This is a genomic window from Shewanella sp. 0m-8, from assembly GCF_052977265.1.
Window position 1 is genome coordinate 1 of record NZ_JBRIMB010000029.1, and the last position, 57,671, is coordinate 57,671.

Annotated in this window: 39 protein-coding genes and 2 tRNA genes (1 of these 41 running past the window's edge); 11 read left to right on the top strand and 30 right to left on the bottom strand. The window is 43.5% G+C overall.

Annotated elements, in window-relative coordinates; all coding sequences use genetic code 11:
* Positions 1 to 2: 2 nt before the first annotated feature.
* From ACVBIO_RS13865 to ACVBIO_RS13880, 4 genes are all read right to left on the bottom strand, one after another.
* Positions 3 to 76, bottom strand: a tRNA-Val gene (locus ACVBIO_RS13865).
* 14 nt (positions 77 to 90) lie between these two features.
* Positions 91 to 167, bottom strand: a tRNA-Met gene (locus ACVBIO_RS13870).
* A gap of 374 nt (positions 168 to 541) precedes the next feature.
* Positions 542 to 1,753: an MFS transporter gene (locus ACVBIO_RS13875; RefSeq protein WP_447164409.1), complete on the bottom strand. Its 1,212-nt coding sequence runs from the start codon at positions 1,751 to 1,753 to the stop codon at positions 542 to 544.
* Positions 1,754 to 2,224: 471 nt separating this feature from the next.
* Entirely contained in the window at positions 2,225 to 2,722 is a 498-nt protein-coding gene (locus ACVBIO_RS13880) for a VF530 family protein (protein WP_447161907.1), read from the bottom strand.
* A gap of 340 nt (positions 2,723 to 3,062) precedes the next feature.
* Between ACVBIO_RS13880 and ACVBIO_RS13885 the strand changes: the two genes are divergently transcribed.
* On the top strand, positions 3,063 to 4,673 hold the full coding sequence (locus ACVBIO_RS13885; protein ID WP_447161908.1) for an ABC-F family ATPase: 1,611 nt from the start codon (positions 3,063 to 3,065) through the stop codon (positions 4,671 to 4,673).
* A gap of 217 nt (positions 4,674 to 4,890) precedes the next feature.
* Here the strand turns inward: ACVBIO_RS13885 and ACVBIO_RS13890 are convergent, their stop codons facing one another.
* The 3 genes from ACVBIO_RS13890 to ACVBIO_RS13900 form a co-directional block, all read right to left on the bottom strand.
* Positions 4,891 to 5,544, bottom strand: coding sequence for a CatB-related O-acetyltransferase (locus ACVBIO_RS13890; protein WP_447172836.1), 654 nt, complete (start codon positions 5,542 to 5,544; stop codon positions 4,891 to 4,893).
* A gap of 345 nt (positions 5,545 to 5,889) precedes the next feature.
* Positions 5,890 to 6,747, bottom strand: coding sequence for a phospholipase A (locus ACVBIO_RS13895; RefSeq protein WP_447172837.1), 858 nt, complete (start codon positions 6,745 to 6,747; stop codon positions 5,890 to 5,892).
* A 267-nt stretch (positions 6,748 to 7,014) separates the two neighbouring features.
* Positions 7,015 to 10,026 carry a UvrD-helicase domain-containing protein gene (locus tag ACVBIO_RS13900; protein ID WP_447172838.1) on the bottom strand — a complete coding sequence of 1,004 codons (3,012 nt, stop codon included), beginning with the start codon at positions 10,024 to 10,026 and terminating at the stop codon, positions 7,015 to 7,017.
* Positions 10,027 to 10,391: 365 nt separating this feature from the next.
* On the opposite strand from ACVBIO_RS13900, the gene ACVBIO_RS13905 reads away from it, so the two are divergent.
* The gene (locus tag ACVBIO_RS13905; RefSeq protein WP_447161912.1) at positions 10,392 to 10,733 is read left to right on the top strand and encodes a hypothetical protein; all 342 of its coding nucleotides are present in this window, start codon (positions 10,392 to 10,394) and stop codon (positions 10,731 to 10,733) included.
* Positions 10,734 to 10,880: 147 nt separating this feature from the next.
* Here ACVBIO_RS13905 and ftsZ read toward each other — a convergent pair whose 3' ends face one another.
* Both ftsZ and ACVBIO_RS13915 read right to left on the bottom strand, forming a co-directional pair.
* Positions 10,881 to 12,080: a cell division protein FtsZ gene (ftsZ, locus tag ACVBIO_RS13910; RefSeq protein WP_447172839.1), complete on the bottom strand. Its 1,200-nt coding sequence runs from the start codon at positions 12,078 to 12,080 to the stop codon at positions 10,881 to 10,883.
* Positions 12,081 to 12,122: 42 nt separating this feature from the next.
* On the bottom strand, positions 12,123 to 13,151 hold the full coding sequence (locus ACVBIO_RS13915) for a helix-turn-helix transcriptional regulator (protein WP_447161914.1): 1,029 nt from the start codon (positions 13,149 to 13,151) through the stop codon (positions 12,123 to 12,125).
* Positions 13,152 to 13,433: 282 nt separating this feature from the next.
* On the opposite strand from ACVBIO_RS13915, the gene ACVBIO_RS13920 reads away from it, so the two are divergent.
* The gene (locus tag ACVBIO_RS13920) at positions 13,434 to 14,516 is read left to right on the top strand and encodes an AI-2E family transporter (RefSeq protein WP_447172840.1); all 1,083 of its coding nucleotides are present in this window, start codon (positions 13,434 to 13,436) and stop codon (positions 14,514 to 14,516) included.
* 172 nt (positions 14,517 to 14,688) lie between these two features.
* Here the strand turns inward: ACVBIO_RS13920 and ACVBIO_RS13925 are convergent, their stop codons facing one another.
* A complete protein-coding gene (locus ACVBIO_RS13925) occupies positions 14,689 to 15,240 on the bottom strand; it encodes a DUF1090 family protein (RefSeq protein ID WP_447161916.1) in 552 nt (183 codons plus the stop codon).
* A 763-nt stretch (positions 15,241 to 16,003) separates the two neighbouring features.
* Between ACVBIO_RS13925 and ACVBIO_RS13930 the strand changes: the two genes are divergently transcribed.
* Entirely contained in the window at positions 16,004 to 17,674 is a 1,671-nt protein-coding gene (locus ACVBIO_RS13930; protein WP_447172841.1) for a glutathione synthase, read from the top strand.
* A gap of 1,027 nt (positions 17,675 to 18,701) precedes the next feature.
* Here ACVBIO_RS13930 and ACVBIO_RS13935 read toward each other — a convergent pair.
* From ACVBIO_RS13935 to ACVBIO_RS13945, 3 genes are all read right to left on the bottom strand, one after another.
* The gene (locus tag ACVBIO_RS13935) at positions 18,702 to 19,799 is read right to left on the bottom strand and encodes an HNH endonuclease (RefSeq protein ID WP_447172842.1); all 1,098 of its coding nucleotides are present in this window, start codon (positions 19,797 to 19,799) and stop codon (positions 18,702 to 18,704) included.
* Positions 19,796 to 20,629 (bottom strand): class I SAM-dependent methyltransferase, encoded by an 834-nt coding sequence (locus ACVBIO_RS13940; RefSeq protein WP_447172843.1) that lies wholly within the window; start codon positions 20,627 to 20,629, stop codon positions 19,796 to 19,798. The genes ACVBIO_RS13935 and ACVBIO_RS13940 overlap by 4 nt, the downstream gene beginning before the upstream one ends.
* Before the next feature lie 870 nt (positions 20,630 to 21,499).
* Positions 21,500 to 21,802 carry a YkgJ family cysteine cluster protein gene (locus ACVBIO_RS13945; RefSeq protein WP_447161923.1) on the bottom strand — a complete coding sequence of 101 codons (303 nt, stop codon included), beginning with the start codon at positions 21,800 to 21,802 and terminating at the stop codon, positions 21,500 to 21,502.
* Between the two features lie 443 nt (positions 21,803 to 22,245).
* On the opposite strand from ACVBIO_RS13945, the gene ACVBIO_RS13950 reads away from it, so the two are divergent.
* Positions 22,246 to 22,902 (top strand): hypothetical protein, encoded by a 657-nt coding sequence (locus ACVBIO_RS13950; RefSeq protein ID WP_447172844.1) that lies wholly within the window; start codon positions 22,246 to 22,248, stop codon positions 22,900 to 22,902.
* A gap of 203 nt (positions 22,903 to 23,105) precedes the next feature.
* Here the strand turns inward: ACVBIO_RS13950 and prpF are convergent, their stop codons facing one another.
* The 5 genes from prpF to ACVBIO_RS13975 all read right to left on the bottom strand — a co-directional run bounded on the left by prpF (position 23,106) and on the right by ACVBIO_RS13975 (position 30,700).
* The gene (prpF, locus tag ACVBIO_RS13955) at positions 23,106 to 24,353 is read right to left on the bottom strand and encodes a 2-methylaconitate cis-trans isomerase PrpF (RefSeq protein WP_447172845.1); all 1,248 of its coding nucleotides are present in this window, start codon (positions 24,351 to 24,353) and stop codon (positions 23,106 to 23,108) included.
* Between the two features lie 382 nt (positions 24,354 to 24,735).
* Entirely contained in the window at positions 24,736 to 27,372 is a 2,637-nt protein-coding gene (acnD, locus tag ACVBIO_RS13960) for a Fe/S-dependent 2-methylisocitrate dehydratase AcnD (protein ID WP_447172846.1), read from the bottom strand.
* Positions 27,373 to 27,715: 343 nt separating this feature from the next.
* A complete protein-coding gene (gene prpC, locus ACVBIO_RS13965) occupies positions 27,716 to 28,870 on the bottom strand; it encodes a bifunctional 2-methylcitrate synthase/citrate synthase (RefSeq protein WP_447172847.1) in 1,155 nt (384 codons plus the stop codon).
* Positions 28,871 to 29,034: 164 nt separating this feature from the next.
* Complete coding sequence (gene prpB / locus ACVBIO_RS13970) at positions 29,035 to 29,913, bottom strand: methylisocitrate lyase (protein ID WP_447172848.1); 879 nt, start codon at positions 29,911 to 29,913, stop codon at positions 29,035 to 29,037.
* 112 nt (positions 29,914 to 30,025) lie between these two features.
* A complete protein-coding gene (locus tag ACVBIO_RS13975; RefSeq protein ID WP_447172849.1) occupies positions 30,026 to 30,700 on the bottom strand; it encodes a GntR family transcriptional regulator in 675 nt (224 codons plus the stop codon).
* Between the two features lie 331 nt (positions 30,701 to 31,031).
* Between ACVBIO_RS13975 and yegS the strand changes: the two genes are divergently transcribed.
* On the top strand, positions 31,032 to 31,976 hold the full coding sequence (gene yegS, locus ACVBIO_RS13980; protein ID WP_447172850.1) for a lipid kinase YegS: 945 nt from the start codon (positions 31,032 to 31,034) through the stop codon (positions 31,974 to 31,976).
* A gap of 120 nt (positions 31,977 to 32,096) precedes the next feature.
* On the opposite strand, the gene ACVBIO_RS13985 is transcribed toward yegS, so the two are convergent.
* From ACVBIO_RS13985 to ACVBIO_RS14000, 4 genes are all read right to left on the bottom strand, one after another.
* Entirely contained in the window at positions 32,097 to 33,590 is a 1,494-nt protein-coding gene (locus ACVBIO_RS13985; RefSeq protein ID WP_447172851.1) for an efflux transporter outer membrane subunit, read from the bottom strand.
* 1 nt (position 33,591) lies between these two features.
* The gene (locus ACVBIO_RS13990) at positions 33,592 to 36,666 is read right to left on the bottom strand and encodes an efflux RND transporter permease subunit (protein WP_447172852.1); all 3,075 of its coding nucleotides are present in this window, start codon (positions 36,664 to 36,666) and stop codon (positions 33,592 to 33,594) included.
* A gap of 8 nt (positions 36,667 to 36,674) precedes the next feature.
* Positions 36,675 to 37,778 carry an efflux RND transporter periplasmic adaptor subunit gene (locus ACVBIO_RS13995; protein WP_447164428.1) on the bottom strand — a complete coding sequence of 368 codons (1,104 nt, stop codon included), beginning with the start codon at positions 37,776 to 37,778 and terminating at the stop codon, positions 36,675 to 36,677.
* 90 nt (positions 37,779 to 37,868) lie between these two features.
* Positions 37,869 to 38,759, bottom strand: coding sequence for a LysR family transcriptional regulator (locus tag ACVBIO_RS14000; RefSeq protein WP_447161934.1), 891 nt, complete (start codon positions 38,757 to 38,759; stop codon positions 37,869 to 37,871).
* 381 nt (positions 38,760 to 39,140) lie between these two features.
* Between ACVBIO_RS14000 and ACVBIO_RS14005 the strand changes: the two genes are divergently transcribed.
* Positions 39,141 to 41,843 (top strand): bifunctional acetate--CoA ligase family protein/GNAT family N-acetyltransferase, encoded by a 2,703-nt coding sequence (locus ACVBIO_RS14005; protein ID WP_447172853.1) that lies wholly within the window; start codon positions 39,141 to 39,143, stop codon positions 41,841 to 41,843.
* A gap of 166 nt (positions 41,844 to 42,009) precedes the next feature.
* On the opposite strand, the gene ACVBIO_RS14010 is transcribed toward ACVBIO_RS14005, so the two are convergent.
* The 4 genes from ACVBIO_RS14010 to dmeF all read right to left on the bottom strand — a co-directional run bounded on the left by ACVBIO_RS14010 (position 42,010) and on the right by dmeF (position 46,566).
* Positions 42,010 to 43,062: a GGDEF domain-containing protein gene (locus ACVBIO_RS14010; RefSeq protein ID WP_447161936.1), complete on the bottom strand. Its 1,053-nt coding sequence runs from the start codon at positions 43,060 to 43,062 to the stop codon at positions 42,010 to 42,012.
* A 92-nt stretch (positions 43,063 to 43,154) separates the two neighbouring features.
* The gene (locus ACVBIO_RS14015; RefSeq protein ID WP_447172854.1) at positions 43,155 to 44,774 is read right to left on the bottom strand and encodes a phosphoethanolamine transferase; all 1,620 of its coding nucleotides are present in this window, start codon (positions 44,772 to 44,774) and stop codon (positions 43,155 to 43,157) included.
* A gap of 314 nt (positions 44,775 to 45,088) precedes the next feature.
* Positions 45,089 to 45,508, bottom strand: coding sequence for a MarR family winged helix-turn-helix transcriptional regulator (locus ACVBIO_RS14020; RefSeq protein WP_447161938.1), 420 nt, complete (start codon positions 45,506 to 45,508; stop codon positions 45,089 to 45,091).
* 26 nt (positions 45,509 to 45,534) lie between these two features.
* Entirely contained in the window at positions 45,535 to 46,566 is a 1,032-nt protein-coding gene (gene dmeF / locus ACVBIO_RS14025) for a CDF family Co(II)/Ni(II) efflux transporter DmeF (protein ID WP_447172855.1), read from the bottom strand.
* An 819-nt stretch (positions 46,567 to 47,385) separates the two neighbouring features.
* Between dmeF and eco the strand changes: the two genes are divergently transcribed.
* Positions 47,386 to 47,979, top strand: a complete 594-nt coding sequence (gene eco, locus ACVBIO_RS14030; RefSeq protein ID WP_447172856.1) for a serine protease inhibitor ecotin — start codon at positions 47,386 to 47,388, stop codon at positions 47,977 to 47,979.
* Between the two features lie 79 nt (positions 47,980 to 48,058).
* On the opposite strand, the gene ACVBIO_RS14035 is transcribed toward eco, so the two are convergent.
* Genes ACVBIO_RS14035 through zwf form a run of 4 tightly spaced genes read right to left on the bottom strand, consistent with a single transcriptional unit; the run spans position 48,059 to position 52,752 of the window.
* Positions 48,059 to 48,706, bottom strand: coding sequence for a bifunctional 4-hydroxy-2-oxoglutarate aldolase/2-dehydro-3-deoxy-phosphogluconate aldolase (locus tag ACVBIO_RS14035; RefSeq protein ID WP_447161941.1), 648 nt, complete (start codon positions 48,704 to 48,706; stop codon positions 48,059 to 48,061).
* Between the two features lie 21 nt (positions 48,707 to 48,727).
* On the bottom strand, positions 48,728 to 50,554 hold the full coding sequence (gene edd, locus ACVBIO_RS14040) for a phosphogluconate dehydratase (protein WP_447172857.1): 1,827 nt from the start codon (positions 50,552 to 50,554) through the stop codon (positions 48,728 to 48,730).
* Positions 50,555 to 50,564: 10 nt separating this feature from the next.
* Positions 50,565 to 51,269 (bottom strand): 6-phosphogluconolactonase, encoded by a 705-nt coding sequence (gene pgl, locus ACVBIO_RS14045; RefSeq protein ID WP_447164433.1) that lies wholly within the window; start codon positions 51,267 to 51,269, stop codon positions 50,565 to 50,567.
* 10 nt (positions 51,270 to 51,279) lie between these two features.
* Complete coding sequence (gene zwf, locus ACVBIO_RS14050; protein WP_447161955.1) at positions 51,280 to 52,752, bottom strand: glucose-6-phosphate dehydrogenase; 1,473 nt, start codon at positions 52,750 to 52,752, stop codon at positions 51,280 to 51,282.
* Positions 52,753 to 53,067: 315 nt separating this feature from the next.
* On the opposite strand from zwf, the gene ACVBIO_RS14055 reads away from it, so the two are divergent.
* The 3 genes from ACVBIO_RS14055 to ACVBIO_RS14065 form a co-directional block, all read left to right on the top strand.
* On the top strand, positions 53,068 to 53,922 hold the full coding sequence (locus ACVBIO_RS14055; protein WP_447164434.1) for a MurR/RpiR family transcriptional regulator: 855 nt from the start codon (positions 53,068 to 53,070) through the stop codon (positions 53,920 to 53,922).
* 184 nt (positions 53,923 to 54,106) lie between these two features.
* Positions 54,107 to 55,546, top strand: coding sequence for a pyruvate kinase (pyk, locus tag ACVBIO_RS14060; RefSeq protein WP_447161945.1), 1,440 nt, complete (start codon positions 54,107 to 54,109; stop codon positions 55,544 to 55,546).
* Between the two features lie 362 nt (positions 55,547 to 55,908).
* Positions 55,909 to 57,671, top strand: partial view of a hypothetical protein gene (locus tag ACVBIO_RS14065; protein ID WP_447172858.1) — the 5' portion only. It continues 364 nt past the right edge of the window; 1,763 of the gene's 2,127 nt are visible here — the first part of the coding sequence; its start codon is at positions 55,909 to 55,911; its stop codon lies beyond the right edge, outside the window.

Consider the following 57,671-nt stretch of genomic DNA (forward strand, 5'->3'; position numbering starts at 1 on the left):
GGTACAACCGAGTGGATTCGAACCACCGACCCCTACCATGTCAAGGTAGTGCTCTAACCAACTGAGCTACGGTTGTACTGTTCAAGAAAATGGTTGCGGGAGCTGGATTTGAACCAACGACCTTCGGGTTATGAGCCCGACGAGCTACCAAACTGCTCCATCCCGCGACTGTGTTCTTGCTGTCCGTTTGGCTGTTGCCTTGGAACGAGCGCTATAGTATGGCGATACCGTAATTGTTGCAAGTAAAAAAACACAATAAACTTCCAAGCGGTTGTTTGCTACCCAATTCGAGTAGCGTTTAAGCACTTTTGCCAATTTTTAAGTAAAACAATTACAAAGGGGGATGTTTAAGGCCCCTTTTTACGGCTAAACCTTGTGATAATTTATTCATTAGACTGCTCTCTATTATAGCTTTTGGCCAATTTGGCTTGCGGTTGTCACTTATATTATGCGTTTTACCTATCGTTTTGCCATTTATGCGTTCAACGTTAGGCCTGCGCTCTTCACTATACATAAGCAAAGCAAACCTCAATAAAGGCGCTTAACGAGTCACGGCTAGTGAATTTTGTATAAGCGGTCTGTCATCTATAGGTAAATGCAGTAAAGCTGCAATAAACGCTAAAACTACGGTACTCCACCAAATAGGTTCATAACTGCCGTAATAATCATATATTCGGCCGCCGACCCAAGCACCTAAAAAACTACCCACTTGATGAGTAAAAAACACTAGGCCATAAAGTGTCGATAAATAACGAGCACCAAAAATCTGTCTAACTAAGCCCGATGTTAAAGGCACAGTACCTAACCAACAGAAACCAATCGCTGCACCAAACATAGCGGCAGTGTTGTCGGTAACGGGTAAAGTCACAAATGCAGCAATAACAGCTGTACGCACAAAGTAGAGCGCACTCATAACGTAGCGTTTACTAAACCTATCCCCCATCACGCCCCAAAAGTAAGAGCCGAAGATATTAAATATGCCCACGTAGGCCAAAGCTAGCGCCGCAGTTGAGCTATCAAGGTGTTTATCTGCTAGGTAGCTAGGAAGATGGGTCGCAATAAACATCACGTGAAATCCACACACAAAAAATCCCAGGTGAATTAACCAATAGTTTCGATTAGTACAAGCCTGCTTGAGCGCCTCAGATAAAGTTTGAGTATCGGCTAATTCATTACTTTTTGGAGTGCTTCTTGCTGTTTTCATAAAAGAAGCAAAAGCCAACATCACGCAACACAGCAAGGCAAATACCTGTAAAGCCGTTTGCCAATCAAAGTGAGTAAGTAGGCTTTGGGCTCCAGGGATCACCGCAAACATACCAAATGAACCTGCAGCCGTTGTTAAGCCAAACGCTTTCGCCGTATGCTCAGCCGGCACCACTTTTGCGACAGCGCCTAGTACCACAACATAACTCGTGGCACTTAAACCTAAACCAATTAGCATACTGATAGAGAAGTAGAACATTTCGCTGCTGGTTGACATTGAGGTCAGTAATAAGCCCAAACCATATGTGAGTGCACCACACATAATGATCTTTTTAGAACCAAACCGATCTGCCGCCATCCCAACAAAAGGTTGGAACATGCCAAAAAGCAAGTTTTGCAATGCAATCGCAAAACTAAAAAACTCACGGCCAGCCTCAAAGCTCATTGATATTGGCGTCATGAAGATCCCAAAGGACTGACGAATACCCAAACTGATTATCAGGATCCCAATACCTAACCAAACTAAAGCAGGAAATCTAAATATGCTCATGGTTGCACAACCTGCTTAGTAGGTTGCCCATCAGCATTCTGTGGCATTTGATGACAACCAACGTCTGTTGCATTAAGACTAAATGCATCAAGTAGAGGTTGGCAGTAATTAATTAAAATAAGGGTACAAACTAATGTGGCAGACAAACGCATAAGTTGCGCAATTAACGATTGTGAACGCATGGATCAACACGGCTTAGACAAAAAGGAAGCGCATGCTACTTATTTGTCTTTCATGAGGCAAATGAATAAAGATAAACAACACTATGCATAAAACGCATAACCAGACAAATGAACGATGCTTGTAGCACACCTATGCAATCTACAAAGTCAAGATAAAGCCGCAGAGCTCTATAAGCAAACCCTAGCAGATGCTTAAATTTAAAATCGATACACTATAAAAAAGGGGAGTTTCCTTAAGAAACTCCCCTTTCAACTAAAAGTGATAATTACGCCAATAAATTACTGTACGTTACTTACCCCAAGGGTTAGTTGGGTCTTGAGACGCTGATGGACGCTTTTTGTCACTACTACGGTTTTGCGAGTAAGCATCTTTTGCTCTCGGCTTATCTTTACCGTAACGTGGACTTGGACCGTTTTTCTTCATTTCCTTATAGTTTTCCATAGCCTTTGCACGCATCTCTGCAACAAGTTCCACGGTTAACTTTTCAGGTTTGCGCGGCACAATACCATCAGCGAAACCACGTTCCCGTGGTTTTAACTCCATTTGCGCTTCGTTGCCTTTTGGCATGCGCTTAAAACGGTATAGGTAAAAAGCTTCTACACGTTCCCTCGCCCATTCGGTCTTTTTCAAAAACTTAACGCACGACTCCATATTCGGATTCAAATTAAAGCATGCCAATTTAAGTGCTGCGTACAACACTTTATAATCGTAAAACTTCACAAGTTCTGTAAGCATGGTTTCAAGCTTTAGGCCGTGAAGCGGGTTATTCTGTTGATGTTCAATCATGGGACGTCCAAATATCGCAGGTAATATAAAGTGCACGCACCGATAAAATGATAATCATTTAATCAGAAGTGCAGACCAATCATAGCGCTGGTCAAAACAATGCCTTAATAATAACAACAAAAAGCCTTTATCACCCAATCAAATCGTTCTGCGCTGGCATTTATTCATTAAAGCAAGCTCAAACAAGATAAATATCAGGCCTTAGCTTGCATGATTGCTCGACATCTAAGCACCTACCTCTGTATAATCCGCGGCTGTTTTGCCTCTATAGCAGGTTTACTCTCCGTAACCTGTTTACGTCTTTGGCTTTCACGTTTTATTAATCACTCAGGATACTCTTTTGATTTCTACCGCAAACATCACGATGCAGTTTGGCCCAGAGCCATTATTCGAAAACATTTCCGCTAAGTTCGGTAACGGCAATCGCTACGGCTTAATTGGCGCAAATGGTTGTGGTAAATCCACCTTCATGAAGATCCTAAGTGGCGAGCTTGCGCCAACCTCAGGTAACGTCTCAATTACTCCGGGCCAAAAAGTAGGTACCTTGAGCCAGAACCAATTTGCATTCGAACAATACAGTGTTATCGATGCTGTTATTCAAGGCGATGCTAAGCTGTGGGAAATTAAGCAAGAACGCGAGCGCATCTATTCACTACCAGACATGACTGAAGAAGATGGCATGAAAGTGGGTGAACTTGAAAGTGAGTTTGCTGAAATGGACGGCTACAGTGCAGAAAGTCGCGCGGGCGAAATTCTACTTGAAGCAGGCATTGATGAAGAGTTCCACTTTGGCTTGATGAGCCAGGTCGCTCCAGGTAAGAAGCTACGTGTACTTTTGGCACAAGCACTGTTCTCAAATCCAGATATCTTGCTTCTTGACGAACCAACCAACAACTTGGATATTCACACCATTAACTGGTTGGCTGAAGAGCTGAATAAGCGTAAGTGCACCATGATCATCATCTCGCACGACAGACACTTCTTAAACACTGTTTGTACGCACATGGCCGATATCGATTACGGCGAGCTACGTGTTTACCCAGGTAACTACGAGTACTTCTTAGAAGCTTCTTCGTTGATCCAGGAGCAATTATTAGCGGGTAACGCTAAGAAAAGCGCTGAAATGACCGAGCTGCAAGACTTCGTTAACCGTTTTGGTGCAAACGCATCTAAAGCCAAACAAGCAAGTTCTCGTGCAAAGAAGCTTGATAAAATCAGCCTTGATGAAGTCAAATCGTCTAGCCGTATGACACCATCGCTGCGTTTTGATGAAGGCAAGAAAATGCATCGTCAAGCGCTCATCCTAGAAGATGTTGGCCATGGCTTTGATGGCGAAATGCTATTTCAAGCTGGCGAGCTGATCCTAGAAGCTGGCGCTAAGCTTGCGGTTATCGGTGAAAACGGTGTCGGTAAGTCTACTTTCTTACGTTGTTTGGTTAATGAGCTGCAAAACAACCAGGGCGTAATCAAATGGTCTGAAAATGCCTCTATCGGTTATTGCCCGCAAGACAGCAGCAAAGATTTCGATAATGACCTAACTCTATTTGACTGGATGTCGCAGTGGCGCTTACCAAAGCATAACGACCTAATGGTACGTGGCATGCTAGGCCGTTTGCTATTTACTGAAGACGATATCAACAAAAAGGCACGCAACTGCTCTGGTGGTGAGAAAAACCGTCTATTATTCGGTAAGTTAATGATGATGGATATCAACGTACTTGTCATGGACGAACCTACGAACCACATGGACATGGAAGCGATTGAAGCGTTGAACAATGCGCTTAAAGACTACCAAGGCACGCTTATTTTTGTGAGCCACGATCGTGAGTTTGTATCATCTTTAGCGACTCGCATCATAGATGTAAAAGATAAGAAGCTTATAAACTTCCAAGGTACTTTTAATGAGTACATGGCGAGTCAAGCTGAGCAAGAAGCCAAGAAAAACGCTTAAGCGGATCGGGGTTAACGGCTGCAATAATGTTGCCGTAAACTGCATATTAAAATGGCGCTAAACTAAACGTTAGCGCCATTTTAATATGCGTGATTTATGTTGATTGCTTAAGTGAACGCTTGAATAATTGATAGTTTGAAATAGTGATGGTTTAAATAAATAACTCACTGAATAAGTGAATAAGTGAATAAGCGCTTAAGTGATTACATAAAATTAATTAAGATGATTGTTCCAAATGATATTGATATAAAGCGTCAATATCACCACTGCATAAAATTGGCATTGCGCCTTTAAGCTTTGCTAGCGGCCAATCCCACCATTTCAACGTTAATAACTTATCTATCGAGTCACTCGTAAAACGCAACTTTACTAACTTGTTATTACCAACCACCACACTATAACGCGCGACATCTTTACTGATCACCGCTCGAGCGCCAATCACTGCGCCGTCACCAATGGTAACCCCAGGCATGATCATCGCCTCTGAGCCAATCCAAACATCATTGCCGATCACCGTATTACCCGCACGCTCAAAGCCGGTGCACACCCCTTCACCAAACTCATCACGCGAGAAGGGATAAGTCGAGATCCAATCGAGTCTGTGGCCCTGATTACCAGCAAGCATAAAACATGCTCCAGAAGCGATTGAGCAAAATTTTCCAATAATTAACTTATCGACTTCGCCAAAGACTCCCGCTTCCCATACATCTATGGTCGAGCCATCACCGAGCAGATAGCGCACAGCTTGATCTTCAAAAGACTTACCATGATAAAAACCTGAATAATAAGAATATTCCCCAACTTCAATATTGGGGTTAACGACTTGCTCTTTAAGCCTTTTAGATTCTAGCCAGCTGGTAAACTCGTTCATTTTTAGGCCTAGTAAAATGTAGAAAGATTGGTTTGGTTTGGCTCTGTCTTATGCTATTTGCTATTAATTATTAACGATTAGGTAAAGCAAATACTGCACCTAAAGCCCCTAACAACAATGACCGAATACTAGATCTCCGCCTTTTCTCAGAAGGCATGACTCACATTAGTCTGCAACATTAATCAGAAATAATATCAGCAATTTTAGTTAGCACTATTCGTCAGAAAGAATAATCAGCAGAATAAATAGAAAAGTTAGCTCACCAGCACGCACATACTGGTGAGTAACCAGCCAAATTAAGCGGCAACAAGCCTACCGCTATTTGACCATGACATCATTATTCACTTAAAACGCGATACCAATACCGACAGCGTTATCAAAATGGTTATAATCTGAAATGGTAATGCCATAACCGCTTTGCAGCTTTAAGTAACCTTTTAGCCCCTTATAGATTGGAAAACGCCAACTGAGCTCCTCATAACCTTTAGAAAAGCCACTTTCTACCAGGTTACGTAAGGTCAAACTAATTTGGTGTTCGCCAAAGTACCAGTCACCTTTGACCGAACCATAACCCATATAGTCTTCAATATCAGGGTTATAGTCAGTATTAGAAAAGTCAGTTCTAATCCAAGGTTTGATGCTAAGCTCAATATCACTCAACGCTAGTGAAAACTCTAAGTAAACGCGATTCCAGCTTCTTTCATACACGCCACCTTTACCATTTGATTGGTGCTCAAAACCAACGCTAGTGCTTTGCCACAGATCACTTTCATCAGAGTGCTGCCAAAACCAAAATACCTGAGGCTGGTATTGTGAGTCTCTAAAATAAGCCGACTTGTCATAAGCTTGCCAGTTAGAAATCTGGCTATAAGCGATATAAAGACCGTCATTATCAGTCAATATATTATTGGCTAAACCGTATTTTAAACTGAACTGAAACTGGACATTGGTGTTGCTGATATCTTCTTTATTTGGGTTTTGTGGAGCATAGTAAGCTTGATTTGCCGCTTGAGTTTGATAAACAGGTAAGACAAAATTATTATCAAATATCGTCAGCTTATACAGGTCTTCTTGGGGCATTACCCCCGCTACGCCGGTGATATCGTTGCTAATAGTCGTCTGCTCTTTTGCCTGGAGTGAACTTGCGACCAGTAAGCTTGCAAGCAAAATGACATTGGTTTTAATATTAGTTTTATGCTTCAAGTTATTTATCTCCCTATTAAATAACGGCGATCTTCATCAACAATATCACGACTTATTTGCCAAAAGTTCGCCTCAATATCCAATATATTGAATTTATTTTAATTTTAAATCTTTCCTCGGGTTTTGTGCTTTATAAACCAAAGGCTAAGGCACAGCTTTTTAGCTATGTCATTCAATGTAGCAAATTCTATGCAAGATGTACTTTTTCAGAAGAAAAATTAGCACTTTAACTGAACAAATTACAGTTTTGGCAAGTGATGCCCCATATTAAGCCAGATCTTGCTGAACTTTATCGACAGCGCGAGTCGTTACATCTGCTGCAACATGGCTGTTTAAGGGGGTTGCTGCATTGCAGGTGTACTGACAACTATTTTTATCACCTTTTCTATGGCCACTGCAGGCTAAAAATGACTGACCGTTTTTACTATTGCTACGTACTATAAGCTTGCCTGAAAGGCATTCTGGGCAGACTTGAAGTTGATGGTTGCAGCCTGCTGAGCCACAAAAATGGTGAGTGTCATTACGCAGCATTGGGCCACAGTTGCACACAGAGCATGCCTCTATCTTAGTGTCACAATACTCTTTACCCAGCGAGCAAGTATAAAACAGGCCAAAGCGCCCTTCTCTTGGGATAAGTTTACCCTCACCACACTGTGGGCAACACAAGGAGTCGGTATACATAGGCGCTAAATCGCTTAAATAGCAGCGCACATCCTCGCCAAAAGCACGAAGTTCCCTAACAAATGTCGACTCTTTACCCAGCTCAGCTTGCACAAAAACCGTTTGCTTAGCGCGTGATAACGCAACGTAAAACAGTCGCCGCTCCTCGGTGTTTTTATAGCTATCGAGTGTTGGTAACAAGGTTTCTAAAATCGGATCGTTATCAATTTTACATGGGAAGCCATATTTATCGTCATTCACATCCAGCACAATAACAAAATCAGCCTGCTTACCTTTTGAAGCGTGGGCAGACATAGCTGAAATGGAAAGCTGAGGATATTGTTTTTGCCAGCGACTTAACGCTTTTAGTGAGCTTTTAAAGCGGCCAATCAGCATCACACTTGCATGATTATTACTTGTTGCTTCAGTGATGCTTGCAAAAGCTTGCTCTAAGGCTGTCTGTTTATCATTAACCAGTAAACAAACCTCAGGATTATCGCTCTGGCTATGGGTGCTAAGTTGCTTCTTCAACTGAACGGGATTTGCCTGAATAAACCGTGATGCCACCTTTTCAATCTGATTATTAAATCTAAAGGTTTTATCTAAGGTAATCGTTTGAGTGGTACCAAATGTGCGTTCAAATTCTGTGGTTAAACTGAGATCGCTGCCGGTAAAACGATAGATAGCCTGCCAGTCATCACCCACACAAAAAAGTGCACAACCAGGACTTGCATCCCTTAACGCTTTAACGAGATTGGCGCGTTCAAGCGAGATATCTTGAAACTCATCCACCATGATGTACTTGTAGCGGAAACGTTCAGCGGTTTGCTGATGAAAATCGCTACATCGAGCCACTTTTAACGCCTTGGCGATCATATCTGAGAAATCTAAGGTGTTATTGGCAGTGAGGTGCGCGTCATAACGCGTAATCACCCAGTTGAATAGATGCAAAAACGCCTTCCATCTCACCTGGTTATAATGGGTTGATTGTTTCGTGTCAGCTTTTGGCAGTTTCAAAGCTTCAAGTTTAGAAACAGTCATCCCTGATGACTTAAACAAGCTGACAAAGCTTGCCATCAAGCGACTCACATTTCGATATATGCCTAAGGCTTTAACCTGAGCAAACAGTACATTTGGAGCGATAGGTTTAAACACCTCACTTTGACTCAGGCCGAGTTGTTCACAGCGCTCGCACAATTGCGCTTCTAAGCTTTTTTCTAGCTCGCCAATATCGGCCTGCCAACTAAACGTTTGCAACAAACAGGTATTGTGCTGTTGGTGCAGCGCAATCTTCCACTCCCTGCTTTGGTTATAGGCGACTTTGTCGATATCTAGGCGAGTATTGCCCTGTTTATCAATGCCAAAATGCTCTAAGTAGGCATCGAGCTGAGGAATATAAAAGTCAGGCTGATAAACACACCTACCCGGCTCTGTTACAGGCACGCAGTACTTTGGCTCATACTCAAATTTAATGCCGTGGATATAAAGGTAATTACAGATAGCGAGCTCTTGAAAGCTTTTAACCAGATCGCCCGACAGTGCTCTGATTTCATTATTTTTAAGATAAGCTCGATATTGTCCGTCAGACTTAAATGCGAGTTCGTTAACTTGCGGGTAAAGATAGCGGCCAAAGTAATTGGCTACTGGATCGGCCATGTGTGGATCGGTCACTATCTCGTCAATCTGCTGATCAATAAATTGGGTGAATTGCTTTTCATCGCTAGCAAGAACAGACACCTGTACTTGATCAAGTGTCGAGCGATTTAAGTCATGCTGAATGATCTCTTTACCCAAGGCATGAAAAGTACTGATCTTTACAGCACTAGGCTCACAAAGCGCTGCAATACTGCTCACACGTTGTTCAAGCTCTACTCTGGCGTCTTTGCCGTAGGCCAACATTAATATTTCTTCAGGCCGAGCCAAACCTTGACTCACTAAATAAGCCGCCTTAGCCGCCAGCGTACTGGTTTTGCCTGTCCCCGCGCCCGCTATCACTAAGGTGTTGTTTTCATCAATCACACAAGCTTGGCGCTGCAACTGAGTTAACGGGTGCGCTTCAAGTGTGTCAAATAACGGCCCATGGGCTTGCAACTGTTTAGTTTGCCACCATTGATTATATTTTGCGGTAAAGATATCGGGTTGCTTGATAAACTTTGCCAGACGGCAATTGAGTTGACTCACCTCAAACCCTAGCGTGGTAAAATACTCAACCAGATCAAAAGCCTCTCGTGAGTGTTGAAATTGGTGCTGTAGACGTTTTTTGTCAGAGTCGCGTAAGAATCGCTGATGCTGGCCAAAAGCGCGATCAAAAGCGGCAATGTCCACCAGCACGTTATCGAAGCTTAGCTTAAGAGACGTGCGGCAAAACTCAAGGCGGTTATTAAGCGCTAATCTAAACAAAGGTTTGCAATTAACCAAGTGGAAAAAATTAAAGTGCTTGTCGCCCCAAACCAATGTTTGAGTAAACCAGCCTCGCTTTACCTCCACCGTTTTATCTATCTCAGGATACGAATAAAGCGTACCGTTAATCGTTAAACCTTGATCGCACAAATGCGCGCTATTACAGAAAAAGAGCCCCTGCAATAAACCAAACTGAACAGAATGTCGCCTAAGCTGCATTGACTACCTCGAAACCACAAAATACCGCGGCATATTATCAACTAATGCCTAGCGCAAATAGCAGTAATTGTTTCTGCGGCATAAAAACATCCTCTGGCAGAACTCAATGGATAGTACATAAAATCAACAGGCTAGATAGCATTGGCGTTTTTAGTTTTTTTTACATGTAAAAAAGGCATTTCAAGCGTGATAAACCACGCAAAAACGAATCGAAACCCGCATATTAAGCGCGGTATCACATATCTAGCGATAACTGCATGATAGCCTCAATAACAAGTGCATAGCAGCCCAAAATCAATAGAAATGCTATGTAATATCATCTAGATAACTTATCTAATATTGGAATGATAAAAAGGGTTACCGTAATGAAAAAAGTACTAATTGCAGGTCTTCTAAGTTGTTTATTCGCAGGTACTGCTAGTGCAGAAAACCTAGACAAAGATACTGCTCTTGGCATGGCAAGTCTGATGATTTGCACATCGTTTTACGCTGAACATGATATGCAAATTGAAGGCACTATTGTTGGTCAGTCTATGATGGCTCATAGAAATGCAGGCATTGAAGAGATGATCATGTCTAAAGAAACTAGCCAGGCATTAGATGCTTACATGACTAGATTTCAAAGTGCTAATCAAGCACAACAAGTCGTATTATGTGACGACGCCATTAAATTTGCTCGTGAAAGTGATTTCGTAAAAGTAGATTAATGCGACTTTGCTAAGCAGTTAAAACTTACCACCTCAGCTTACCGAAATTGATAACCCCGCAAGGGGTTATCTTGTTTAAGCCTTGTTGCTGACGATAAACAGATAACCTAACTCAACTTAACTTAACTTAACTTAACTCAACTTAAGCTAGCTTAGTTTTCTGTTGCGGGTATAGGTTGGGATCTCAAGTTCTGATGCAAGGTGATCATAATGGTTTGTTCGAGCCGACTTCTCTTTTAAAAAATCATGTAGATTCAGTAGTTCAGATGAGGCAAAACGATCTTTATGTGGCTGTGGGTTCACCTTCTTCTGCGGTAACTCTTCTATTTCTTCTATCTCTTCCGTTTTTTCTATCTCATGTGTCTCGTGAGCTTCTAGCAAACCGCTAGCCTCCTGCATTCCCGTTGCAATTACCATCAACTCTAGTTCACATTCAAGTTCTGGCACTATGGTTAAGCCAATAATGACTAAGGCACCAGGATCGAGCTGCTGCAGCAGGGTTTCGCCAATACTGTTGTATTGATTAAGCTCAATATTCTCGGTAGCCATAACGCTAACAATGGCACCTTTTGCCCGAGAAAGTGCGATATCTTCTAGTAGTGGATTTTTTAACGCCTTACTGATTGTAAGCTGAAGATCTTCGCCTGGCATTTGTTTAGCCACTCCCATCGCGGCGCGACCGGGATGGCTTATGACCTCGATAAAGTCATTAAGATCGATATTAATTAAACCCGACTGACTAATGGTGGTGGTGAGCCCCTGCAATACATCTTGAAGAATGCGATTACTTTGATAAAAAGCGTTAGTAATACTCACGTTTTTATCAAGGGTTTGTATTAATTTATCGTTCGGCAACACAATGACCGCATTGGCATGCTGCATCAACTGATCTACGCCCGTTTTAGCAAGCTGTCCTCGTTGATGCCCTTCAAAACTAAAAGGTGTGGTCACGACCGCCACCAAAGGTTTATTGAGCTCTGTGGCAACAGAGGCCATAAACGGAATCGCCCCAGTCCCAGTGCCCCCGCCCATGCCTCCAGTAATAAAAATAATGTCAGCCAGTTCAATATGCTCCCTTAGCTGCGCTTGTGACTCCTTAGCCGCTTCATGGCCTCTTTCAGGCCTAGCACCAGCGCCCAGCCCTTTAGTCGCCTCAAGGCCTATCTGCAGACGCGTACTGCAATCCGATATTGCCAAAGATTGTGCGTCGGTATTCACCGCAATCAGTTGCACGTTGTCACCTAAAGATGCCTGACTGAGTTGGTTTATGGTATTACAGCCACAGCCACCTACGCCAAATACCGCTATGCGAGGGGGTTGGCTATTTTGAGTAATCATATCGAACATAGGACATATCCTTGGTATTGACCTTAACAAGTGCCAAAGAGATTAACCTGCGGCTGCGACAGACTCCGTCGTAGCGTTTTGATATCGCATGTTTACTTTATTAATTAAACGGGTGAAGTGAGCGCGAAGTTTAGGTGGTGATATCACCTCAACACTGTCGGCCATTCCCCATAAAAATTCGCGTAATTTGGGCGTATCATCCACGCTGGCACTAAGGCGGTAATAGCCATTTTCTAAACGCTCAATACATTGATCATCACTCAAACGCGCATTACGTTGAATAAGGTTTGCAGACGGCGAGAGAAGCAGCTCAATGTTAATCGGCGTGGTTTTACTCGCCTCGCCAGTCAGCGCAATATCAAAATCATCACGGGTAATAGAGGTACTTTCAAGTAAACGAATATTTCGCAGCAAATTAATGGGTTTTGCATAACGCTTTGTGTGAGACGTGCCTACCGTAAAGGCCAGCATAATCACGCCCCCCGATATTTTTATTCCTTCAGCATTAATCGGTCGGTAGTCAATCCAATAGCTTTTACCTTTAATAAATCGCTGAATTTCACAGGCTATTTGGCGTTTACTCAAGAGCGCTTCTTGCACTATCTCAAGTGACTTGGGATCGTGTTCGGCGTAAGAGATAGGCAAAGGCTCAGGTAACTGCGCGACTCGACAAGCCCAGTAAAGCCAGGGGTTATCAGGATCGTCCCCCAACACCTGATCAGCACGCTCAAAATAGGGCGTCAGCTGCTTTACACTTTGCGGCGGTAACAATTGCTTAGCGCTATGCTTTAACGTATGAAACGCCAAAGCCATATGCTGATCCATCAAGGTTAAGTTAAGACCACGCCAGCAGGCGGCAATAGACCAGCCAAAAGGCTTACACCTATCATCAAGCACTAAACCAAACAGCCCCATATCGTGCATCGCTTTTAGCTCTCGCTGCACCGTTCGTATGCCAACGTCATAGTCGCGATCGTTAAGTTTTTCAGTCAAAGCAATGGCCGAGATCCGTCTTGGTTGGCGGGGTATTTGCTCAAGCATTGCAAGCTGGCGTGGAATATTGGTTTGCATCAAATGTTCTCAAAATTTGCAGTGGGTTTAGCTTAATACACAGCTACGACAAGTTATGACGCAGGAATATGATTTTATATCCAAATCAGTAAAAGTCACCCATAAACTCGATGCAAATCAGTAGCACACAGCCGTTACAAGGCTGCAGTGTCACGAAACACAACCGTCGAGTTCAGCAAACATGCAGAGTAACAGAAGCCATTGTTAGCGTTGACTAAATGCTGCTGTAGCCCATAATCAATCTTTAACCCTCTACCTTGCTTTTATTTGGGAGCTTTTTTGATGAGTAGCCTTAAACTCAAACCGCACCACTTGGCATTACTATTTGCGTTAGCAATTGCCTTCTATGTTTGCTATTTACTGGTCGAGCCATATTTAGGCGCCATCGTACTGGGGTTTATTGTCTCGATATTATTTCTCCCTCTTCACGCACGCATTCAGCAACGTATGCCTAACCGGCCCAATCTGGCTTCAGTGTTTTCATGTACATTGGTCACAGTGATGGTATTGCTGCCATTACTGTTTGTGGCAATGGCGATAATGAACGAGGGCATTAACTTTATGAGTAATGCCTATCAGTGGCTGACTGAAGGAGGAGCCAAAAGCTTTCTTTCTCACCCCTCTATTCAGGGCGCAATGGCCTTATTAAATAAGTGGCTGCCATTTGACACCATTAAAATTGATGAGCTCGTGCAACAAGCAGCAGGAAAAGTGACCCAACTAAGTAGTAGCTTGTTAAGTGCCAGTACCGGCATTGCCGGCGATATAGCAGATACCGTTTTAGACTTTGGCTTGATGTTATTCGTATTATTTTTCTTTTTGCGAGATCAAGAAAAAATCATCAAAAATACCCGCCGCATCATTCCATTATCTCGCTCGCAAGAAGAGCTAATCTTCAATGAAGTCGGTGTGGTCGCCAAGTCAGCCGTGTTAGGTGCATTTCTTACAGCGTTAGCCCAGGGCGCGTTAGGCGGCATCGCAATGGCATTAGCCGGGTTCTCGGGGTTATTTTGGGGCACCATGATGGCATTTGCGTCCTTTATTCCGTTTGTGGGCACCGCGATGATCTGGCTGCCAGCCTCGATTTATTTATTCATCACCGGTGACTGGCAATGGGCGCTATTTTTGATTGTTTGGGGTGTAGTGGTGATTGGCTCAATTGATAACTTTCTCAGACCCTGGCTTATGCAAGGTAATACAGGGATGAGCACCCTACTGCTATTTTTCTCACTGCTCGGTGGTTTACAGCTGTTTGGTCTAATTGGCTTAGTCTATGGCCCAATCATCTTTGCAGTAACCTTAGTGTTAGCCCGCTTATATGAGATTGAGTTTAAGGACTTTATCGATCAACAAGATAAAGAATAAATCCGCAAGGTAAGCTGTAGTCTACAGCTTTCTTTAGGTAGATTATTTAGGATGGGAGTTGAAGCAGGCCTTTATCTTAACACTGCCCTGTAAAAATATACCCCTTGTATTAAGGGGCATATTTTTACAGGGCAGCTTAAGCTTTAGACGCTCAGATTTTAAAGGCTTAAGTTTAAAAAGCTTCAATTATTTGATTAGCATCTTCTGTAGCCTGATCAGTTACTTCTTTCGTTACTTCTGTGTTGCTCATTCTTGCTAGCTCTTGCTTGAGCTGCGCTAACTTGTATTTTTCAGCTAGGACTTTTTGCGCATACTTATAAGATAGCTCGAGCTTATTTGCCGCTTTTGCGGCTTTTAATTCATCCTGATAGCTTTCAAGTTGCAATTGCACTGCTGCAATTTCTGTGTGTAAATCACTCTTAAGGCCTTTATCAGTACAATTCGCTTTAACAAGCTCAAGCGAAGACTGCAACTGAGCCACCATTTTGTCGTAGCCTTTAGCTTTTGCATTCACAATTAAGGCTTCTATCTTACAACTTCTCTCAGCACAACCTACCAAATTAGCACAGTTCTCAGCTGGGGCTGCTTGAGCAGAGGCTAGACCAAAGGTTAGTACGCTACAACTCATTGTAAAACCTAAAAATAAACTAGATGTTTTGTTTTTCATAAAAATTTCCCTAGTACGATATCGACAACTTGGTTTGTAATAAAAAAAATTACTCATACTGTTTTATAGACACTGCATTACCAAACGTCCATTTAGTAGCGAAAACTTCTTGTTAAACAGCGCTAAAAACTTGAGCCAAGAGTTAAACATAACAGCTGATTTACAGCCAAATAGCAGATGATTGTGCAGATAAAAATGCCAAATGATAATACAAACTGCTGTGTATCATTAACTTACTCTCTCTGACAAAAGTATCAACCGAAACAAAGCACTTTACTGATTACAATCAATTCCACGTTTATCGAAATTTAGTTTGACAAGTTAACACCACAAACCTACATTTCGATATAGGTCGAAATATATATTAAAATAAAAGTCAGAGCTAAAACACCTACGAAAACACCTACAGAGTAAACTTATATCGCGGATGTACAGGTTTGAGTATTGCGCCAATGTACCACGCCAGAGTACTGTTCTAGGGTAATGCTCTAGTGTACTGCGCTAACCTATTTCACCTGTGTATGAGGTAGATAATTTATAACGGCGATATTGCACCTGTGTAGTACGCCTGCATGACGTCAGTGTATGCCTTGATGCTCTACCCTTATGTGCCCATGTTTATCTATTTGTGTATGTATTGATTTATCTATCGCTGTATGCAAATTTTAAACTGTTCTTTTAAACTGTTCTTTATAAACTGATCATCACTGCAGCAATTTAAAATACACACCACAGCTTAACGTGCCAAAGTAAATGCACGCACGAATGTCTAAATTCGGCGTACTCACAGCTAAAATCAAAAACCTTACGGGTGGCAAACATGATTAACAACACGACCAAACAAGCTTCACAAGACGCTATAGAATGGGCGATAACCCATGGCATGGTAATTAAAACTACGCCTTATTCAGCGTCTCACACCGCATTTAGCTTTACGCCAACCGCCATTAGCCGTGAACGTTTTCAACACTTAGTCGCTTCGGTCAACCTGCTAGGTAAGTTAGTCCACTTCGCATCAGAAGATCATCAATTTTTAAGTCATGCTATCGCGCCAATCACCTCAGGCGAGCCTTTCTTTAAAGCCTTACTCGAGATGCATGATGCAATCCATGACCCCGATAACGCTAATAACTGTTGCCATAGCCGTTCTAAAAATCGTGATTCAAATAATGCCGACAAGCACAGCGACGCTGCTAGTGGAAATAGCGCTAATGAAATAAGTACCAATGAAAGCAGCGCTAAACGATTGCCGCTATTAATTATGCGCAGCGACTTTATGGATGATGCCGCTTTAGGGCCTAAGCTCATTGAGTTCAACGGCATCGCCGCAGGTATGGGACCATTTGGTCAAAGAGTCCATGAATTACATAAATACCTACAACAGCAATGGCCAGATGAATTTAAGCAGTGGTCAAGCCATCAAGGCACTGAACTTGTCGCAAACCAGGCCATAGAACGCTTATCTCAAGGTATTGCCAACGCGACGTTTAAGATTAAACACGAGTTTACAAATAGCGTTAACGATAACGTTATCGATAGCATTGAAAATACCCCGCCGGTATTTTTGATGGTGGTACAAGAAAACGAAGACAACGTGTACGACCAACATCTGCTTGAAGATGCACTACAAGCTAAAGGGATTAGAACGGTCAGACATACTTTTCGCGAATTGCACGACAAACTCTCAACCGGTAAAAATCACAGATTGTTATTAGAAGGTGTCGGCCCCATCGATACTGTATATCTGCGCGCGGGCTATCAGTATAGTGATTATCATGCCAATGACATCATCAGCCGCGTATGCTGCGAAGCATTAATGCAAACTCGAATTTTTATCGAAAAACACCGAGTAGCCGTAAACGCCACCGTAAGCCAACAGCTTGCCAGCAGCAAACGGGTACAGATGTTACTGTCATCTATGGCGCCCGATGCCCTCACCCAATTTGGTTTAACCCTAGATGAGGCCAAAACTGTTAAAGGCTTACTTGGCGAAATGCGCCCCGTCACCAAAGACAGCACAGCCTTAATATCTCAAAGCAGCGTTGATGATTGGGTACTTAAAAACCAAGGCGAAGGTGGCGGCCACTGCATATTTAGTGATGATATACAGCCAAAGCTGATGGAACTCAGCCCCAGCGAATATCAAGCCTGGTCACTTATGCGAAGATTGCACCCAACAGCAAGACCCACAACCGCGTTAACCGTTCGCAAAGGTGAGTTACATCAAGTCGATGACTTAATCAGCGAAATAGGCATGTTCACCGTTCATATCGACGGCGCTGCAGCGATTGATGTAAAAAAATTATCTGTTGAAAAAGTAGACGTTGAAATAGTAGCCACTAAAAATTTAGACGAGAAAATCTTAAACGAACAAGCGACCGACAAAAAAGCCTACGCAGGTTACTTGATCAGAAGTAAATCAGCCCGCACCACAGAAGGCGGCGTGCACAGCGGCATGGGAGTATTAGATTCGCTGGTTTTTAGTGACTGAGTTTAGTGATTAGCGATTGAAAATAGAGATAGTGATAAAAGAAAATAGCCAACACAAATTGGCTATTTTCTTGAAGTAAGGAGTTCTAACTAATTAATGAACAATAGCCATTTACCACGGCGAATATGGCGAAGCCATGTGCAACTAAGCGAGAGCTAGGGATAGCGAACTGGCCGTTAAACACAGATGTTATTGGGACACAGAGGCCACGAAGAAAGGCAACAGCTCGTAGTAAGCTCACATGTCACTACTTCTGTGGGACGCTATAAAGCCGTCCTTGGCCGCTCTGCGGTTTCATCCTTGAAACCTAAGCCCACAGCCGCATCGACATCTGATTATTCATCTATCTGAATTAGCTGCCTCAGATGTTACAAACTCATTTCTGGACATAAGCTATTCACCACGGCGAATATGGCGAAGCCATGTGCTAATAAGCGAGAGCTAGGGATAGCGAACTGGCCGTTAAACACGGATGTTATTGGGACACGGAGCGCTACGCTACACGAAGAAAAGCAACAGCTAGAACAAAAGCAACAGTAAAAGGCTCGTCATCAAACATTTTAATCTTTTGCTCTACGATCTTCTCCGTGACCTCCGTGAAAGCGAAGCGCTTCGTGGTGAGATTCGTGCTTTGTAAAAATGATGCTAACGTTAAATTTATACCTTAGGTAAACACTGTTTTTGGGGCATTTTCAAGCTAGATAGCAAACCACTACGGCCTAATAAATACACCAATTATCCGGTGTAGATACGGCCGTGACCGTCCATGACATGGACGTCATGGCCGAGCTTCCAAGGATGGACTTGTTGCGTGTCACGGCAGTGTCTGCACATGCGCCCGCTGCAGGCGATTGATAACTCTAAAGCGACAATTGAGAACTCGCTTCCCCGTAGCAACTACCCAAAAAATGTAATCAGCCTTCACTTGAAGGTAAACATGTTTTGGGGCATTAACATGCTAAAGCTAACCGCTTCACGTGAATTATCCCTATGTTCTTCGCCAACTTTCATCGACCTCTAAACCCAACTAAGTCAGCTGAACCTTGTCATCATTAATCGCAGCTTCAAATTGCTTACCCGCCAGCCACAAAGATGATTCACTTTGCAGCGCTAACTGATAAGCCCATGCGGCAATCGCCTCTGAGCGGCCACTTTCACACACAAAGTAGTTGCTGAGTTCTGTTGTGATCAGTTTTTCATTTTGAATGATGTTTTGTTCATGCCAGCGATCTTTGTGTTCTTGCGCTGCTAGGTGGTCGCGTTTGGCATTGTTGCAACTGCGATGCGCTAGTACAAAATTATGCCCTAGATCGTTGGGGTATCTCGCCCACGGGATAAAATGATCGACCTCGGCCTTGTTATGTTCGCTCTCTTTTAGCGGCTTATTACAGTAGAAGCACTTCCCTTGCTGGATCTGTTCAAATACGGGTCTTGCACTAATAATCGAGCTCCGGTCGCTACCAAATAAAAACTCTGACAAGTTGCCTTTACCACCCAGTACCGCATAGTTTGCAAGAAAGGCGCTGACCTTTTGTGTCCAGTGAGTTCTTGAAAGCGATACCACAAGGTCGTAAAAACGTCTAAAACAAAAGGCGATACCTGGTTTAAGTACAATATACTTTTGAGACTTATCATGGCTGTAGTAAAAGCATTCCTCTTTACCCGCAAGAAGCTGTAAACGCCAAAGCGGCCCTTGTTTAAATGTATTGCGGGTTTTACTCACCAGTTTGTTCCAGCCAGCATGTTGTTTTAGCTGATTAAGCGTGCGTATGCCTTGCTGACGAAATGCCGCTAAATCTCTGACCAATGCAGATTGTTCGCCGGAATTTTGTAAAAGAATAAAGGGGTTATTATCAACGCCGTGATAAGGCAGCGAGTGTTGCCAATATAGCTCGATGAACTTCACTACTAACTCATCGATGGTAATAACGCTGTCTAATGTATCGTGCAGGTTTGCTGTCACATCACTGTGTAGTGGTCGCTCTATACAGATATCAGCAAGTGCGTGTAGCAGTGCAAATTTGTATGTAGCGACAAAATCGCCTTCCACCAATAAACGCTGTAAATAGGTGATGAAATCAACTTGCAGTTGAGCATCCACTTGAGGTGCAAAATCTAATCTCATACATTTTCACCTAATAAGGCGTTAGCATTATCACTTAGTGGAACAACCTCGCCTGTTGGGGGCTCCTTGGTGATAGTCGACCTTTGTAAAACAACGGTTTCCCAATGCACCTCGGCTCGTCCTAACTTGTCTTGTTCTGCAGTTACACTATCGATTATTGTCAGCCCCACTTTAGCGCTCATTGTTGCAAGCTCTGCAATACTCACTTGATGCATCTCTCGCTCATCGCCACTTGGGCCATGGCGTAGTGTGATTATCAGCTTGCCTGTAGGTTCTAGTAGTTGTGTTAATCGATTCAAGGATTGTGAACGCTCTGATGCAGGGATGTGCATCCATACGGCACTCAGTAGGATCAGCTTAAATCGCAGTCCCGTTGTAACTAGCGCATCCGTTTTAGCTAACGCATCTAATGTGGCGAGCGCGTTAAGCTCTGGTAATGAATCCTGTAACCACGTGACGTTAAGGCTTTGAGTAAGTTTTTGGCCTATTGCAGCCAGTTCATGTGCGGGCTCGACAGCATACACAGTTATGGCTTGCTGCTCGGATGCCTGCTCTGCGAAGTATTTAACATCTCGGCCTGAGCCCGCGCCAATATCTAACACATTAACTCTTACATTACCTCTCATATGAGTTAAGCAGGCTTGCTCACTTAATGAGGCTTGTAACGGCGATTGACTGGATTTTGCGTGAGACATAAAGATATCGGCTAAGTGATGAAACCAACTAGCATGGACTTCTTTAAAGGTTTTAGAGTCATACTGCTCAGCAAGTTTAGCCGCATGCATGTTATAGAAGTTAGTTGTGTTGCGTTGTTTTTGCTCTGAGATCACTAGCACATTCCCTTGTGTTACTCGCTTAAGCTCGTTTGTTAGGTCATCACTTCTGAATCAATCTTGGTACGAATCGAGGTTAATCTAGAAAGGTTCAAGATTCATTGCACGGATAATTACTGCAATCAAATTAGCACATTACGTTAGCAAAAAGAATAATCGGTTCATGACTTTATATCTATTTAGTTTGATCAAACTCACGAAATTATTGAGGTGTGATATCAAGCCGTGATTTAACGCTAGAGAGTCGGAATTTTTGGCGGGGAATGTATCGCTATCTATTGCTCTGTAATAGGAACATACTGGAGTAGTTACTTAAGAGTTTTACGCTATACAAAGCTATTTTGAGAAACAAAAAGCCTTTAGTTGATGAAAAGACAACTTTAGGTTCATTACTTTACATTAGGTGGTAAGTATCATGAGTAAAGGACAAGACAGTAAAAAGAACGTTAAAAAGAAACCGCTTTTAACTGCTAAAGAGAAGAAAGCCGCAAAAACGGCCAAGAAAGTGCCGTCATCGTTTATTAACTAGTCAGCAATGGCCGTCGCGTATTTTGTATTGTTGCGATGGCCACTATCATTGGCAGAACTCAAACATCTAAGCTCCAATTATCTAAGCTCCAATTATCTAAGCTCAAACATCTGAACTCAAACATTTGGGCTTCAATTATCCAAGATCAAACACATACTCTTAAGTATCTGATTATAAACTAGTTATGTTGGTTTGCATTAGTTATCTGGGTTTACATTAGCTGGCATAACCATTCACTCGTTCTAAATGAGTTTTATGCAAATGACCAGGAAAAATGTTATTGCTGAAGGTTACTGCTAAATGTTAATGCTTAAGCCTAGTCGCTAATATGTATTAGCTCAGACTTGGTCTTTACGTTCACTGATGCACTCGTACGATCCCATTTCAAACAGTCGGCAGATCCATGGGCGGTTTTCGTAGATAGTGCACATTAAGGTGTCTCTATCAACTGCAGAGCACCAACCGTCATCAAGGCGTAACATGGTTTCGGCGCCATATTCGTCGACACTGATATGCTCATCTGGTACGCCAGTATCGGTCACTATCATGACTTCTAAACGGCAGCAACACGCTTGGCAATTTGAGCAGGTGATCTCGGTGTTAATCACGGGATCGGATATATCTTTTACGTCAATGTTCATAAACAGCAGTATTAAATTTAATGGCTGCTAGGATACGCTAAAACTGCAGTTTTCACGACTTATTTGCTCTTTCTCGTTCTTATAACCGCTCTACTAACGGCCTTATTTAAGATTACTTTGCTTGGTGTGAGTTGTTTTATATAGCAATAGTCTTAAACCGCAATCAAATTTTCAATAACCAGCTGTGTACAAAATACTACTGACTTTGTACCGTCAGTGGGACTTGTCTATTGTTGTTTTATCGCTATGAGCTAGCACTCATATCGAGTGTCAGCTTAGCTTTTAATATGAGCTCAACAGGTTACAACATGAAATCAGGTCGCTACGCTTAAACGTAGTCATGCATCTCATTTTTAGATACCGTTAGTTAATCCGATAGACACTTGTATCACTTATGACATAATCGACTGATAATATTAACGTTATTGATTAGAACCTAATAAATGAAGGCTATTATCGCAGTCACCTCGCTGTTTATCGCGAGTATTTCTACAAGCTTTGCCAACGAGCTAACAGTCAACATTATGACCATCTCAGAAGAGGCGTATCATAATGAAATGACCAAACGTAAGCCTTACCCACAAACCACGATTGAAAAAATTACTGACCAAAAACAATTAATGGCCTCTCTTTCTGGTCGCTTAGTGCTAGACGGTTATTTAGAGATAAAAAATAGCAACGCAGAGCGTATTATTAAACTTGAGCATTTCGATGATGAATGCTTATTCAATGCGTACTACCCTCAAGAGCAGAGCCTGTATTTTACATGTGGCCATGAATCTGACACGGTAATATCTATGGTCGATGGTCGTTACATTGATGAAACACCAGAACTACGAATTTACTCTCCGGATGGTAAGTACAGACTTTCTGGCTACTACAATGGACAAGAGCCAAGTTCATTTATACAAAAAAAGGTAGATAACCAATGGGTAACAATGTCAGAGAATGCCAAGCCTGCTGACGAAAGTTCAACCGGTTACTACCTTTACTTTATTAGCGAATTTACTTGGATAACCGATAGGCATTTTGTATTTAAAAATCCTTTTAACACCACGTTCTATATGGGTGACACCAATGCTGAGGTTGCGGCAAAGTGAGCTTAATATACAAAAGCCATCATTGAGAAGACTCGAATGATGGCTTTTAATCATTGCTTTAATCATGGCTTTCAATCAGAAACTTTCAATTGAGCCCGACGCCTTTGCTTGAATCTGAGATAGACATTTCAGAGATCCACTCATGAAATCCATCCTCAACCTTAAATTCAAAATCAATCACAACCTCAATCTCAATCTCAACGTTAAAAGGTATCTCCCGGCACCCTTACCCATCCTTCCATCAGTACGCGCGCGCTGCGGCTCATGACGGCTTTGTTAACTTTCCATTGTCCATCAATCAGGCTCGCCTGTGCGCCCACTTTAAGTGTGCCTGAAGGATGCCCAAAGGTGACAAAGCCTTTATTGACTCTAGCAGCTATTGCAACGCGCTTCCCCTCACCTGCGGCAATACTCACTAACGTACCGGGAATCGCGGCTGCAGTGCCTATAGCGACGGCAGCGGTGCCCATCATGGCGTGATGCAGTTTGCCCATAGACAGTGCGCGTACGTTTAAATCTATCACCTCTTTTGAAATGGCTTTACCACTTGATGAGGTGTAATCGATAGGGTCAGCAACAATGGCGACCTTAGGCGTATGCTGTCGACTCGCCGCTTCATCTATGTGGTTAATCAGCCCCATCTGCACTGCGCCATGGGCACGTATGGTTTCAAACATGGCTAATACTGTGTCGTCACCGTTAATCGCATCTTGTAGCTCGGCACCTGTGTAACCCAGTTCAGCAGCATTGATAAATACCGTCGGGATCCCCGCGTTGATCATAGTGGCTTGCAAAACACCACTTGGTACCACATCAGTTGGCACCATTAAGTTGTCGATTAAGTTGCCGGTTGGGAACATTGCGCCGTCGCCATCGGCGGGGTCGATAAACTCAACTTGGACCTCAGCTGCGGGGAACGTGACACCATCAAGTTCAAAATCACCAGTCTCTTGCACTTTTCCGTGGGTGATGGGTACATGGGCTATGATGGTTTTACCGATGTTTTTTTGCCAAATTCGCACAACGGCAATGCCATTTTCTGGTATTCGGCTTCTATCAACAAGCTCATTACTGATGGCAAATGACCCCACTGCAGCAGTTAAATTACCGCAGTTACCACTCCAGTCGACAAAAGGACGGTCGATAGCGACTTGACCAAATAGGTAATCGACATCGTGATCTTCGCGTTCGCTCTTGGCAAGGATAACGGTTTTGCTAGTGCTTGACGTTGCACCGCCCATGCCGTCGGTTTGTTTGCCGTAAGGATCGGGGCTGCCTATCACTCTAAGTAGCAATGCATCACGGGCAGCGCCTGCGACCTGCGCTTCTTTAGGTAAGTCTGTTAAGTTAAAAAATACCCCTTTGCTGGTACCGCCACGCATGTAGGTGGCTGCGACTTTAATTTGCGGGGCAAATGCTTTGCTTGGTTTTGATTCAGTTGATGTGGTCATGTGTTTTACCGTTTGAATGCTTGATAGCTGGTTATTTCACTAACAAACGAGTCCGAAATCAGCCATGACTCTTTTGAGACATGCTTTCATTCGGTCCCGCACTAACTAGCATGGCCAAAGTAGAAAGCGTTAAATTTAGTCGACGATATTGCTGAGTAGATGAGCTTCGGTGGCTTTTTTGGCTTCGATGCCACCCCAGAGCCTACAAGGATGTACTTGCGGCGTCTCATCTACATTGCAATATCGTTTCCTACCTCTGTAGCTAAACCATTGCTCCAACTTTTAATTAGCCGAAGACTTCTTACTCTCTCATTCGCTGAAGGCTCTGTTGAAGACTCTCTATTTATTTCGCTGAAGGCTCTCTATTTATTTCGCTGAAGGCTCATGTTGAGGACTCCAAAAAGTCTTGGGCGAAACGCTGGAGTATGCCGCCCGCGTCATAGATTGACACCTCTTCTGCGGTATCGAGGCGACACTTAACCGGGATCTCAACCACTTCGCCATTGCTGCGGGTCATGATCACCGTTAGCAATGCGCCCGGCGTGCGTTCACCCAGCACATCGTAGGTTTCTGTGCCATCAATCTGATAGGTGTGACGATTAGCGCCATTGGTAAACTCAAGCGGCAATACGCCCATGCCGACTAAGTTAGTGCGGTGTATTCGCTCAAAACCTTCGGCAACAATCACTTCAACTCCTGCAAGGCGTACTCCTTTTGCGGCCCAGTCTCGACTCGAGCCTTGACCGTAATCGGCACCTGCAATAATGATAAGTGGCTGCTTGCGCGCCATGTAGGTTTCAATCGCTTCCCACATGCGTGACTCAATGCCTTCTGGCTCTATACGTGCGTAAGAGCCTTGCTTAACTTCAACTTCACCATTGCTACCAAGCTTAGTGACCATTTCATTAAACAGTTTTGGATTAGCAAAGGTAGCGCGCTGGGCGGTTAAATGGTCGCCGCGGTGAGTCGCATAGGAGTTAAAGTCGACTTCTGGTAAACCCATTTTATCTAAATACGCGCCAGCAGCACTGTCGAGCATAATTGCATTAGATGGCGACAGATGATCGGTGGTGATGTTGTCGCCCAGTACTGCAAGCGGCCGCATTCCCTTCATAGTGCGCTCGCCTGCGAGTGCGCCTTCCCAATAAGGCGGGCGGCGAATGTAAGTACTTTGTGGTCGCCACTCGTATTGAGGATTGACCTTCTGCTGGTTATCGTCGCCATAGTCGACTTTAAGGTCGAACATCGGCTCGTATACTTTACGGAATTGTTCCGGCTTTACACTTTTTGCGATCACCGCATCAATCTCTTCATCTGATGGCCAAAGATCGTTAAGTAAAATATCGTTGCCGTCATTGTCTTGGCCCAGTGCATCCTTTTCAATATCAAAACGAATAGTGCCAGCAATAGCGTAGGCAACCACCAATGGCGGTGACGCTAAGAAAGCTTGCTTGGCGTAAGGGTGAATTCGACCGTCGAAGTTACGATTACCAGAAAGTACCGCAGTTGCGTACAAATCACGGTCGATGACTTCTTGCTGAATTTTCGGATCAAGCGCGCCGCTCATGCCGTTACAAGTGGTACAGGCAAAACCGACAATGCCAAAGCCCAGTTGCTCAAGCTCTGTAAGCAAGTTGGCGTCTTCTAAATACAGTTGCACCGTTTTTGAACCCGGTGCCAATGAGGTTTTTACCCACGGCTTACGCGTCAATCCTTTTGCATTCGCGTTACGTGCAAGTAACCCTGCGGCAATCACATTGCGCGGATTAGAGGTGTTGGTACAACTGGTGATCGCGGCAATAATACAGGCGCCGTCAGGCATTAAGCCTGCTTTGTCACCCGTCATATCCTCAAGTTCACCACTTATGCCTTTAGCGGCAAGGTCTGCTGTAGCAACGCGGCGATGCGGGTTTGATGGACCAGCAATGTTACGCCCAACGCTTGATATATCGAAACGCAGCACGCGTTCATATTCAACATTTTCAAGGGTATCGGCCCAAAGTCCTGCCTGTTTGGCGTAGGTTTCCACAAGTTTCACTTGTTTGTCGTCACGTCCGGTCAGCTTGAGGTAATCAATGGTCTTATCATCGATGTAGAACATGGCAGCCGTGGCGCCAAACTCTGGTGTCATGTTTGAAATCGTTGCTCTATCGCCTAAGGTGAGGTTAGCTGCACCTTCACCAAAGAACTCAAGGTACGTCGATACCACTTTTTCATTACGCAAAAACTCGGTAATCGCCAGCACGATATCGGTTGCGGTAATGCCACTTTGGTGTTTGCCTACCAGCTCAACCCCCACGATATCTGGAAGACGCATATAAGATGGACGACCTAGCATAACGCTTTCCGCTTCTAGTCCACCCACACCGATAGCAATGACGCCCAGCGCATCGACATGTGGCGTGTGGCTGTCGGTACCGACTAAGGTATCTGGAAAGGCTACGCCGTCACGGGACTGCACCACAGGTGACATTTTCTCTAAGTTAATTTGATGCATAATGCCGTTACCCGGCTGGATCACATCAATATTTTTAAAGGCTGTTTTGGTCCAGTTGATAAAATGAAATCTGTCTTCGTTACGTCTATCTTCAATGGCGCGGTTTTTCTCAAACGCATCTTTTTCAAAACCAGCGTGTTCAACAGCTAACGAGTGATCGACAATCAGCTGTGTCGGTACCACGGGGTTTACTTTGGCTGGGTCGCCGCCCTTTTCAGCAATGGCATCACGTAGACCTGCCAAATCCACCAGCGCGGTTTGACCAAGAATATCGTGGCACACCACGCGTGCAGGATACCAAGGAAAATCAAGATCGCGTCTACGCTCGATGATCTGTGTTAGGCAATCGGTTAATGTGTCAGGCGAGCAGCGACGCACTAGGTTCTCGGCATAGACACGCGAACTGTACGGTAGTTTGGCATAAGCGCCAGGGCTGATGGCATTAACGGCGGCCTCAGTATCAAAATAGTCTAATTCTGTGCCGGGCAAAGGTTTACGGTATTGGGTGTTGATATCAGTCATGATGCATTCCAATTTAATTCGTACAGGTTCGAGGGCGCTTCGCTTCTAGGTACTAGGTGTTAGGTTCTAGGTGCTAGAGCGTTCGCAGGCTCACTGCTAGGACGCTTCGCGGCTAGAGCGGGCTGCGCCCTGCTATACAGTCAAAAGCTAAGATAAGGTGCTAGGGCGCTTTGCTTTTAGGTCCTAGGTCCTAGGTCCTAGGTCCTAGGTCCTAGGTCCTAGGTCCTGAGTTCTAAGTCCTGAGCTCTAAGTCCTGAGCTCTAAGTCCTGAGTTCTAGGTCCTGAGCTCTAAGTCCTGAGCTCTAAGTCCTAGGTCTAAGTCCTAGGTCCTGAGTTCTAGCTTCTATCTTTCACTGATAGGTGTGACCGTACGTGGCTCGCTACCGGTATAGTCTGCGCTTGGGCGGATAATACGGTTGTTAGCGCGCTGCTCCATCACGTGCGCTGCCCAGCCAGTAAGGCGTGAGCAGACAAAGATAGGCGTAAATAACTTAGTTGGAATGCCCATAAAATGGTAAGCCGATGCGTGGAAGAAATCGGCGTTACAGAACAGCTTCTTGCTGTCCCACATAAACTCTTCACAAGCGACTGAGATATCGTAAAGTGAGGTGTCGCCAAACTCGTTAGCTAGCTTTTCTGACCAGCCTTTAATGATCACGTTACGTGGATCTGAGGTGCGGTAAATCGCATGACCAAATCCCATGATTTTTTCTTTGCGCTCAAGCATGCCAGCCATTTGGATTTTTGCATCTTCTGGCGAGCTAAACTTTTGGATCATATCCATAGCCGCTTCATTAGCACCGCCATGCAGTGGGCCACGGAGCGTACCGATTGCCCCAGTAATACACGAGAACATGTCTGATAAGGTTGACGCACAAACCCGCGCCGTAAAGGTTGAAGCATTAAACTCATGCTCTGCGTACAGAATGAGTGATACATCCATTACGCGGCGATGTTGCTCAGATGGCGCTTTGCCATTAAGCAGGTGCAAGAAGTGTCCAGCGATTGAGTCTTCATCGGTTACGCTGTCAATTTCAACGCCTTCATGAGAGAACTTGTACCAGTAGCACATGATGGCTGGAAACGCGGCCAGCAAACGGTTTGCTGCTTTGTTTTGCTCGCTAAAGTCATTTTCAGGCTCAAGATTACCTAAGAATGAACAGCCGGTACGCATTACATCCATTGGGTGAGCATCGGCAGGAATGCGTTGTAGCACTTCTTTTAATGCCTTTGGAAGATCACGCTGAGCAAATAGCTCCGTTTTATAGTGATCAAGCTGTATTTGATTAGGAAGCTCGCCGTTAAACAACAAGTAAGCCACTTCTTCAAATGTTGCGTTATCGGCGAGATCTGATATGTCGTAACCACAATACGTTAAGCCCGAACCCGACTTGCCCACGGTACAAAGTGAGGTTTCACCTGCGCTTTGACCACGTAGGCCCGCTCCGCTTAGCTTTTTATCAACCGCTTGTTTTTCCGATGTTTTTGTATCAACCATGACTGTCTTCCTTTTCAATTTGTATTGCTGGTGGCTAAAACGTTAACGTCTTGCCCCGCATTTTTTATAATTTTTTTGCTTATGACTGTGACACTTAACTACGTGCCCAAACACAAGTTGTAAGGTATGCGCGTCGCGGCATGTTGACCGCGACTTTCTCTTGTTTACAGGTTTTTACCTTCGGCAAACAGGCTATCTAGCTTTTGCTCGTAATCGTGGTAGCCCAAGTAATCGTATAGATCCATGCGAGTTTGCATTGAATCAACCACCGCCTTTTGATCGCCATTTTCTAAAATGGAGCTGTAAACCATCTCAGCCGCTTTGTTCATTGCTCTAAAGGCGCTCAGTGGATAAAGCACCATAGAGGCGCCCCACTCGCCCAGCTGCTCTTTGTTCCATAACTCGGTTTGGCCAAACTCGGTGATATTGGCGAGAATTGGAACATCTAGCGCATCGGCGAACGCGCGGTAGTGCTCTTCGGTTTTTACCGCTTCGGCAAAAATGCCGTCAGCACCTGCCGCGACATAGGCTTTAGCACGTGCAATCGCCGCCTCTAAGCCTTCTTGAGCAAATGAGTCAGTGCGGGCCATGATGAAAAAATCAGGATCAGTACGGGCATCGACTGCCGCTTTTATGCGATCAACCATCTCTTGGGTCGACACAATCTCTTTATTTGGACGGTGGCCACAACGCTTTTGTGCTACTTGATCTTCCATGTGTACTGCTGCTGCGCCGGCCTTTTCCATGTCGCGAATGGTTTTAGCAATATTGAACGCGCCGCCCCAGCCGGTGTCGATATCCACCAGCAAAGGTAAGTCACAAGCAGAAGTAATACGCTGCACATCAACAATCACGTCGTTTAGTGATGTCATGCCAAGATCGGGTAAGCCGTATGATGCGTTGGCCACGCCACCGCCAGACAAGTAAATCGCCTGATGACCAATCTTTTTAGCCATCATCGCCGAATAAGCATTGATGGTACCAACGATTTGAAGGGGCTTATTTGCCGCTAGTGCTTCACGAAACTTCTTTCCTGCGCTCATGTGCTGTTCCTTTTGTTTATCGCTTGCTGTGCTGTGGTCTTTACTGGGCTTAGGGCTTAGCTCAAGCACGGCAAAATTTATAATGATATTTTAACTGTCAATTGTTGATTTTTTATGGTTTTGATAAATCATTAGCGAGTTTGTTTTCAATACTCGATTTTGAATATAAAATATGCCGACGCATCAGCATCTCGGCAAGCTCGGCGTCTCGGTTACAGATGGCTTGCACTATGTGTTTATGCTCATCAAAGGCGGTCGTAACACGTGGGCCTGTCATGCCCAGTTGCACGCGATACATACGTACTAAATGATAAATGCCATCAATAAGCATCGAGATTAAATGTTTATTCTTACTGCCTAAGATGATGCGATAGTGAAAATCGACGTCGCCCGCTTCTTGGTAATAACTGCCTGCTGATTGGACTTTCTCAAAGTGGCTATTGAGCAAAGATTGCAAATCATCAATCTCTTGGTCGATCATATTTAATGCCGCTAACCTTGCAGCCATCCCTTCAAGGGACTCTCTCACTTGATAAAGCTCGATTAATCCCTCAGCAGTTAAACTCACTACCCTTGCGCCCACATTGGCTCTGCGCTCAACTAAATGACTGGCCTCTAGACGATTAATCGCTTCGCGGATCACTGCGCGGCTGACGCTGTATTTTGTCGACAACTCGGTTTCACTCAGCTTTGAGCCCTGCACAATCTCGCCCTCTACAATCGCTTTACGTAGCTGAAAGAAGGTTTTGTCTGCACTGGTAACGGGCTGTTCGTTGAAAAATGTCATCGAAAATACAATATTAGTTTTTAATGGATTGTCGACAATCTAGCCAGATAACAATAAACAGTCAACAGTAAACCAACAAATTGTCGACAAAGTTAGAGTAAAGCCTAACAGCCAATTATCTATGACTGGCTAAATATATGGCGCGAAATCGTTACAGAGTCACCTTAAAAACAAGTCGATTTTATACAGGCTCTGTTGGCGTTTTATCATTAGACTTAGTAGGCACAAAACTGACCAAACGTATAAAACTTATGCTGCACAACCTGTTAGGCATGCTGTACAGTGGTAGCAAATTAAGCACACTGCATTAGCCGCAAACAGGGAGCGAATAATGATAATGTTAATCCTTAATGGCAAAAAAGCCGGATTACCACAGATCAGAGAAACCGTTTTAGCGCTTCGCGCTCAAGGTCACAAAGTAGAAGTGCGCTGTACCTGGGAAGGCGGTGATGTTAAGCGATTTGTAAAAGAAGCCAGTAACCTCGGTATTACGCGCGTAATTGCGGGGGGCGGAGACGGAACCGTTAATGAAGTCGCTGAAGCAATTGTTCAACTTAGCCCTGCCGATCCTGCTTTAGAATTAGCGATTTTACCTTTAGGTACCGCTAATGATTTTGCAAGCGCCTGTTTAATCCCCACAGAGATAGAAAGTGCATTAGCTCTTGCCGTTAATGGCAATGCTGTTGCAATTGATATGGCGAAAGCAAATGAACGCCACTTTATCAATGTCGCATCAGCAGGTTTTGGCGCGAAAGTTACAGTTGATACGCCTGTTGAATTAAAAGACCTACTTGGTGGCCAGGCCTACTTTCTCTCTGGATTAGTGCAAGCACTTAACTTTAAGCCTTATCAGGGACAAGTCTCTGCGACACTGGCAAACGGTGACAAAGTTGATCTCAATGGTGAGGGGTTACTCGGCGCCATTTGTAACGGCCGCTTAGCGGGGGGTGGACAAAATCTAGCACCTAACGCCTTACTCAATGACGGTCTGTTAGATGTGTTGTTAATTAAACATTTTCCTACATCTGCGCTTAAGCAAGTTGTCGATGAACTAAAACAACCGTTAGTTAATGCCAAGGATGTTGATGGGAAGCATGTTGATGACAAGTACGTTAATCGAATGCAAGTGACTGAAATAACCTTAACCTCAACACAGTCTTTGCCTGTAAACCTTGACGGCGAGCCAACTTCATATTTACTTCATCACATAAAAGTCTTACCTAAAGCGATAAAGCTTGTTTGTCCTGAAAATTGCCCCGTTTTGATTCAAGACTAACGTCTGAACGCCTGAACGCCTGAACGAATTATCGAATTATCGAATTATCGAATTAAAACAATAAAGCAGTGCCTAGCACTGCTTTTATTGCTTAAACCACGAGCCATTTACGGATTTTTGCTAATTAAGGCTGCCTGTCAGCAAGGTTTTATTTGTCACTTGCCAGTTACCCCCTAGCGCTTTATGCAGGCCAATGGTCATGTGCGCCGTTTGCAGTTTTGCGGCAACGACTCGATCTTTTAGCATATTTTGCTGCCGCTGAGCATCCAAAATAGACAAGTAATCACTGAGACCGGCTTTGTACAATGACTTGGCTTTATTAACCGCATTAGTCGTTTCTTGTTCAGCCTCTATCACTAACTGCACATATTGTTGACTGTGGCCATACCCTTGCAATAGCGTTTCAACCTCACCAAATGCGGCAATTACCGCGTACTGATAGCTCAATACACTGGCATCAAAACGTGCATTTTGCATGTCTACGATGGCGTCGCCGCGGCCACCATCAAATACATTCCAACTCACCCCCACAGCGCCAAGCCAGGCGACGGAGTCACTGCTAAATAAATCATCAAAATCTTTTGCCAGCACACCTGGCGAGCCCGTTAAAAACACTTTCGGGTATTGAGCTGCAATCGATGCTGCGCGCTCTTCGTTCAATGCTGCCATTTCGCGCTCTGCTATCTTAATATCAGGGCGACGATTTAACAGCTCAGCAGGCAAGCCTGTTGGGATAACCCCTTTAAAGTTGGGCAACGGCATAACCTTAGCGAACCTTTGCTGTGCTTGTTTGGGCGTTTCCTCTAATAAAATGGCTAAACGCTGCTTATGCACGTTCTCAGCTATCTCGAGTTGTGGTAGCACCGATTGCGTGGCTGCTAACATTGCCTTTGCCTGCGCTTCATCAAGCTTTGAGCCGTAGCCGCTCTTAACCATCAGCTTAACCAGATCCAGAGTATGTTGTTGATCTGCTATGGTCTGCAACGCTATTTGCTGTCGTTCCTGTGCGCCTCGCATTTGCAAATAATTGTGGATCACATCTGATGTTATCAATGTGGTTAAGCCCTCACGCATAATCACCACCTGATCTTTACGAATAGCGGCTGCATTGGCTTGTCTGTCGATCCGGCCAAATAGATCAACCTCCCAGGCAATGGTTGCTCCCGCAAAAAAGGCACTGTTATTGTCATCAACTAGACCTAAAGATTCTCCCGTCATGGGATGAGTCGCGGTAATGGCACTGCCTAACAATGGGTCATTTTCACTGATTTGCGCATTGCCAAACCCAGCCCCTAAATTGACGGTTGGCACGTTAAAAGATTCTATCGCTTGTTGATAAGATTGCGCCATCTTGACCCGCTGCGCGGCAATTTTAAGCGGTATAGCTTGGTTTTGTGCGTCGATGACCAGTTGATTCAGTATTGGATCATTAAACTGCTGCCACCACGCACTATTTTCACTGCGTTGCTGCTTATTACCTGCGATGGTACCTTGAACACCTTGGTTTAAATATTCACTGTCTAAATGGCTGGTTGGTGCTTGATAGTCTGGGCCAACGGCGCAGCCTGAGAGCATTAACGCAATCGCTATTGGTGCAAGAGGTAAAAGTTTCATATTATTTTTGCTCCAAAACAGCTTGAGTTAATGGCGTGGAAACGTGTTGGCAGTTAAGTTCACTGTTGCGATAAAACAAACAGTAAAACGCCGGCATAATAAACAACGACAGCACAGTTGCAGCAGCTAGGCCACCAATAATGGTTGCCGCCATTTGATCAAACAACCTGTCACTTAAGAGGGGGATCATGCCTAGCGCCGTGGTCAGTGCTCCCATTGATATCGCCATAGTACGATTTAGCGTCGCCGCTTTTACCGCCTCTTTAAGAGGTTTATGAGCAGCGCGCTCAAGTTCAATTTGATCCATCAACACAATGCCATTTTTGATGATCATGCCTGCTAAAGTAATAGCACCAATAAGCGCCATAAAACCAAAGGGTTTATCAAGTAATAGTAAAGTCCAAGTTGCACCAATTGCCGCTAAAGGAAGCGTAATTAGAATAATGGCCGGCTGCTTAAAGCCGTTGAACATCGCCACCATGATCACCACCATCATCAACAATGCTTTAGGCATTTGGTTTAACGTGTCAGAGATTGCACGATCTTCATCATAGTACTCACCACCCCATTCAAATGAATAGCCTGCAGGCAGTTCAATCGCCTCAATTTGAGCTTTGACTTGATTACGTGCCTGCGCTGGAGTGATATCAAATACATCCGCTTGGGCGGTAATGGTCGGTACCCGGTTGCGACGCCAAATCATGCTCTCTTCAAATTTAAGCTCAAACTCATCAACCACCTGCCCCAGTGGTACACTGTGAATACCTAACAGTGAACGGACTGGCAAGGTTTGTAGATGACTTAAGTCGCTGTCTGCACTTCTAAAGCTAATTGGGATCAGTTGATCGCCTTGATTGAGAATACCGATTGTCATACCGTCGGTAGCTCGTTTAATTGCCAACGATATATCCGTACGGTTTATACCTGCTCGCCTTGCTTGTTCTTGATTAATGACGGGGTCAATCACTTTACTGAGTTGGCGCCAGTCATCACGCACATATTTAATATTAGGATTGTCGGCTAAAATCAGCTGCGCTTGATCCGATAGCTGATGTAACACTTGAGGATCTGGACCGGTAAATCTTGCTTCAATACTAAACTTATCTTTAGTGGCTAATTTTAACGCCCTAAATCTTGGTTCAGAATTAGGAAACTGCTTAGCAAGCCAGAGATCGCCACGTTTAGTGAGCTCTGCAATAGCCTCATAATCTTCAACGTTAATCACAATTTGACCATAGCTTGGATCATATGGCTCAGGCTCAACCGTTACCGAGAATCGAGGTGCGCTCGCACCGACATAACTAGAGATGCTGCTAACTTCTGGTTGTTGAATTAACCAACCTTCAATTTTTTTCATATCTGATGATGTTTGTTCTATCTTGCTGCCATTAGGTAGCCAGTAATCAAGAAACACCATAGGTCTGTCAGAGCTTGGAATAAAATTGATAGCAACATACGGCACGGCCATCGCAGTGATAAGTAACAACGGCATTACCATTGATATGGCTTTAACCGGATACTGAACAGTCCAAGCCACCGCACGCTGGTATCGGCTAGGTTTTGGCGCTGATTGAGTGTGTTTATGACTCGGGGTTATCCATAGCCAACATAGCAAGGGCGTGAGTGTTACCGCCACCAGCCATGAAAAAAGTAACGATGAACAGATAATCAAGAACACCGAACTTGCGAACTCCCCGGCGTCTGTTTGTGAGAACAACACAGGGCTTGACCCCATAATCGCAATCACAGTGGCAGCAAATAGCGGCTTTGATGTTTCTTTTACCGACTGAATCGCGGCTTTGGTGCGCTCAACGCCCTGATTAAGTTTCACCACAAATAGATCGGTAATAACAATTGCATTGTCTACCAGCATACCTAAGGCCAAAATGAAGGTGCCTAAAGACACCCGCTGCAAATCCACTCCGGCGAGATACATGTAGATAAGCGTTAATAAGATAGTAAACAGTAAACTACTGCCCACTATGGTTGCGCTTTTAAAGCCCATAAACACCAGTAGCACGGCAAATACAATCGCCACGCTTTCTAGCAAATTAATCACAAAGTCTTGTATCGATTTAGCCACTTCATCGGGTTGGAATGCGATGGTGCCAATTTCAATACCAAGTGGTAACTCTTGTTGGTAATTTTCAATCACTTGGGTCAGGCTTTCTCCCAAACTGACCACATTAATCCCTTCAACGGGGCTGACTGCTAATGTAATCGCTTCTTTACCATTAAAACGGCTTAGTGTGGTTACAGGGCTTTGGTAACCTAAACTGACATCGGCAATATCTCCTAGGCGTAACAAACCTGTGCTGTACGGCCCGATACCGCCTTTAATGATGAGGTTTTTAATATCATCGACAGATTTAAATGCACTACTTTGATCGACACGAATACGCTCGTCATTAGCGGCAAAACTACCACTGTCAAACGTTAAGTTTTGAGTTGAGAGTTGGTTAATCACTTGAATGGATGACAAACCATAATGGGCTAAGCGCTCTTCGGGTAAATCAATATACACCGCTTGATTTTGCACGCCGTGAAGTTCAATCTTTTTAATACCGTCTACGGTTTTTAAGCGTCGTTGTAGCTCTTTCGCGTACTGACGTAACGCTTCAGGTTGAGTCTTGTCGCCATAAACGCTAAATAACATGCCATACACTTCTGAAAATTCATCTTGAACAATGCTTATTTGTGCCGTTGCTGGTAGAGAGAGTTTCACATCAGCAATTTTACGTCGCAGAAGATCCCACTCTTGGGGAAGATTTTTTGAGTCCGTTGATTCCTTAAGATCAATAAAAATCATTGAACTGCCCGGACGAGATAACGAGCGCAATTTCCACATCGAGCCCATCTCTTGCAGTTTCGTTTCGATTTTATCCGTTACCTGCAGTTCAATCTCTTTGGCAGACGCGCCCGGATAGAGGGTAACCACTACAGCGCTTTTTACCGTAAATGATGGATCTTCTAGTTTGCCTAACTCAAAGTAAGACACCAAACCAACAATCACGCATAACACACTAAAGAACAGCACAAACACTCGCTGTTTTATGGCAAATTCAGCTAAATTCATCATGACTCCTAATAACTAAATGGCTTGATGATGGTGTTAGATATAAGCTGATCGGGCGCAATATAGTGCACTCCAGCAGTGATAATTTGGTCACCTCTTGTTAGCTCTCCAGTCAAACAAGCGCTGTGACTTTGTAATGACGTAATATTCACAGGCATGAGTACGGCTCGGTGCGATTTAATGACATAGAGGTTGTTGTTTTTGCCGTCAGCCACAATTGCGGCATAAGGAACACAAAAACGATTAAGCTGATGCTTAAAGGCCACATCAACTTGTACCGCTTTGCCTGGCAGTGCGGTTGTTGCGTGATTAAGCACAAATTCAACTTTGTAGGTTTGTTTTATGGGATCGGCTAATGTGTCCATTGCCCCAATTTTTGCCTTTATCACCTTATCACTACCATGCCAACGCACCTCTGCAAGCGTACTGTTATTGAGCTTTGCCATTAAATTCTCTGGAACATCAACCACCGCCTTCATTGCACCAAGCTGATGTAACGAAAATAATGGGTTACCAGGCGCTGTTTGTTCAAAAGCTTGCTGACTCTTTGAGCCTATCACTCCGTCAAAGGGGGCTCTGAGCTCGGTATAACGTAAGGCATCTTTCGCTTTTTGCAGATTCTGGTTCACCACTTCGACCATTGCTAAGCTGCGCTTATATCCACTTTGCGCTCTATCTAAGTTCACTGCAGAAATGGCGTCATCTGCTATAGCTTGCTGAACACGCTTAAGCTCTGCGCTTGCAAGTTGGTGGGCCGCTTTTGCTTCTTCTAAGCGGGCGTTGAGTTCTGCCACATTGACTTGGTAGTCATGGGGCTCAAGTGTTGCGAGTAATTGCCCTTGCAACACACTATCGCCACTGTTAACTAAAATGGCTTCAATAGTGCCAGCAACTTTAAATGCTAGATACGCGGTTTGAGTCGCTTCTAGTACGCCTGAGAATTGTTTGACTTGGCTTAATTGTGACTCGTTAAGCTGCATAATTTGAACAGGACGTTCAATTTTACTGGTGATAGTTGTGGTTTGAGCGGGTGCTTGGCTGCATCCGCTGAGCAAGCATAAGGCCAATGGTGTGATAGCAAATTTGCTAATTGTTTTAGTTGAGATCTGCATCTCTTTCTCCCAATACTGATATTGGGAGGAAGTGTAAGTGTTTAACTTATTGAGATAATCTAGCGATACCGCACCAAACTGTCATGAAAATCATGACAAAGATGCGCGTTCAGGAATTTCTTGTAATAAAAAATCAATCAATAATCGAGTCGGTAAACTAATGCCTTTTCGGTCTGGATAGATAAGCCATACGTCCTCTTTCTTTGACTCATACTCGGGCAAAATCCTAACCAAGTTTTGACTTTCTATAGCAGCAAGAGCAAACAAAGGAGGCATAAAACCAATCCCTTGACCGCCTACTATCGCCCGACGAACTAATCCCATATGATTAGCGCTTAAACGGCAATTAACCTTAATCGTCTCACTGATTAAATCCCAGTTATCATCTAATGTCCCATCTGGCCAGCGATAACAGATCGTTTGATGAGCAGACAATTGTGCTAACGTCGTCGGCGCGCCATGCTTGGCAATATATTCAGGGCTGGCATACATGCCTCGCCCTAAACTTAAGATTTTTCGGGCAATAAACCCTGAATCTTTTATTTTTCCGGCATGCAATACAAAGTCTAAACCTTGATTGTAAATATCGTTAACGTAGTTATTTGTAAAACGCAGATCCAGCTCAATATCCGGGTACAGGAGTTGAAATTTGGCCAATGCGGGCTGAAGTGCTTCATCACTCTCGGGTAAAAATCCGACTTTAACCTTGCCTACAGGTTTTTCATCGAGATCGAGCAATTTATTCTTAGCTTGTTCAAAGCCATCAAGTACACCTAACAGGTCGTGATAATACGTTTCGCCATGCTGGGTCAAGCGTAATTGACGCGTTGTGCGGAAAAAAAGCTGCGCATTAAGAGACTTTTCTAGATCACCTATGCGGCGGCTGACATTAGCACGAGGCAGATCAAGTGCGGTGGCTGCTGCGGTAAAGCTACCTAGCTTAACCACAATAGTGAACAATTTTAGATCTTCTATACGCATTGAATAACCTCATCAATTTTCAATAAAATGGCAAAATCCAGTCAAGCTATACGGCAAAACTGTAGCGGTTTTTCACTTCAGCTCATAATTTTGTGTCTACCCATGTGGCCTAGTCCACAAAATTGGTCGCGGTGATATTGGCATCAATAATATTGAGCATTGGTATGATCCACGATGTTAATACCAACCAGCAATAAAATATGATGGTTCACATAAAATCAAGCGCTAAGAGCAAGAGCGTAGTGACTTGCTAGCGTTATTAACTGGCAGGAATGACAAGGGGGAAATTAATCTTTGTAGCGAATGAATTCGACCATTCTACTATGGTAAAACCTTACGGCTCATGTACACTCATAACATACTGACTTATCGGATAAGTTCATGAGCCAACGTACTCTTCATACACTCTTCAAACCTACATCGGTTGCCATTATTGGGGCGTCAAACAAACCTAAGCGAGCCGGTAATGTATTGATGAAAAATCTGCTCTCCGGTGGGTTTTCCGGCCCTATCATGCCAGTGACACCAAAATATGAAGCCGTTATGGGCGTGCTCGCTTATCCCAATATTCAATCACTGCCACTTAAACCCGATTTAGCCATTATCTGCACTGCTGCAAAAAGCGTACCTGGCGTTATTGAGACCTTGGCTCAGTTTGGTTGCAAAGTCGCCATTGTCATGGCATCGGGTATGGCCGATGAGTTTAACGAGGATGGCGTCAGTCTCTTAAGTCAGATGCAGCAATTTGCTGTTCGATACGGCATGCGGATCTTAGGCCCAAACAGTTTAGGCATGATATTGCCCAACATAGGGTTAAACGCGAGCCTTGCTCACACTGCCGCCCTGCCCGGAAAAATCGCATTTGTATCCCAATCTGCCGCTATCTGTACCACAGTGCTCGATTGGGCAAATAATAAAGGCATTGGTTTTTCATCATTTATTTCCCTCGGTGATGCCAACGATATTAACTTTGATGAACTGTTAGATTATTTAGGCCGTGACGCTAAAACCGATGCAATCTTGCTCTATATCGATTCGGTTAATGAAAAGCGTCATTTCTTATCAGCCGCTCGCGCTGCATCGCGTAATAAGCCAATAATCGTGATTAAGTCAGGCCGAAGCATAGAGGGTACTAGTGCCGCACAACTGCATACTGGTGGCCTGTCGGGCAATGATGCTGTGTATGAGGCAGCCTTTAGGCGTGCCGGTATGCTGCGAGTGAATGATCTTATTGAACTGTTTGCCGCAGTAGAAACTTTAGCGCACTCAAGACCATTACAAGGGGAGCGACTTGGGATCATCAGTAATGGCGGAGGCCCTGCTGTACTTGCCCTTGATGAACTGATATTGGGTGGCGGGAAACTGCCTCCTTTATCTACTGAGATCTGCCAGCGGTTGAATACACTTTTACCAAAGAGCTGGTCTGGACAAAACCCAGTTGATATTGGCGGTGACTCTGACGCTGTGCGTTATGCTAAATCACTTGAGATCTTAATGGATAGTGACGATCTCGACGCCATTTTAGTCCTTCATTCTCCTTCAGCTTTAGGGGAAAGTGTTGAGATAGCTGAAGCTATTGCTAAAACAATTTCAGAACACCCGAATCGTCACCGGATCAATATTTTAACCAATTGGAGTGGCGAAGACTCGGCTTATGAAGCCCGTAAGCACTTTTCAAAATCACGGATCCCAACTTACCGGACGCCAGAAGGTGCCGTGGGCGCTTTTATGCACATGGTGGAGTATCGCCGCAATCAAAAGTTGTTGCAGGAAGTTCCGCAATCTATCCCTAATAATATTCCCGCCGATGCAACATTTGCGCGAGACAGGTTACAACAGGCGTTAAACCAAGGAAAGACAATACTAGAGACCCATGAGTCGAGCGCTATCTTAAATGCTTATGGGCTCAAGACTATCGACACCTGGTTTGCCAGTACACCTGAGCAGGCGGTTGAATTTGCCAACCAAGCGGGTTACCCCATCGCGCTAAAAGTGCAATCACCGAGTATTCACCATAAATCTGACGTGCACGGCGTGATGCTGAACTTAACCTCTGATCTTGAGGTTGAACTGGCAGCAAAGGCCATGATAGAGCGCGTGATCTCACTCAATCCTGAGGCGAAAATCGAGGGGTTAATCGTGCAGAAGATGGCTCTTACTGCTGGGGCTCAAGAGATCCGCGTCGCAGTTGCCAATGATCCAGTGTTTGGGCCTGCAATTTTACTTGGCGAAGGTGGCTCTGAATGGGAACCCACTAAAGATGCGGTCGTTGCCCTGCCTCCACTGAATATGACATTGGCTCGCTATATGGTGATCCAGGCGCTAAAAACACAAAAGCTTCGTGATCGACATTTGCCACTGGGCTTAAATATGCACGCACTGTGTATTATGCTAACGCAAATCTCTCACCTCATCATAGATTGCCCCGAAATCGCTACCCTAGATCTGAACCCTGTATTGTGCGCTGGAGAACAAATCACCTTATTAGATGTGAATATTGGGCTGCAACAAGAACCCATAGATAACGCCTCTAGACTGGCTATTTCACCTTATCCAAAAGAACTTGAGCAGATAGCCACCCTTAAAAATGGCAGCAAAGTGATGTTAAGACCGATTTTACCGGAGGATGAACCCAAACATCTCGCTTTTGATAACTCCCTGTCAGATGAAGATCGCTATAAGCGTTATTTTGGTGTGCGCTCTAAAATGACCCATGAAGAGATGGCTGTATTAACCCAGATTGATTACGCCCGCGAGATGGCCTTTATAGCCACCTCGATAGATGCAGAGGGCGAAGAAACGACCTTAGGCGCGATAAGAGCCTCTATCGATCCTGACAATACCGAAGCTGAGTTTGCCATGGCGGTGCGCAGTAACTACCAGGGACAAGGCCTAGGAAAACTGCTACTTGAAAAACTGATCAAGTATTACAAAGATAACGACACCCTTGTGCTGACTGGCTTTACCATGTTTGAGAATAGAAATATGGCCAGCTTAGCTAAACGTCTTGGCTTTACTGTCACTTTTGATATGGAAGACCGCTTGATTAACATGCATATGGATTTAAAATCCTCCCCAAATTAATACAATTGGTATAACTGAGCCAATCACAAAAAGGCCGTTAAGATTTCATCTTAACGGCCTTTTTCATTTTTAGCTTTCAAGCTTTAAGCTTTAAGCTGGTCAAATCTCAAACCATGTACTCAATCTTTTTCAAACTCAATCATGTTCAAACTAAATCATGTTCAAACTAAATTGGAGTTTCTACAACTCTTTCAGCAATGACACAGTTTCGACCCGCTGATTTAGCCCGGTATAAGGCTTCATCAGCCCGAATAAAATAACTGTCTTTATCATCTTCAGCCTTTAATGATGCTACGCCAACCGAGACGGTAATATTGCCAAGGGGTAACTTTTTATCTTTACCAATCGTAAGATTACGCTCGGCGATCTTTCGCCTTAAATTCTCGGCTACGATACTTGCGTCTTCGAGTCTTGTATTTGATAACAAGATAACAAACTCTTCGCCGCCATAACGTGCAACGAAATCATCTCCTTTAACGCTGTTCTTTAATGCTTGAGCAACGTAAGCCAGAACTTTGTCACCAATTAAATGACCATGTACATCGTTAAACCTTTTGAAGTAGTCAATATCGACCACCAATAGGCTACTTTCAAAATTAGTATGATTGAAGCTATCAATATGACTGATCACTTCTTTATCGAATGCACGGCGATTATTCAACGACGTTAGCTCATCGGTCATAGCCACGGATCGAAGCTCGACCATCTCCGTTTTAAGGGCCACGACCTCTTCACTTATGCTTGTTAAACTTTTGTCCATTTCACTGTTAGCTGCAATGATCTCATCGAGTTCACTACTGAAGCTATCGACCAATTTTTGCATAACGATAGGATCGGGATCTTGTTTTAATGCATTATTAAAGTCAGTTAATGAAGTAGAAAATTGTGATGTGCCCTTACTCATGTTGGCTATTTTGGCCAGTAAACTATTTATCAGTACTTGAGTTTCTAATTGGACGTTTTCAATCACTTCTGGCGAGTTAACTAAGATATACTTTTTATACAAACTATGACTTACATCTGGAGTAAAGCTGACGTTGGTACTCAATAAGCCGTCAATCGCACGCTTTAAGTCAAGGTTAATCCCTTTATAGTATTCATACCAAACAGCGTAATTTTCCGGAGTGACTGGAACTTTGAGTTCAGACATCTTAGGCACTGCATGACGTAAAATCTTAGCTGATAGTTCTGTTTCTGATATATGCTGCGCCATATCCATTGTATAAGTCACTCCATCTTGATAACTTTACTTATCAATACTTTAAACAAAAAAGAGGATGTTGCCATCCCCTTTTATCAATAATTTTGATTTTATTTTCTACAACTTGAAAAGATATCAGCTTTAGGCCGATAAACCTCGCTGCTTACATTCATCAAACCAAGCAAGCTATCGAATAAATTATCGTGAGAAAAACCGCCCTTGCTAGCTTCCTGCGCTAAGCAAGCAAGGTCTAAGTGATTTTGTTTTGAAAAACCTGCTGAGAACCAGCCCAGGAAAGGTACTTTGGTTTGCTCTTCAGGCGCAAATGAGAAAGGTGTACCGTGAAGATACATTCCTTTTTCTCCTAATGACTCACCATGATCTGATATATAGAGCATTGCGGTGTCAAACTCTGCACTTGATGCTTTTAGCTTATTAACAACTTCTGAAAGAATAAAGTCGGTATATAAAATAGTATTGTCATAAGTGTTGACTAGCTCTTCGTGACTACAGTTTTGAATATCGCTACGTTGACAATCTGGCACAAAATGACGGTGTTCCTCTGGATAACGTAGATAATACGTTGGCCCATGAGAACCAATGATGTGTAACACTAATAACGTATCTTCATCTTTAATGGTTTTAAGCCGCTTACCCAGCGCATTTAGTAAAACTTGATCGTAGCAATACTCGCCATTACATAGTTTGGGGTCGCTATCATGATCGATAACGACGTGTTCGATATTCTGGCAAACACCTTTACAGCCGCTGTCATTGTCGAGCCACTCGAGCTGGACCCCCGCATGATTTAACACATCGATGACACTGTCTTGGGCTTTTTCTCGGCGCGAATCATAATTAACACGATCCATTCTAGAAAACATGCATGGTAAAGATACTGCGGTGGCAGTACCGCATGAGTGCGTGTCTTTAAACACGACTAAGCCCTGATCTTGAGTGTGTACATTGGTAGGCTTATCGTAACCATAATAAGAATAATTAGCTGCTCGGGCAGTTTCCCCTACCACTAAAACAACTAAATTTGGCTTGGTTTTATCTGTGGTGTTTTTAGCATCTAAGCCTATCTGCTTGTACACAAGCGGCTCTTGTAGGTAGTTAACTTTTATATATTTAACTGTTGAGCCAATAAAATAAGTTGGAATGATATAACGCTTCATAATGTCGTTATTACGTCCAAATGCGACATAGTTTTGATAATAAAACATCGCAATGACCACTATGCCCGCCAGCATAGACAACATAAATATCACCTTATGCAACAGTTCTTTCGTTATAGGCTTGTACTGAATATTGGCTTTATAGATAAACAGTGAAGGGATCACGCCTGTTACGACAAAATTAACGACCGATGCCCAATTAAGGTAGGTAGCGGCTTCAGATTGGTTAGTCTGAACTGTATTTTCAATCATGCCATAGTCAAACACCACGCCGTATTGAAATGCTGCAAAAAATACACTCGATGACATTAAAGTCAGAATAATAAAAAACGGCTTAGCCAGATACTTTACGCTAAAGATGCTAAATAAAAATGATAGAGCAAAAAACAGAAATAAAGGCATACTGGCAATAAATGCCATATTAGCATCTGCTTGTTTGTCTACGCCCTGTTTAATAATTTGAAAAAGAGGAATATTGAACACGCATACGTAGTAAATCGAAAGTATGGCAGTGAATTGAATACTATTTAAATTTTTAAGACGTGCTAGCACCTAGTTTACTCACTTAAATTTTTTGAATGCTGAGGGCTTTCCTTGCCTGGAGCCTGTTGTCGACAGATATCCTCTATACTAGCAGCTGAGGCATATCACTCAAAGCGTATAAGACAAATGTACGATACATTTTCGCAAAAAACGTATCATTTGTAACATCAAAAGAAACTAATGACTAGTAGACAGGTTTTGATTGGGTAAGTTCGACTGGGGATCAAGCTTATTTAGCATGTGGTAACGCGCGAAGGTGTAATTGATTATGACCCGCTCGCGAGTCATATTTGTATAGCCACTAATACAGCTAAACTTATTGTCTAGAATTCTCGATTAATTCTTTCTAAAAAATGTAATAACTGAGCGCGCTCGGTAGCATCAAACTTAGCCGTTAAGTCTTGAGTAAGCTGTATGTGAAGTTTATCGTGCTCTTCGAACATTTCGCGTCCACTTTCAGTCAGCTCAACTAATATTGAGCGTCTGTCATTTGCATGTGGGACTCGAATAACTAGGCCAGCATCAACCATTTTATCGATTTGAACAGTTAATGTCCCAGTGGTAATACCAATCTTTTGTGCGAGCTCTTTCATTCGCATTGGACCATTTAAGCCCAAAATTTCAACCGTGTGAACTTGAGGTAAACTAAAGCCTTTATCTTTGACTACAGCCATTTCCCAAGATGATAACTTCTCGTAAAATTCGATCATGGCATGATTTAAATTATCATCTTGGTTATTCATATAATTAGTTCCTAATAATTAGGCGCTTATTGTGCCTGAGTCAGCAGATTAACTTCAATAGTGATATGGGATAAACGCTCGAAATCTGACAGCTTTTGCCTAAAATAACCGACGTTGTTATTGCAGTCACAATGTATGACCATACTCGCTGCATAATGGTCGGCGCTGATTTTCCAAATATGCAAATCGACAACCTGAGCCTGCTCTTGCTCAAGGGTGTGTTTTATCTGTTCGATATACGTCTGTTCAATACTCGCGTCCAACAAAATGGGACCAGTTTGCTTTAATAACCCCCAAGCCCAACGGCTAATGATGATGGCGCCAACAATCCCCATTAATGGGTCGAGCCAATTCAATCCAAAGTACTTACCCATTAACAAGGCAACAATCGCAAGTAGTGACGTTAACGCATCTGCAAGTACATGAAAATATGCTGCTCGTAAATTATGGTCATGACTTGGGTTATGCTTCACTTCACTTTTATCATGAGTGTGTTCATGCTGATCACCTGCGTCATCGCTATTTTCATACTCGCTAGTGTCATGATGATGACTGTGAGCATGGCTGTGACTGTGACAGTGACTGTGAGCATGGCCGTGATGGTCTTTTAATAAAAACACACTTACGATATTCACTATTAGTCCGATCACTGCAACTAAAATGGCTTGGTTAAAAAATATTTCATGAGGGTTAAATAGTCGCACACCAGACTCAACCAGCATAACAAGCGCCACGAGACCTAGCGCTATTGCACTGGTGTAGCCGCCCAGTACGCTCACCTTACCTGTCCCGTATGAAAACTCTGCTGAATTCGCATGTTTGCGGGCATATCGATAAGCAAATAAGGTGATCATGAACGCTGCAGCATGCGTCCCCATATGCCAACCATCAGCAAGCAAGGCCATAGAGCCGTATAGGGTGCCGGCAATAATCTCAGCTAACATTGTCACTATCGTTAGCACTAGAACATAGGCAGTATTGCGCTCCCCTGCACTATTGTGGGTAGAAAAACCCTGCTTATGAGGACAATTAATGACTGTCTGCTTAACGTTTCCCATAACACCCCCTACCTTTTGCTTTGTTGACGACCTCAAGCTTGTTCGCTGAGCTTATACTTTTGTTTAAATGTGTATTTTGCTGCCCTACCGGCTTTAATTATGTATAAACATGCATAGCTATCATGATAAGTCCTCATGCACAGACATTATAAATAGACATCATGCATAGTCATTATGCTTACGCACCCGTTTAGACTGACCGCTGTACCTCATCAGCACATAATAGTCTTAGGGCCATATCACATGACCTACTAACTACTAACTACTAACTACTAACTACTAACTATAAGTCTTCGAAGTATTTAGACCTTCACCCACTTTGTCTGCCGATTATTTTGATCGCCAATTAATTTGATTGATAAGTATTTTGACAACCATCTACCTTGACCTTCAACTAGTTCGGCAACCAACTAGTTCGACAACCAATTAGCTCGATAATCAACTAGTTCGGCATTCGACTATTTTGACACTCAAACTAAACTTACGCCTTTAGATCCCAAAATTCAATAAAAAAAGCCAGCATGTGATCAGCTTCAGACTCTTCCCTCAAGCCTCGCCTTTATGGAACTTGCTCGACTAACAACAAAAGCTATAGCCGATAAATTATCAACACATTTGTAATCCATTTACCCACCTCGTTTCAAGCTGGCTATAAAAAGTAATATTCCATCCCGCTATGGGGTTGAATTCAAGTTTTGTTCACACCGTTGAGAATGGTTTTATTGTCATTTAATAAAAATATTATTTTTTAACCCTTTTTATAAACCAGCCCGTTTATAGATGTATTAGACACACAACACCTATTCTTTTGGAGAATGTATGACCTTACTGACTACCTTAAACCAACGCTTTGGCCGTACTCTTTTAGCCTCATCTTTAGTTTTTGCTACTTTTTCATTTAATGCCAGTGCAACCAGCCCAACTCATCCATCTGGAGTCAATCAAAATATGATCAGTGCACAGATTTATAGCGCCAGTGATTACAGCAATCCTGACACAGGGGTTACCAGTGAAACTAAAATGTATCCTAAGCCAGCAACTGGCCAAGAGCAGCATATTTTGACATTACCAAAGCTAGATAATGAAGCTGACTACAGGGTGGAGATTGAAATTGGCCAAACCCAAATGGTTGATTGTAATCAACATCGTTTAGTGGGTGAATTGAAACAGCATACAGTGAAAGGGTGGGGATATAGCTACTATCAAGTTGATAAGATCTCTGAAGGCCCAAGCACTATGATGGCCTGCTTTGAGCAAGCAAAAACCGAGAAGTTCTTAAAGATCAATGCTGACTTAATGGTTAAATACGATAGCCGTTTACCGAAAGTATTTTATCTACCAGAAAATGCCCAGGTACGTTACCGTGTTTGGAAGGTAGAGTCTCAGTTTAACTACTCAGGTAATACCAAGTAATTTCTGTTTTAAGGCTTATTCCAACGCTGAAAACAAAAAAGCTACCAATTTGGTAGCTTTTTTAATATTTCAGAACCAATTACGCTTTTAATGCACCAATGGCTTCTTTACATAAAGCGGTGATCCGCTCCCAGTCGCCTTGCTCCATCGCATCCGTTGGCGCAATCCAGCTGCCACCGATACAATCGACATTTTTAAGTGCTAAATAGTCTTTATAACTACTTGGCGTAATGCCACCCGTTGGGCAGAAACGAATGTCGGCTAATGGGCCTGAAAAGGCTTTAAGTGCATTCACACCGCCAGAAGCTTCAGCTGGGAAAAACTTAAAGTTTGTATAACCCAGTGCCATGCCTTTCATCACTTCAGAGATACTAGCAACCCCAGGGATCAATGGTGTTGTCCCTTCCATTGCAGCTTCTAACAGTTCAGTTGTCGCACCTGGTGTAATCACAAACTGTGCGCCTGCATTAACGGCTTGCTCAAGCTGCGCCTTATTTAGAATAGTACCAGCACCCACTAAAGCTTCTGGAACTTCTTGTGCAATTTTAGTGATCGCTTCTAACGCACAGTCAGTGCGTAGAGTGACTTCAAGCACAGAAATACCACCGGCAACAAGCGCCTTCGCTAACGGTACGGCATGTTCAATCTTATTGATCACCATGACAGGAACAATAGGGCTGCGTTTAAAAATATCTTGTGGCTGTATTGACCAGTTATTCTCAAGCATTGCGTTACTCTTCCTTAAACATTAATAGTTTTCATCAATTGCACTCGTGCAACGAGCACCAGTTTCGGGGCTACTTAAATTTGAACGAAGTGCACCGAATAACTCTCGTCCCATACCGTAGCTGCTCTTATGAAGGTCAACTTTTTCAGCCGTTCTGGCGTTAAGTTCAGCCTCATCAACGAGTAGGGTTAGCTCTCCCGTTGTGGCGTTTACTCGAACTAAATCACCGTCATGGATCTTAGCAATTAGACCACCGTCTAACGCTTCTGGCGTTAAGTGGATAGCTGCTGGTACTTTACCTGATGCGCCTGACATACGACCGTCAGTTAACAACGCAACTTTAAACCCTCGATCTTGAAGCGTTCCTAAGATTGGCGTGAGCTTATGCAGTTCAGGCATACCAATCGCTTTAGGACCCTGGCCTTTAACGACAACTACGCAATCTTTATCTAAGTTGCCGGCTTTAAAGATGGCTTCAAGTTTGTTTTGATCGTCAATAACGACAGCTGGCGCTTCAACAATTCGGTGTTGTTCTTGTACTGCAGAGACTTTAATCACCGCGCGGCCAAGGTTACCTTTAAGCAGTTTAAGGCCACCATTATTTTGAAAAGGCTTATCTAGGCTCGTTAGCACTTCATCATCTAAGCTTGTTTGTTGGCCATCGACCCAAGTTAACTCGCCATCACGAACCTGCGGCTCTTGGGTGTAACGCTTAAGACCAAAGCCTGCCACAGTATCGACATCTTCATGTAGCAAACCGCCCTCTAACAGTTCTTTAATCAAGAACGCCATACCACCCGCTGCGTGGAAATGGTTGATGTCAGCGTGACCATTGGGGTAAACACGTGCAAGAAGTGGAACGGCATCTGAAAGCTCTGAGAAATCATCCCAGTTTACGATGATGCCAGCTGCGCGCGCTGCAGCAACGATATGCATGGTAAGGTTAGTTGAGCCACCCGTAGCTAATAACGCCACAATACCGTTAACGACTGATTTCTCAGAAACCACTTTACCGATAGGCGTGTACTGGGTCCCCATTTCGGTTAAACGACATACCTGCTTAGCAGCCGTTTTGCTTAAGACTTCGCGTAGTGGATCATCTGGATTAACGAAAGATGAACCTGGTAGCTGCAGCCCCATAACCTCAAGCATTAATTGGTTACTATTAGCAGTACCATAGAAAGTACAGGTACCTGCGCTATGGTATGACTTAGATTCTGCATCTAAAAGTGCAGCTCTGTCGACTTCACCTTGGGCGTATTGCTGACGAATACGCGCTTTTTCTTTGTTTGGGATCCCTGACTTCATTGGGCCTGCTGGCACAAATAGCATTGGCAAATGACCAAAGCTCAGTGCGCCAATTAATAGACCTGGCACAATCTTGTCACAAATACCCAGCAACAATGCTCCATCGAACATATTGTGAGATAAGCCCACAGCGGTGCCCATGGCAATCACTTCACGGCTTAGCAAACTCAGTTCCATACCCGGTTGGCCCTGTGTAACGCCGTCACACATAGCAGGCACGCCGCCAGCGACTTGAGCAACACTGCCCACTTCATTACATGCTTGTTTCAACAAGTCAGGATACGCAGCATAAGGTTGGTGCGCTGACAACATGTCGTTGTAAGAAGTGATGATACCGATATTAGCCTTGTTCAATTGCTTGATAGCTGACTTATCGGCAGGGTTACATGCAGCAAAACCGTGCGCCAAGTTACCACAACTTAACGCACTGCGGTGGACACCTTTATTTTTAGCATCATCGAGCGCCGCTAGGTATTTAGCGCGAGAATCTTTGCTTCGTTCAATAATTCTGTCTGTAACAGATTGTACAACGCTGTGCATAATTACTCCTTTAAGCGCTCCAGTAAACATCAACAGGCGTTTTATGCTGATCGAGTACGGCTCTAATCGGCATTTCACGACTGTCATCGCTTGCTAGTGCTTGTCGGTAAACATCTAATTTTTGCTCACCAACGATATGTAAATAAATTTGACGACTCGCTAAAATGGCAGACTTCGACAACGAGATCCTTGAATGAGGTGCATTGCCCGGCTTAACGGCAACACATAAGTCAGTTGTCGTTAATGCGTTGTCAAGTTCTGCTTTTGCGGCACAAGGAAACCAAGAGCAGGTATGGCCGTCATTACCCATGCCTAATACAACAACATCGAATGGCTTAGGGAAACTACCAAGCTGCTCAATCGCCATGGCGCAGCCTTCTTCTGGCGAAGAATACATATTTTTCAAGCCACGAAATTTCGCATTCGCGGCTCTATTTTTTAGTAAATTATTGCGAACAAGGCGCTCGTTTGAATCACCATGATCGGCACTCACCCAGCGCTCATCAGCTAGAGTGATGTAAACATCACTCCAATCAATACCTTTCTTGCTGAGCAATTCAAATAACTTAAGCGGAGTTGAACCACCAGAGACAATAAGACTCGCTTTGCCTCGAGCATCAACAGCTTCTTGCAATTGATTAGCAATGCGTTCAGCCAGCTGCGCTTCGAGTGCTTCTTTATTGTCAAATGATTTGAAAACAGTTTCTTGAATCATTGGTTCTCCCTTACTCGTCCCAAGAACGGCCATCTTTAGTGATAAGCGCGACCGATGCCACCGGTCCCCATGTTCCAGCAGGATAAGGCTTTGGTTTTTCGTCAGTCTCTTCCCATGCTTGAATGATGCCGTCGACCCAGCTCCAGGCCTGCTCAACTTCATCACGGCGCACAAATAATGCCTGATTACCTAACATCGCTTCGAGTAATAAACGTTCATATGCATCAGCAATGCGTTCATTTTTAAAGGTTTCAGAGAAACTTAAATCTAACTTGGTGGTTTGCAAACGTTGCTTTTCACCTAGGCCAGGCACCTTATTCAACATCTGAATTTCAACCCCTTCATGAGGCTGCAATCGAATAGTAAGCTTGTTGGGTGGTAGGTTACGGTAATTAGAGCTGTAAAGGTTGTGGGGTGGATTTTTAAAGTACACCACAATTTCAGAGCTCTTAAATGGCATGCGCTTGCCACTACGCAAGTAAAATGGCACGCCTGCCCAACGCCAGTTATCAATATCCACGCGAAGTGCAACAAAGGTTTCAGCATTAGACTGAACATTTGCGCCCTCTTCTTCTAAGTAACCAGGTACTGGCGCGCCTTTTAGGAAGCCTGAGCTATATTGGCCCCGAACCGTGTTCTCATAAATGTTGTCAGCGTTAATTGGACGCAATGACTTAAGTACTTTTACTTTTTCATCACGGATGTTATCAGCATCTAAGTTAACTGGCGGGTCCATTGCAACAAGCGTCAACACCTGTAATAAATGGTTTTGGATCATGTCGCGCATCTGACCGGCTTTGTCGAAATACCCCCAACGACCTTCGATACCCACTTCTTCAGCAACAGTGAGTTGCACATGGTCGATAGTACGGTTATCCCACTTAGAGGCAAACAAAGAGTTAGCAAAGCGAAGTGCAAGTAAATTCTGTACCGTTTCTTTACCTAGGTAATGGTCGATACGATAAACTTGGTTTTCTTCGAAGTAAGCAGAGACTTGATCGTTAATGATGCGAGAACTTGCTAGATCGGAGCCGATTGGCTTTTCTAAAACAACACGAGAGTCTGGGAAGATAAGATTTTGTTCATGGAGGCAACGACAAATATCGCCGAAGATGGCTGGCGGTGTCGCGAAGTAACTCACCATGACGCGCTTCTCAGGCTCTAAAATATCATGGAATGCTTGGTAACCATCAGCAACCGTGAAGTTAGTGCCGATATAGTGACAACGGTTCAAGAAACGATTCACTGTTTCTTCACAGAGTTCGTCTTTAACAAATGTCTTTAATGCGGTGATGACTAACTCGCGATACTCTTCCTGACTGAAGTCATCTTTTGCAACGCCGAGGATCTTCGTATCGACATTCAGTAAGTTTGCTTTATCAAGCTGGTATAAAGAAGGAAGTAACTTACGCTTAGCAAGATCCCCCTTGGTACCAAATAGAACAAAATCACAAGCTTTGGCTTTTGGTGTCGTTATGCCCATAGCTTCAAAATCTCCTTTTGACACTGTGCCCCACCATTTTTGATGAGAATTCACACGTTTGTTGTAATATAACAACACAAATAAGTAATTGCATCTAAATTCTATAATAAACTTCAAGTTAGCATATTAGGTATGTTAGCCCATAATCTGATATGCTTTTGTGATAAAATTACTAAAATTTATCGTGTTTGTACCTGTTGTCATTATAAATTAATGTCGGCGTAAACGCTCCGGAAATCACGGTTTAAAAACGACAACTTAAAAGCTTTAACAAAATATAATAAAACTACATTACTATTGAGTGGACGTACGCATATGAATACCCTCGAAAAGGTGCAAAAAAGCCTTACCCATTTTAGTAAATCTGAACGTAAAGTTGCAGAAGTTATTTTGTCTTCGCCACAAACGGCTATTCACTCAAGTATCGCCACTTTGGCTAAAATGGCTGATGTGAGTGAACCTACGGTTAACCGCTTCTGCCGTCGCCTTGATACTAAAGGTTTTCCAGACTTTAAACTCCACCTAGCGCAAAGCCTTGCTAATGGTACTCCTTATGTCAGCCGCCATGTAGAAGAGGACGACAGTCCCGATTCTTATACGACCAAGATATTTGAATCTTCTATGGCCTCTTTAGATACCGCCAGGCAAAGTATCGACACCGCTGCGATTAATAAGGCTGTAGATATTCTAACGCAAGCAAAAACCATTTCGTTTTTTGGTCTTGGGGCATCGGCATCCGTTGCTCATGATGCACAAAATAAATTCTTCCGCTTTAATGTTCCTGTCATCAGTTTCGACGATGTTCTAATGCAGCGCATGAGCTGTATAAACAGTAATGAAGGCGATGTAGTGGTGCTTATCTCGCACACAGGCCGTACAAAGTCGCTTATCGACATCGCTAAACTAGCTCGCGAAAACGGTGCTGCAGTTATCGGTATTACTGCCCGTAACTCACCGTTATCAACGGTTTGTACACTTCCAGTAACAATGGAAGTGCCTGAAGATACAGATATGTACTTACCTATGGCTTCACGTTTGGCACAATTAGTTATAATAGATGTGCTAGCAACAGGATTTACCCTCAGAAGAGGCCCTCGTTTCCGTGAAAACTTGAAGCGAGTAAAGGAAGTGTTAAAAGAATCAAGAATAGACAAAGATCCAGTTCTGTAACTGACTTTCTACATAATTTGCGGCAATTTAACCTAAGTTAAATTGCCGATTTCTAAATTATTGTTGCAACAGGTCACAAAATTAAAAACTTGAGTTAGATCATTTTGTTCGTAATTTTACTACATTAACGGGTATTGTCTGGTAATATAGAATCAGAATTTTTTAAAACTTAACGGAGTATGTCATGTTCCGCAGAACCAAAATTGTAACAACTTTGGGTCCAGCCACCGACCGTGATGACAACTTACGCCGCATTATTGCTGCTGGCGCTAACGTTGTTCGCTTAAACTTCTCTCACGGTGCACCAGAAGATCATAAAAAACGCGCAAACGATACACGAGCTATTGCAAAAGAGCTCGGCGTTCATGTTGCGGTTTTAGGCGATCTTCAAGGTCCAAAAATTCGTATTTCAACTTTCAAAGACAACCAAAAGGTTATGTTAGAGCTTGGTCAAGCTTATACTCTTGATGGCGATCTTGGTAAAGGCGAAGGTGACGAGACACAAGTCGGTATCGATTATAAAGAGTTACCGCAAGACGTGAGTCTTGGTGACATCTTAATGCTTGATGACGGCCGAGTTCAGTTGCGCGTTGAAAAAGTTGAAGGTAACAAGGTTCATACTATCGTTACCGTCGCAGGTCCTTTATCTAATAATAAAGGTATCAACAAGCAAGGCGGTGGCTTATCGGCCGCAGCCCTTACTGAAAAAGATAAGCTAGACATCGTTACTGCCGCAGAGATTGGTGTTGATTACCTTGCGGTATCGTTCCCAAGAAGTGGAGCAGACCTAAACTACGCACGTGATCTAGCACGTAAAGCTGGTAGCAACGCGCTTATCGTTTCTAAAGTAGAACGTGCTGAAGCCGTAGCCACTGATGAAGCTATGGATGATGTAATTATTGCATCTGATGCCGTTATGGTTGCTCGTGGTGACTTAGGTGTTGAAATTGGCGACCCTGCTCTTGTAGCAGTTCAAAAGCGTCTAATCAGCCGCTCACGTCAACTGAACAAGCCTGTCATCACCGCAACTCAGATGATGGAGTCAATGATCTCTAGCCCTATGCCAACTCGCGCTGAGGTTATGGACGTTGCGAACGCAGTACTTGATGGTACAGATGCTGTTATGCTCAGTGCTGAAACCGCTGCTGGTGACTTCCCAGAAGAAACCGTAAAAGCAATGGCAGAGGTATGTTTAGGTGCTGAATCACATCCTAGTGTGCAGGTTTCTAAGCACAGACTTGATCAGCAGTTTACTACCATCGAAGAAACTGTTGCGCTATCAACTATGTATGCTGCTAACCACCTTGAAGGTATTAAAGCGATTATCGCTTTAACTGAATCTGGAGCGACGCCGCAAATGATGTCTCGCATCAGCTCTGCGCTACCTATCTTTGCATTATCACGTCACGAATCAACACTCGCTAAAATGGCACTTTTCCGTGGTGTTCAGCCTGTGTACTTTGATTCAACTGCACACGCGCCAGAAACTGTTGCACAAAAAGCACTAGAGACACTTTCTCAAGCGGGTTACCTAGTAAAAGGTGACATGGCGATGATGACGAAGGGTGACGCAATGGAAACTGTGGGTGGCACTAACACTAGCAAGGTTGTTGTTGTAGGTTAAAGCCCTCTTCTATTCTGACATGCCGCTCTAAGGTATGGACGCAATAAATAAAAAGCTACTATTTGTTAATAGTAGCTTTTTTTATTCCTCTCAAAGTAAAACCATTGAATAATCAATCTTTAGCTGTAGGATAGCGGATAAATCTCAGCTGATTATTTATACTGGTGAAATAAGCTCTAGAAAGTTATCGGTCAAGACAAGGCGATGAATGCTAGTGCCTAGCTGTTTTTTCAAGTTAAACCTCAGCTTCAGCCGCTTTATCGATATTAGCTATCGGCTATCGGCTATCGGCTATCGGCTATCGATAGCAAATCACAGGTAGCAAATCACAGATAGTAAGCCAACAAGGAATAAGTTGAATAATGAAATGGAAATTACTGGTTATCTCATGTGTCACGATAAGCATCATCGGCGGCTATTATGTTTATAGCCGTGATAGCAGCGAGAAAAAACTGGCACAAAATATTAGCCCAACAATTTACACACCGGTGAGCATTAATGAAATAACTGTTCAGCAGCAAACGATTAAAGCCCCCCTTTCGAATAAAACCTTTCAAAAAACTAAGCTACAGCAACTTTCTTCTGCGCACGCTCAATGCCAAAGACGATTCCACAACTTTAGTGAGCAAGTTACTGATGTCCACAGTGGGATAATTGCAGCACTAGAACAAGAGTTGAGGCAAGGTAAAACTGAACGCGAACTGCTTTCCTTTCAGAGTCAATACCAAACATTCTACGATAGTTATCAGGACTTGCTAATTGAAGCTAAAATCAATATCGAAAAAAACAAGTACTCTATCACTCGAGCTAGCTCCATTTTAAAAGACTGGAGTGGAATGTCGGTCATTGAAGGGGTTAATGTCGATACTATTGATGTGTTGGTTACAGCGCTAAAGCCATTAGAGAATGAACAACATGGGCTGGGTATGTCGATATCCTTAGCGCACGATATAAACAAAGCAGATATCTATGCCCTACTTGATAATAACGACAATTTTACGACCTATTTAGCATCTCCGCTTTCTATTCGCGACAGTCCAGTTTTATCACCATCAATTCTATTTATCTTAACTGCTGAATACCTTAACCTAGAAGAATATAAGCAAGTAGTGACCTTGCAATCATTTACTGTCAACGACGTCGCGGTGGCATTAAAAAATAATATGGCGACCGAATACTTATTTCCGTTGCTTGAGCAAACACAATCATTAACTGACTTTCCTATTTTTGCTCAAGGGCAATTCGATACCTATGAAAATCTAGCTGATATTGCAGTCGCTAATTTTAATGTTGATGCATTAGCGTTACTCAACAAATACGGTGTTAAACCGATTAATGAGCCAGGCATATTAACAGCAATGGACATAGCCATATTGAATTTGCCCCGTAGTGATGCTGAGTACATTAAACTCAAATCCGATGCAAATAAAATGCTCGACACGCTGAGTTACCTGAAAGTTCAAGGTTATAAAGCCCACGGTAGTATTAGCCTGAACGGCACAGGCATAAGCTTTAGCCCGCCGCCCAAAGGTTTCTTTCATAGCGACATGGTTTCTAATGCTAAGTTAAAATCGCTTCTTAATAGCATCCCCCTCATAGATAAAAGCTTTAATGTAAAACAGCGTGAGGTAGATGACTCCGTTATCTCGCTTGCCATTGTTGAAGCAAAAAATAAACAAATGACAATGAAGCGAAAGTCAGAGCAATGCGCATCAGTAAAGCAGCAGTTACTTGCTGAACAAAGTTTTGAAGGAAGGGATAGGGCCTATGACATCATTGATGAGATAAAGAAGGATCCCGAGCACATAAAAGAACGACTACATGAAATTGATCCTGTACTTGTCGGTATTTGGCAAGAGCTTGAACTTAACTATAAACGTGCGCCATTAAATTCAGACTCTAGTGATAGGTTCAAACGTTTATTAGCAGACGGAAAAACAGAGCAAGCGCTTGAATACAATGAGCAAACCCCACTGACACAATCACAAACAGATGCCCTATTTCATTATATACTTCATGTCGATATCGAATTCCTGTCAGCATGGAATGTAAGAATTTCTCCTCAAATGCCATCAAATTTACTCCCACTCAAAGCTCTTCCAATTGAAAAATGGCAAGACTTATT

Excerpts from the sequence above, each read along its gene's own strand:
- ACVBIO_RS13985 (WP_447172851.1), bottom strand. The coding sequence starts at position 33,590 with ATGAAACTTTTACCTCTTGCACCAATAGCGATTGCGTTAATGCTCTCA.
- ACVBIO_RS14000 (WP_447161934.1), bottom strand. The coding sequence starts at position 38,759 with ATGCGTATAGAAGATCTAAAATTGTTCACTATTGTGGTTAAGCTAGGT.
- ACVBIO_RS14055 (WP_447164434.1), top strand. The coding sequence starts at position 53,068 with ATGAATACCCTCGAAAAGGTGCAAAAAAGCCTTACCCATTTTAGTAAA.
- prpF (WP_447172845.1), bottom strand. The coding sequence starts at position 24,353 with ATGACCACATCAACTGAATCAAAACCAAGCAAAGCATTTGCCCCGCAA.
- ACVBIO_RS14035 (WP_447161941.1), bottom strand. The coding sequence starts at position 48,706 with ATGCTTGAGAATAACTGGTCAATACAGCCACAAGATATTTTTAAACGC.
- dmeF (WP_447172855.1), bottom strand. The coding sequence starts at position 46,566 with ATGGGAAACGTTAAGCAGACAGTCATTAATTGTCCTCATAAGCAGGGT.
- eco (WP_447172856.1), top strand. The coding sequence starts at position 47,386 with ATGACCTTACTGACTACCTTAAACCAACGCTTTGGCCGTACTCTTTTA.
- ACVBIO_RS13930 (WP_447172841.1), top strand. The coding sequence starts at position 16,004 with ATGATTAACAACACGACCAAACAAGCTTCACAAGACGCTATAGAATGG.
- ACVBIO_RS13880 (WP_447161907.1), bottom strand. The coding sequence starts at position 2,722 with ATGATTGAACATCAACAGAATAACCCGCTTCACGGCCTAAAGCTTGAA.
- ACVBIO_RS14020 (WP_447161938.1), bottom strand. The coding sequence starts at position 45,508 with ATGAATAACCAAGATGATAATTTAAATCATGCCATGATCGAATTTTAC.
- ACVBIO_RS13890 (WP_447172836.1), bottom strand. The coding sequence starts at position 5,544 with ATGAACGAGTTTACCAGCTGGCTAGAATCTAAAAGGCTTAAAGAGCAA.
- ACVBIO_RS13975 (WP_447172849.1), bottom strand. The coding sequence starts at position 30,700 with ATGACATTTTTCAACGAACAGCCCGTTACCAGTGCAGACAAAACCTTC.
- yegS (WP_447172850.1), top strand. The coding sequence starts at position 31,032 with ATGATAATGTTAATCCTTAATGGCAAAAAAGCCGGATTACCACAGATC.
- ACVBIO_RS13905 (WP_447161912.1), top strand. The coding sequence starts at position 10,392 with ATGAAAAAAGTACTAATTGCAGGTCTTCTAAGTTGTTTATTCGCAGGT.
- ftsZ (WP_447172839.1), bottom strand. The coding sequence starts at position 12,080 with ATGTTCGATATGATTACTCAAAATAGCCAACCCCCTCGCATAGCGGTA.
- edd (WP_447172857.1), bottom strand. The coding sequence starts at position 50,554 with ATGCACAGCGTTGTACAATCTGTTACAGACAGAATTATTGAACGAAGC.
- ACVBIO_RS13875 (WP_447164409.1), bottom strand. The coding sequence starts at position 1,753 with ATGAGCATATTTAGATTTCCTGCTTTAGTTTGGTTAGGTATTGGGATC.
- ACVBIO_RS13915 (WP_447161914.1), bottom strand. The coding sequence starts at position 13,151 with ATGCAAACCAATATTCCACGCCAGCTTGCAATGCTTGAGCAAATACCC.
- prpB (WP_447172848.1), bottom strand. The coding sequence starts at position 29,913 with ATGAGCGCAGGAAAGAAGTTTCGTGAAGCACTAGCGGCAAATAAGCCC.
- prpC (WP_447172847.1), bottom strand. The coding sequence starts at position 28,870 with ATGGTTGATACAAAAACATCGGAAAAACAAGCGGTTGATAAAAAGCTA.
- zwf (WP_447161955.1), bottom strand. The coding sequence starts at position 52,752 with ATGGGCATAACGACACCAAAAGCCAAAGCTTGTGATTTTGTTCTATTT.
- acnD (WP_447172846.1), bottom strand. The coding sequence starts at position 27,372 with ATGACTGATATCAACACCCAATACCGTAAACCTTTGCCCGGCACAGAA.
- ACVBIO_RS14005 (WP_447172853.1), top strand. The coding sequence starts at position 39,141 with ATGAGCCAACGTACTCTTCATACACTCTTCAAACCTACATCGGTTGCC.
- ACVBIO_RS13950 (WP_447172844.1), top strand. The coding sequence starts at position 22,246 with ATGAAGGCTATTATCGCAGTCACCTCGCTGTTTATCGCGAGTATTTCT.
- ACVBIO_RS13900 (WP_447172838.1), bottom strand. The coding sequence starts at position 10,026 with ATGCAGCTTAGGCGACATTCTGTTCAGTTTGGTTTATTGCAGGGGCTC.
- ACVBIO_RS13925 (WP_447161916.1), bottom strand. The coding sequence starts at position 15,240 with ATGAGTAATTTTTTTTATTACAAACCAAGTTGTCGATATCGTACTAGG.
- ACVBIO_RS13920 (WP_447172840.1), top strand. The coding sequence starts at position 13,434 with ATGAGTAGCCTTAAACTCAAACCGCACCACTTGGCATTACTATTTGCG.
- ACVBIO_RS14010 (WP_447161936.1), bottom strand. The coding sequence starts at position 43,062 with ATGGATATGGCGCAGCATATATCAGAAACAGAACTATCAGCTAAGATT.
- ACVBIO_RS13995 (WP_447164428.1), bottom strand. The coding sequence starts at position 37,778 with ATGCAGATCTCAACTAAAACAATTAGCAAATTTGCTATCACACCATTG.
- ACVBIO_RS13945 (WP_447161923.1), bottom strand. The coding sequence starts at position 21,802 with ATGAACATTGACGTAAAAGATATATCCGATCCCGTGATTAACACCGAG.
- pyk (WP_447161945.1), top strand. The coding sequence starts at position 54,107 with ATGTTCCGCAGAACCAAAATTGTAACAACTTTGGGTCCAGCCACCGAC.
- pgl (WP_447164433.1), bottom strand. The coding sequence starts at position 51,269 with ATGATTCAAGAAACTGTTTTCAAATCATTTGACAATAAAGAAGCACTC.
- ACVBIO_RS13935 (WP_447172842.1), bottom strand. The coding sequence starts at position 19,799 with ATGAGATTAGATTTTGCACCTCAAGTGGATGCTCAACTGCAAGTTGAT.
- ACVBIO_RS13990 (WP_447172852.1), bottom strand. The coding sequence starts at position 36,666 with ATGAATTTAGCTGAATTTGCCATAAAACAGCGAGTGTTTGTGCTGTTC.